Origin of the sequence: Nitrospirillum iridis (assembly GCF_014205765.1) — a bacterium.
Lineage (GTDB): Bacteria > Pseudomonadota > Alphaproteobacteria > Azospirillales > Azospirillaceae > Nitrospirillum > Nitrospirillum iridis.
This window is the reverse complement of record NZ_JACIIZ010000008.1, coordinates 112,303-167,464: the sequence shown is the minus strand read 5'-3', so window position 1 is coordinate 167,464 and position 55,162 is coordinate 112,303. Positions and strand designations below refer to the sequence as shown.

The following is a 55,162-nucleotide window of genomic DNA, read 5'->3' as shown; positions in this document are numbered from 1 at the left end:
TCGGGGCGGGCGCGTGGCCGCGGACGTCTACACCACCATCGTGCGCGGCGTGCCTTCGCTTCTGGTCATCTATTTGCTGTTCTTCGGCGGCAACAGTGCCGCCACCTGGGTCGCCACCCTGTTGGGCTTCAACGGGCCGGTGGAGCTGTCGGCCCTGCCGGTGGGCATCCTGGCGGTGGGCACCGTCTCAGGTGCCTATTCGGCGGAGGTGCTGCGCGGCGGCGCCCTGGCGGTACCCCATGGCCAGGTCGAGGCCGCCAAGGCCCTGGGCATGGGCCGCTGGCTGACCTTCCGCCGGGTCCTGCTGCCCCAGACCCTGCGTTATGCCCTGCCGGGCCTGGGCAATGTCTGGCAGCTGACCCTGAAGGACACCTCGCTGGTATCCGTGGTGGCCCTGGTGGAGCTGATGCGCGTGGCCTATCTGGCCCAGGGCGCCACCCGCCAGCCTTTCCTGTTTTTCACCACCGCCGGCCTGCTGTATCTGGGGCTCGCCGGCCTGTCGGGGCGGCTGTTCGCCCGGGCCGAGGTTTGGGCCGGACGCGGCGTGCGGAGGGCCGCCCGATGAACTCTCCCCTCCTCTCCGCCTTGATGGCCGCCTTGCCGCAGTTCGTTAGCGGCACTTGGCTCACGGTGCAGTTGGTGGCCCTGTCGCTGCTGTTGGGCCTGGTGCTGGCCACGCTGGTGGCCGTCCTGCGCCTGTCGCACCTGACGCCGGTATCCTGGGCCGCGCGCGGTTACATCCACGTCTTCCGCTCCACGCCGCTGCTGGTCCAGATTTTCCTGATCTATTACGGCTTGGGCCAGTTCGACGCCGTGCGTCAGAGCGTGCTGTGGCCCCTCCTGCGCGAACCCTACTGGTGCGCCATCATCGCCTTCACCCTCAACACCGGCGCTTATACGGCCGAGATCATGCGGGGTGGCATCGAAGCCGTCCCCCATGGCCAGGTGGAGGCGGCACGGGCCTGCGGCATGAACGGTGCCTTGCTGTTCCGCCGCATCATCCTGCCGCAGGCCTTCCGCCAGGCGCTGCCAGCCTATGGCAATGAGATCATCCTGATGCTGCAGGGCAGCGCCCTGGCCAGCATCATCACCCTGATGGAACTGACGGGCGTGGCCAAGGCCATCGCCGCCCGCACCTTCCAGCCCATCGAGGTCTTCTGCCTGGCGGGCGCGGTGTACCTGGGCATGAGCTTCGTCATCACCCGCGGCGTGCACCTGGCGGAACGGCGGTTGAACCCGGCCCGGAAGTAGCCCCCGGGACGCCGCCAGGCCGATTGGTCCATGGTCCATCCGGGGGATGGCGGGTGGTGCTGGCCGTCGCACCTTGGGCAATTCTGTCTGTTTCCCCTTGAGTTGCCGCCGGATTGCTCTGCATAAAGGCGGAATTCCTTCCGCCTTCATTCCCAAGCAGGATCATGACGAAGACCTATCTCAAGGCCTTGCGCGGCCGTGGCGTGCGCGCCGCCACTTCCCTGTTGGCCCTGGCGTGCGCGGGCGCCGCCGCCCCGGCGCTGGCCGCCGGCCGGGATCCCGATCTGCTGGCCGTGGGTGTCGGCATCTACGACCAGTCGTGGATCGACCCGCCGGCGTTCTTCCAGGTGGATGCCGACACGCCGCACGACCGCAGCCAGTTCGTCACCGCCGAATACCGTTTCGGCTGGTCGCTCGTCCGGGTGGACGACTGGTTCGCTGTGAAACCGCTGGTGGGCGTGATCGAAACGTTCAAGGGCAGCTTTTACGGCTACGGCGGACTGCAGGCCGATTTCACCTGGGGCCACTTCTTTATCACCCCCAGCGCCGCCGCCGGTTACTACGCCAAGGGCGACGGCAAGGACATGGGCTATCCGCTGGAGTTCCGCACCCAGATCGAAACCGGCTGGCGCTTCAACAACGGCGACCGCCTGTCCTTCGCGCTCAGCCACATCTCGAACGCCGAACTGGGCAAGACCGTCACCATCCCCGGTACGCCGCGCACCCGCACGGTCAACCCGGGCGCCAACAACCTTGTGGCCTACTACAGCTTCGCCCTCTGAGAGTCTTCTGGGGGGCGGCGGTGTGAGGATGGCGGCGCGGGGGTGACCTCGCGCCGCTTTTCTTGGTGCGCGTGATGCGGTCGTCCGGCGAACATGTGGCCGGGCGAACAGGGGCCGGCCGAACATGCGAAAAGACGAACCACCTGGCCCGCCTGTCTCACTGCGTCACTGTCTTGGAAGGGGATTTGGTGGAGCCGAGGAGGATCGAACTCCCGACCTACGCATTGCGAACGCGTCGCTCTCCCAGCTGAGCTACGGCCCCACACTCAAATCCGGCGGCGGGGCTTGCCCCGGGGCGCCTGAAGTGGGCGGGATAATGCTCAGGGGCGGGGGGCATGTCAAGCGCCCATTCTGCCGATTTGGTGGAATGTCTGTGCGGAAAGCCGGGCTGGGCAGGCCCGATGGGACCGCTTCGGTCCCCGCTGCTGCGTCCACCGCCGGCCCGGGCTGGACAAGGGGGCGGGCCGCCCGTAGGGTGGCGGCCATGCCGTTGAAACCATTGGGGACGGAACCGCCATGGATCCTTTGATCCGCACCATCCTGGAACTGCTGCTCACGGTTCTGAACCTCTACTGGTATGTGCTGATGGCCAGCGCCATCCTCAGCTGGCTGGTGTTCTTCGGGGTGATCAACACCCGCAACCGCTTCGTCGCCACCCTGATCGACATCACCTACCGCCTGACCGAACCGGTGCTGCGCCCCATCCGCAACGTCGTGCCCAACCTGGGCGGCGTCGACATCTCATTCATCGTGCTGATGCTGATCATCTGGGCCATCGAGCGCTTGATCATCAACTACATGGCCAGCGCCCTGATGTTCCATTAAGGCGATGGGACCCGACGCCAAGCCGGCGGTGGAGGCGGTGGCGGGTGGTGTGCGGGTGCATCTGCGTGTCACCCCGCGCGCCTCGCGCAACGCCGTCTTGGGAACCATGGACGGGCCGGAGGGACGCCAGCTGCTGAAGGTGGCCGTCACCACCGTGCCGGAGGATGGCAAGGCCAATGAGGCCGTGCTGAAGCTGCTGTCCAAGACCTGGCGCGTGCCCAAATCCACCCTGACCATCGTCGCCGGCCTGACCGACCGCAACAAGGTGGTGGCGGTGGCGGGGGACACCAAGGTGTTGTTGGCGACGATACGCGCCTCCTGGGGAGACTGAACCCTTCCCGTCAGAAGCGGGATAGCAGCGCGTCCAGCACGGCGGACAGGCCGAGGCTGAGCCACCACAGCCAGAAGGTGGTGCGTCCTTGGTTGATGCAGGTCGCCCGCTTCCAAAGATACACGGGTGTCAGCAATACCCAGAGGAAGGAGACATTCCGTCCCAGCCTGTTCAGGGTTGGTCGGATCATTTCCCGATCCAACCCAACCAGAATCAGATAGATGATGGCGCCGATAAAAGCGCTGACCCGCGGGATGTCGCCGGGCGGCGTTCCGGGAATTCGTCGCAGCTCGTGTTCGAACAGTGTCTGGATGGGCGGCACGATCAGCATGCCGTAGACGAAAACGTTGCGGATGGGGCGTTCCAACCCAGGGGGCCGTGCGCCGTGCCTCTCCGGGGCGCTGTCGGGGGTGGTGTCCGCCGACGAGAGGGGCCGATCCGTCACGATTTCTCCTATTCCGCGTTCCGCGCATTTCTTCGCCGAAGCCTATGTCGATGTTCGGAGTGTGCCAAACACAAAGTCCCGGCCCGGCTTCATGGACGGGGTTTTCCCGCGTCATCGCCGTTGAACGATCTCGCCGCCCGGGCGCTATTGCCGGCTTGCGTTTAGAGCGTCTCGCCCAAAAGCGATTGCGCCTTCGCGCGGGCCGCTCTGTCGGCGCGCCATGGTCGTGCTACCGCTTGGCCCCCTTGCTGGGGTAAGATTAAACATCCCAGCAGCGAGGCCCCATGCCCCCCCCTAAAAAGCCGGCTCCCCAGGCCAAGCCCAGCGCCTTGGACCAGATGATCGCCGACTGTGTCAAGAAGGCGAAGGCGCGCAAGCGCTCCGGCCAAACCGACAAGGAATGGCGGGCGAACTATTCCGCCTCGCTCAAGAGCGAGGAACGGGCAGCGCCGATGAGTGAAACACCATTCGCCGGGGATGCGTTCAAGAAGAAATAGGGGGGTGCCGACGGCGGTCGGCCTCCTCAGACCCGCCGGGCGGATTGTGACCAGTCCGACCCGATGGTGGATAGGGTGCGGTATGGTCCGCTGCCCCCCTCCGGAAGGGAGGGCTTCGCGTTGTGCCTAAGGGAAGCCCCCTGGCTCACCAGCCCCGGTTCAGGCCCGCAACGGCGTGAGCGATCCACATCTCCGAGCAAAGACGAACAATCGGAATATATATTTAGACATATTTATGACGCGCCCAATGTTGGCCTATAAATTGGCAGCGCAACTTAGAAATAGAAATCCATAAAGTCCCGCACCTGGCGCCTATAGGGCTTTACGGGTTAGAAAAATTGAAATTCCATGGCTGCTTTGCTCTCTGTTCATGCCCCCAAAGCCGGCGGATCTTCCGTTAGGCGTATTCTTGCAAGTATTTATGGGGATAGCATGAAAGTTGACTATGCCGACAACCCTGCGAATGCTGTGGGGCAGCGTATTTTGGATCCAAGCCGATATATGAACAGAAGGGAGCGCATCCCTGAAGGGGTTTCGTGTATCCACGGGCATTTTCATCCCGGAAAGTATGAAATATCTGCTGCTGATGTCGTGTTTACCATTCTTAGGAATCCAGTCGATAACATAATATCGATATATTACTTCTGGAAATCCATGTCGCGCCAAGGCGACTTCTTGCATGATTATTTTCTTGATCATAATTTGTCTCTACTAGAGACGGCGAAAATCCCCATACTCAGATATTTGTACTCAAGGACATACTTCGGAGACTTCCCTATGGAGCGCTTCGATCTGATTGGTCGGCATGAGGACCGTCAGGCGGCGCTGCTGAAACTCGCGCAGCTTATCGGCCGGCCGCTGGACGTGTCGGTAAGGGACAACGTGACCCCCCCCTCGGATGCGCGGGCTGAAGTGGAGAACGATCCCGTGCTGCGCGGGCGTTTGGCTGACATCCTGGCGGATGACATGCGCTTTTATGAGCGTCATGCCCTTGGTTAAGGCGAGCCGGATGGCCTGCTCGGGCGGCACCTCCTCCGCTCTCTGAGCCGGCGCCAAAGAAAAAGGCCCCACCCGGTTTCCCGGACGGGGCCTTTTCCGACATGACGATGATAATGCCGCCGCTTACTGCTTGCCGGCCATGGCGCCCAGGCGCAGGCGGAGCGCGTTCAGCTTGATGAAGCCTTCAGCGTCCTTCTGGTTATAGACGCTGTCGGCCTCGAAGGTGACATAGTCCAGGCGGTACAGCGAGTTCGGGCTCTGGCGGCCGACCACGCGGGCGGAACCCTTGTACAGCTTCAGGCGCACCACGCCGGTGACGCGCTTCTGCGTTTGGTCGATGAGCGCCTGCAGGGCCTCGCGCTCCGGGCTGAACCAGAAGCCGTTGTAGATCAGCTCGGCATAGCGCGGCATGACCTCGTCCTTCAGGTGCATGGCGCCGCGGTCCAGCGTCAGGCTCTCGATGGCGCGGTGGGCGACCGACAGCAGGGTGCCGCCGGGGGTCTCATACACGCCGCGGCTCTTCATGCCGACGTAGCGGTTTTCCACCAGGTCCAGGCGGCCGATGCCGTTGGCGCCGGCCAGTTCGTTCAGGCGGGTCAGCAGGGCCGCCGGGCCCAGCTTCTCACCATCCACGGCCACCGGGTCGCCGCCCTCGAACTCGATCTCGACATAGGTGGGGGTGTCCGGCGCCTTTTCCGGGGCGACGGTGCGGGTGTACATGTCCTCGTCCGGCTCTTCCCACGGGTTCTCCAGCGCCTTGCCCTCGTAGGAGATGTGCAGCAGGTTGGCGTCCGTGCTGTACGGGGCCTCGCCGCGCTTGTCCTTGGCGATGGGGATCTGGTGCTTCTCGGCGAACTCCAGCAGGGCGGTGCGGCTGTTCAGCGTCCACTCGCGCCAGGGGGCGATGACCTTGATGTCCGGCTTCAGGGCGTAGTAGCCCAGCTCGAACCGCACCTGGTCGTTGCCCTTGCCGGTGGCGCCGTGGGCCACGGCGTCGGCGCCGACTGCCTTGGCGATCTCGATCTGGCGCTTGGCGATCAGCGGGCGGGCGATGGAGGTGCCCAGCAGGTAGACACCCTCATACAGGGTGTTGGCCCGGAACATGGGGAAGACGAAGTCGCGCACGAACTCGTCGCGCAGGTCGTCGATGTAGATGTTCTCGGGCTTCACGCCCAGCAGCTCGGCCTTCTTGCGCGCGGGCTCCAGCTCCTCGCCCTGGCCCAGGTCGGCCGTGAAGGTCACGATCTCGCACTGATATGTCTCCTGCAGGTATTTCAGGATGACGGAGGTGTCGAGGCCGCCGGAGTAGGCGAGGACAACTTTCTTGACGCTCATGACAGGTACGCCCGCTTTGCTGGGTGGGATGCGTCGCGGACGTTATCCCCCGGGCGCCCGGCTGGCAAGATTATGGCGTCTGTGGCGACCGCATCCCCAGCCCCCATGGGCGTGGGAGCTATGACATTTCCGATCTGCCCGGCCTTTGTGCGTCATCCCTTCTGCCGGGGCCAGCGCGTGTAGGCCAGGTACCACAGGGCGGGAACGCCCAGGATGGGGAAGTACAGCAGCAGCGCCCAATAGGGGTTGCGGCCCACCTTGGCCAGCACCAGGCCGGCGGCGCAAACGGCGATGGTGGCCAGGATGACGACGATCAGCAAGGCGGCCCAGTTGGGCAGCAGCAGGCTGAGGGCGGGGGCGTAGGCCAGGGGCAGCATGGGCGCTTACTCCGATGCCGCGGCGGCTGGGGACGCCGCGCGTTCGCGCTTCAGGCGCTCCCGGGGGTGCATCTTGGGCTGGCGGGCCGGCAGGACCGGCCAGGGCGTGCGGGCCAGCAGCACCAGGAAGATGACGGGGCCCAGCAGCGGCAGGGCCAGCCACAGCGGCCAGGGGCGGGGCAGGCCCGCCCGCCGGACCAGGCGATAGGCCGGCCATAGCAGCAGGGCCGTCACCACGACGTGGATCAGCAGGCTGTTGACCAGATCGGTACCGAGATCCAAAGCGCGCGTCCCTATCATCCGTCCTCACGTCACGGGGCGGATGATAGCCAAAGCCGGCTGGGGATTACAGTGTGCCGGTCGCGGCGAGGCCCGCTTCCTTTTCCGCCACCTGGGCGGCGTACTCGGCCTGCAGGGCCTTGTGCGCTTCCAGGGCCGCGATGCGGGCCTGGGCGGTGGGCTTGGTGCTCTCGCTCTTCAGCTGGCCGCAGGCGGCCAGGATGTCGCGGCCGCGCGGGGTGCGCACGGGCGAGGCGTAGCCGGCGTTGTTCACGAAGTCGGCGAACTTGGTGATCTGCTCGTCGGTCGAGCACTCGAACGGCGCGCCCGGCCAGTAGTTGAAGGGGATCAGGTTGATCTTGGCCGGAACGCCGCGCAGCAGGCGCACCAGTTCGCGCGCATCGGCCAGGCTGTCGTTCACACCCTTCAGCATGACGTATTCAAAGGTGATGCGGCGGGCGTTGCTGAGGCCGGGATAGTCCCGGCAGGCCTGCATCAGTTCCTTGATGGGGTACTTGCGGTTCAGCGGCACGATGCGGTCGCGCAACTCGTCATTCACCGCATGCAGGCTGACGGCCAGGTTCACGCCCAGCTCCGCCCCGCACTGCTTCATCATCGGCACGACGCCGGAGGTGGACAGCGTGATGCGGCGCTTGGAAATGGCGATGCCCTCGCCATCCATGACGATCTTCAACGCCTTGGCGACATTGGCGTAATTGAACAGCGGCTCGCCCATGCCCATCATGACGATGTTGCTCAGCATGCGCCCATCGGGCGGGGCCGGCCATTCGTCCAGGTGGTCGCGCGCCAGCATGACCTGACCCACGATCTCGGTGGCGTCCAGGTTGCGCACCAGGCGCTGGGTGCCGGTATGGCAGAAGCGGCAGGTCAGGGTGCAGCCCACCTGGGAGGAGACGCAGAGCGTGCCGCGGTCTTCCTCGGGAATGTGGACGGTTTCGATCTCCTGGCCATCGGGCATGCGGGCCAGCCACTTGCGCGTGCCGTCCTCGCTCTTCAGGTCCTTCACCGCCGTGGGCCGGTCGATGACGTACAGGTTGGCCAGCGTCTCGCGCACGCCCTTGGCCAGCGTGCTCATCACCGCGAAGTCGGTGGCGCCGCGATGGTAGATCCAGTGCCACAGTTGGCGCGCGCGAAAGCGCTCCAGCCCGGCCCTCGCGACCTCAGCCTCCAGATCGTCCCGCGACAGGCCGACCAGGTTCACCCGCCCGTCCGCCCGAGGAGGCGGCGGGGCGAATTCCTTCATGTGATTTTCCACGCCCATGGCGCCGATACATGGGGCAGATCGGCCCGGGAGTCAAAGGGGGGACTCGGGAAAAATGCGCGGGGCGGGGTTGCGTCCACCCCCGGCGCCCGCTATCGCAATGACCAAAGACGGGGAGGGAGCGATGACCCTGCATCAGGTGACGGTGGCGGACGGTCTTGGGCTGGCGGTGGCGGAGGGGGGCAAGGCCGATGGGCGCCCCATCCTGTTCCTGCATGGCTTCGGACAAAGCCAGCGCGTCTTCCACGGCCAGTTTCATGGACCCCTGGCGGCGGAGTTCCGCCTGCTGGCGCTGGATCTGCGCGGCCATGGCGCCTCTGGCCGGCCGGACGATGCGGCCGCTTATGGCGACGGGCCCCATTGGGGCGACGACGTGGCCGCCGTGCGGCGGGCCCTGGGGCTGCAAGGCGTGGTGTTGGCGGGGTGGTCCTATGGCGGCGCCGTCCTGGCCGATCATGTGGCGGGACACGGCACGGACGGCATCGACGGCACCGTGTTCGTCGGCGCCTGTCCGTTGCTGGGCAAGGCGGCGGCGCCTTACATGGGGCCGGATGCCCGGGCCCATTTCCCGGCCATCCTGTCCGATGATGTCGCGGCGCAGGAGGTGGGCGCCCGCGCGCTGGCGTTGGCGTTGGGAAAGAGGGATGGCGGGGAGGTTGAGTCGGCTGTGGCCGACACCATGTCGGTGCCCCTGGCGGCCCGCCGGGCCATGATGCGCCGACGGACGGACCACGCGGCGACCCTGGGCGCCCTGGACCGGCCGGCGCTGGTCATCCATGGCTCGGCGGACGGCGTCGTCCTGCCCGCGATGGCCGATTGGCTGGGGCGGACGCTACCCGATGCGGTGGTTCGCCTGTATGAGGGGGTGGGCCACGCTCCCTTCGCCGAGGATGCGGCCCGTTTCGATGCCGACCTGGCGGCGTTCGTGCGGGGTCTTTAGGCGCCTTCCGCCAGATCCAGCAGGTCGTCCATGTCCTGGATCTGCACCTTGTTGCCTTCCAGCAGGCTGATGACCCGGCTGGTCTTCAGCTGGGTGAAGGTGCGGCTGACGGTTTCGGTGGTCAGGCCCAGATAGTCGGCGATGTCCGCCCGGCTCATGGGCACGTGCACGGGGTTGGTCTTGTGGCCGCGCCGGCTGGCCCGCTGTGACAGCAGCAGCAGGAAGGAGCAGATCTTCTCCTTGGCCGTCTTGCGGCCCAGCAGCAGCATCTGGTCCTGCGCCGCCGCCAGCTCATTGGAAGCCATGGAGAACAGGCGGCGCTGCATCTTGGGGAATTCGTCCAGCAGCGCTTCCATGCGCCGCCGGGGGAAGCGGCAAAGCGACACGGGCGTCACCGTCTCGGCCGTATACGCATAGCTGTCGTTGACGGACAGGCCGAAGAAGTCGCCGGGCAGCAGGAAGCCGGTAATCTGTCGCCGGCCATCGGGCAGCAGCTTGTAGACCTTCACCGTGCCGGAGGTGACGTTGTACAGCGTCTCCGCCGGCTCCCCCTCGCCGAACACGGTATGGCCGGGATCAAAGCGGGTGGTCTGCAGGATCTCCGCCAGGCGACGCAGCTCTTCCGCTTCCAGCGCGGCGCAGACGGTCAAGGTGCGCACGGTGCAGGCGCTGCAGGGATGAATCTCCGCCGCGGGGTCGGCCTTGGTGTTCGCGTCCCGGGAATAGGCAAAATCGATGGTGCTCATCGCCTCACTCCGCTTAAGACGTCACCAGCCTACCCCAGGGGTAAGGGCCCCCAAAACGCGGGCGCTACGGGTGGCGTAAACAATTTATACGGCAGATCCGTTGTTTTTGGATCCGTTTTTCCCGCCCGGCGCGTATGGCGGACGGTTCGGCGCAGCCCTTCGTTCCCCAAGCAGTGCCGTGGGATCAGCATATAGCCACGGAACGATCCGGGGAAAGACCGCAAATGGCGCCGACTGGCTTACTCCAACCATCCGAATATTCTTTGATCTAGATCATGGTGGGCGGGCGCGCGGCACCCTCAAATGAGCGATCCCTCAGTCTCGGATTTGCGCCTCCATGCCCACCTTCGTGACCCGACCCCTGGATGCCCGCCAGGTTGACCAGGCCTATGCGTTGATGCGCCCCTTCTATCCGGAGCTGACGGTGGAGCGGTGGCGCGACCACGCCCAGGCTCTGCTGGCGCCCGGCAGCCGGGGCGGCATCGTCACGGTTCAACTGGACCATCGCTACATGCATGGCCTGTTCTCCTACCTGCTGGTGCCGGATCTGGGCCATCGGCTGGGGCTGCAGGTGGATGTGTTCGTGGCGCTGGACCTGTTCGACCCGGAGGGGGCGGGGGATGCCCTGTTGGCGGAAATGGATCGCATCGCCCGCCAAAACGGGTGCGACGCCATCCACATCACCTTGCCGGACAGCCAGGTCAAGACCCACCCCTTGCTGGCCCGTTTCCGCGCGCTGGGCCATCTGCCCGAGGGGCGGCGCCTGTGCAAGCATCTGGCGGGGGAACCGGCCCTGGCCTGACGGCTTCGGGTGGATAGCCCCGTTATCGGCGACGGGAGCCCTTGCGCCCTTTGCCATTGTGCCGGAGGCGGCGCGCGCTATGCTCCCGCCCCATGACTGACAAGCTCCCCACCCTGCTGTTCCAGGCGGGCCGGCACAAGCGTGTGGCCGGCGGCCACCCCTGGGCCTATTCCAACGAAATCCAGATGGACGCCGCCGCCAAGGCCCTGCCCAAGGGCGGCCTGGTGCGGCTGGCCGACGCCGGTGGCGGCGTGCTGGGCATCGCCACCTTCAACCCCCACACGTTGATCGCGGCCCGGGTGCTGACCCGCGACCTGTCGGTGACGGTGGACGCCGGCTTTTTCGCGGAGCGTTTCCGCGCGGCGGCGAACCTGCGTGACCGGCTGATCGGCCGGCCCTATTACCGCCTCGTGCATGCCGAGGCTGACGGCCTGCCGGCGCTGATCGTCGACCGTTATGGCGATGTGCTGGTGGTGCAGGCCAATTCCGCCGGCATGGACCGCCTGTTGCCCCAGATCCTGGAAGGCCTGGCGGCCGTGTTCCCCGGCGCCGCCGTCATCCTGCGCAACGACAGCGCCGCCCGCGGCCTGGAAGGCGTGGAGGAGGAGGTGCGGGTGGCCGTGGGCACGGTCGACGGCCCCCTCCAACTGGAGGAGAACGGCGCCACCTTCTTCGCCGACCCGGCGGGTGGGCAGAAGACGGGCTGGTTCTACGACCAGCGCGACAACCGCGCCTTCGTCGCCAACCTGGCCAAGGGCCGCTCGGTCATCGACTTCTACAGCTATTGCGGCGGCTTCGGTGTCCTGGCCGCCACCCGGGGGGCCGCGCGCACCGTGCTGGTCGACCGGTCGGCCGGCGCGTTGGAACTGGCGGGCAAGGCGGCGGCGGCCAACGGCGTCGCCGACCGCGTGGAACTGCGCAAGGCCGACGCCTTCGCCGAGCTGGAGCGCCTGGCCGAAGCGGGCGAGACGTTCGAGGTGGTGATCTGCGATCCGCCGGCCTTCGTGAAGTCCAAGAAGGACCTGGCCAACGGCACCCGCGCCTATGCCAAGCTGGCCAAGCTGGGGGCCCAGATCACGGCGCCGGGCGGCATCCTGCTGGTGGCCAGCTGCAGCCACAACATGCCGGCCGACCTGTTCGCCGAGCAGGTGGCCAAGGGGCTGAAGGATGCGCGCCGCCAGGGCCGCATCCTGCGCTTCGCCGGCGCCGGCCCCGACCATCCGGTACACCCCTTGCTGCCGGAAAGCGCCTATCTGAAGGCTGAGGTTCTGGCGCTCGACTAAAGAACGAGGGACTCCGCCGGGGCTTGGCGGCTGACATAAAGCATTGCGGGGAAGCGGCTGGTTTCAGCCGCTTTTTCCGATTCCGGGCACCGCTTTCTCGCACCCGCAGCGTTGCGATGGGCCCGGGGCACCCCTGTGACAGTTACATGAATGGTCTCCACGAGCGGGCTTGACACCCCTTATGCTCCGGGCGAGCATTAGCCACCCTAATGCTCAAATAGAGCATAAGGGCAGGGTGATGTCCCCCCTTGTCGCGCCGCGGGGACCGGCCATGCGGGCCGTTGGTGGTGGGCGCGTTCGTTTGCCAGGTGTTCCGATGTCCGTTGCCGAGCTTGATCTCGAATACACCCCCGCTGTCGCCGCCGCGACCCGCCCGCTGTATGAGCGGGTGGCCAAGGTGATCCCGGAGGTGGAGTGGCCGTTCCACGCGCCGCTGGTGCACGCCATCAACACGCTGAAGCGGGAACGCAACGCCGTCATCCTGGCGCACAACTACCAGACGCCGGAAATCTTCCACTGCGTTTCCGACATCGTGGGCGACAGCCTGGCGCTGGCGCGCAAGGCGGCGCAGACCGATGCCGATGTCATCGTCATGGCGGGCGTGCACTTCATGGCCGAGACGGCCAAGATCCTGAACCCGTCCAAGACGGTGCTGATGCCCGACATGCGGGCCGGCTGCTCGCTGGCCGACAGCATCACCGCCGCTGACATCCGCCTGCTGCGCGAGGCGCACCCCGGCGTCCCGGTGGTCACCTACGTCAACACCTCCGCCGAGGTGAAGGCGGAGAGCGATATCTGCTGCACCTCGGGCAACGCGGTGGAGATCGTGGAATCGCTGGACAGCGACAGCGTGCTGTTCCTGCCGGACGAGTACCTGGCCAGCTGGGTCGCCACCCAGACCAAGAAGAAGATCATCAAGTGGAAGGGCCATTGTGAGGTGCATGAGCGCTTCACCGGGGCGGAGCTGCGCGATTATCGCGGCCGCTTCAAGGACCTGACCATCATCGCCCACCCGGAATGCCCGCCCGAGGTCCTGGCCGAGGCGGACTTCGTCGGCTCCACCGCCCGGATGGTGGAATATGTGGGCGAGGCCCGGCCGGCCCGCGTGCTGATGGTCACCGAATGCTCCATGAGCGACAACGTCGCCACGGAATATCCGGATGTGGAATTCATCCGCCCCTGCAACCTCTGCCCCCACATGAAGCGGGTCAGCCTCTCCAACATCCTGGAATCGCTCCGCACCCTGGAGCCCAAGGTGGAGATCGACCCGACGGTGGCGGCGCGCGCCCGTTTGGCGGTGGAGCGCATGTTGGCCGTGGGCCGCTGATCGCGGCCCTTTCCCTTCCCGTCCTTTCGGAACGGAGCCTGATGCCATGGACGGCGCGTCTTACCCGGTATCGCCGGTGACGGTGGTGCACAGCGATGTGGTGGTGGTGGGGTCGGGCACGGCCGGCATGGCGGCGTCCCTCGCCCTGGCCAAGGCCGGGCGGCGGGTGCGCCTGCTGACCAAGACCGACGATTTGCCCGGCGGTTCCAGCCTGTGGGCCCAGGGTGGCGTGGCCGTGGCGCTGGGCGCCGGCGACAGTGCCACCGACCATGCCGCCGACACGGTGGCCGCCGGGGCCGGCCTGACCGATCCCGCGATGGCGCGCCTGCTGGCCGAGGCCGGGATCGTGGAGATGTCCGCCCTGCTGGCCGAGGGCCTGCCCGCCGACCGGGGCGCCGACGGCCTGCCCCTGCTGGGGCGCGAGGCGGCGCATGGCCGCCACCGCATCCTGCACGCCGGCGGCGACGCCACCGGCCGCACCCTGGTGACCTTCCTGGCCGCCCGCGTCCGCGCCACCCCCGGCATCACCGTCCATACCCGCACGATGGCCGCCGACCTGATGGTGCGCGAGACCGGGCGCGGCCGGCGGGTGCAGGGCGTGCTGGCCTATGAGGATGCCGTCGGTTGGACACTGCACGTCGCGCCGCACGTCGTGCTGGCCACCGGCGGCACCGGCCAGCTGTGGGCCGTGACCACCAACCCGGAGGAGGCCACGGGCGACGGCATGGCGTTGGCCGCCCGCGCTGGCACCCATCTGGCCGACCTGGAGTTCGTTCAATTCCACCCCACCGCCCTGGCGGTGGCCGGCCCGCCGGGCCGCCGACCGCTGTTGACGGAGGCGTTGCGCGGCGCCGGCGCCAAGGTGCTGGACAGTGGCGGCCACGCCTTCATGGCCGATGAACATCCCGATGCCGAACTGGCGCCGCGCGACGTGGTGGCGCGCGCCATCGGCGGCCGCGTGGCCCGGGGGGAAAAGGTCTTCCTGGACCTGCGCGCGCTGTGGGCCCACGGCGGCCCGGGCAAGTTTCCCACTGTCGCCGGCATCTGCGCCGAGGCCGGGCTGGACCCGGCGGCGGCACCCGTGCCCGTGGCGCCGGCCGCCCACTATCACATGGGCGGCGTGTTGACCGATGCCGACGGCCGCACCTCCCTGCCCGGCCTGTGGGCGGCGGGCGAGGTCGCCTGCACCCATGTCCATGGCGCCAACCGCCTGGCCAGCAACTCGCTGCTGGAGGCGGTGGTGTTCGCGGCCCGCGTGGCGGCGGCCCTGCTGGCCGACCCGGCCACGACCCAGCCGGTGGCCCTTCCCGCCGCTCCCGTGGTCCCGGGGGGCGCGGCCGCCGCCGGGCTGGCGGCCGAGGCCCAGCTGCTGATGGCCGAGAAGGTGGGACTGGTGCGCGACGGCATCGGGTTGGCCGAGGCCGCGGCGCGCTTGCAAAGCCTCAGCCTGGCGGCCGAGCGCCTGGCGCCGGCCACCGCCTACGCCGGCATTCGCGCCGGTATGGAACTGCGCAACCGTCTGCTGCTGTCCCGCCTGGTGGTGGAGGCGGCCCGGCGGCGTGAGGAAAGCCGGGGCGCCCATACCCGCGCCGACCATCCGGAAACCCGCGACGCCTGGCGCCACCACCAGATCCTGACCTATTCCGACCTGGCTCACGCGGATCGGGGCCTGGTCACGCCTGTCACCACCCGGGAACACCGTCCATGAGCACGCCTGTGACCACCGCCCCGCTTTATCCCGTGATGTACGAAGGCCTGGTCCGCGCGGCCCTGCTGGAGGATCTGGGCCGGGCGGGGGACGTCACGGCCGACGCCTGCATTCCGGACGGCACCCAGGCGCGCGCCCTGTTCCAGGCCCGCCACGCTGGAATCATCGCCGGTCTGGCCCCGGCCCTGTCCGCCTTCTCCCTGCTGGACCCGACCCTGTCCGTCCGCGCCCTGGTGGCGGACGGCGCCCGGGTGGACCCGGGCCAGGTGGTCGCGGTGGTCGAAGGGGCGGCCCGCCCCATCCTGTCGGGCGAGCGCACGGCCCTGAACCTGCTGGGCCGGCTGTGCGGCATCGCGTCGAAGACGGGGGAACTGGTGCGCGCCATCGAGGGTACCGGCGCCCACATCGTCTGCACCCGCAAGACCACGCCCGGCCTGCGCGCGCTGGAAAAGTACGCGGTGCGCGTGGGTGGGGGCAGCAACCACCGTTTCGGCCTGGATGACGCCGTCCTGATCAAGGACAACCACCTGGTGGCGGCGGGCGGCCTGCGCGCGGCGGTGGAACGGGCCCGCGCCCATGTCGGCCACATGGTGAAGATCGAGGTGGAGGTCGACACCCTGGCCCAGTTGGAGGAGTTGCTGACCCTGCCGGTCGACGCCGTCCTGCTGGACAACATGGACCCCGCCACCCTGCGCCAGGCGGTCGCCATGGTGGCCGGCCGCATGATCACCGAGGCCTCGGGCGGTATCACGCCCCAGACGGTGCGGGCGGTGGCGGAAACCGGCGTCACCCTGATCTCCCTGGGCTGGCTCACCCACTCCGTCACCAACTTCGACATCGGGCTGGATTTCGAGAGTTTGTGAGCGGGGCTTATTGACCCGCTTCCCCGCCCGCCTTACCTTTCCATGGAAAGATTGATCAAAAAATCTTTCTATGGAGGTATTCATGGCCCAGTCGAATGTCGCGGAGGAACGGTCGGCCGAGCGTGAAAGCGCGGTGCTGGCCCAAGCTCTCTGCCGGGCGGCCGATATCCTCGACGTGCCGGACACTGTGCTGGCCCGGATCATCGGCGTATCGCCGGCGTCCATCAGCCGCCTGCGCACGGGTGCGTTCAAACTGTCGCGCAAGGACAAGGCGTTTGAACTGGGGCTGCTGTTCATCCGCATGTTCCGGGGCTTGGATGCCATCACTGGCGCGGACGACACCAGTTCCCGCTCGTGGATGCGGGCGGAGAACCTGGCCTTGCGGGGGCGGCCCATCGACCTCGCCCAAAGTATCGTCGGCCTGGCTTCGCTGGTGAGTTATGTGGACGCCAGGCGCGCTCGCGTCTGAGGCGCGGCCTTACCGGCACGATCTCTGGCGGCTGGTGGAAAACCAGGCGCGGGCGTCCACCGTCCGTTTGGTGGACAGTCTCGCCGACCAGGCGCTGCTGGAAGACATGCTGGAGGAGACCAAGCCGCCGCTGCCACCGGATTGTGCCGGCCTGCACTTCCTGCTGGCCACGCCCTTCCGCTATTCGCCTTATCCTCATGGTTCCCGTTTCCGCCGCGCCCATCAGCCCGATGGCGTGTACTACGCTGCCGAGAAGCCGGAAACCGCGGCGGCGGAGATGGCGCATTACGCCTTGCTGTTCTTTCTGGAGTCGCCGGATACGCTTCTTCCCGCCCGCCCCATGGAACGGACGGGGATCGAGGTGGCTTGCGCGGTCGGTCGTGCGCTGGACCTGACGGCCCCGCCGCTGGACCGGGATCGGGCGCTGTGGACGGACACGGGGGACTATGCCCCCTGCCAGGATCTGGCCGACGTGGCGCGGCAGGGTGGGCTGGAACTCATCCGTTACCAGTCGGTGCGCGATCCGGCCGGCGGGGCCAACGTGGCCTTGCTGACACCCAAGGGCTTTGTCAGCGCCACGCCCAAGCGGCTTTCAAGCTGGCATCTGTTCATTCGCCCGACCGTCGTCCAGGTCTGGTGCGAATTCCCCAGGATACAGCTGGAGTTTCCCCGCTGAGCGGTGGGGCTCAGGCCTCCAGGCCCGCAGGAATCGGATCCGGGCCCATGCTGTGGAACCGCGCCTCGCCGCCAAAGAAGCGGGTGGCCAGGCGGGTGATGGGTTCGGCAGCCCCGGTGGTGTGGAAGGCCTCCACCCCGCCTTGCTCCCTGGCGCGGCTGGGCAGGTCGAATTCCGGGTGGCGTTCCAGGTAGGCCCGCAGGCTGCTGACCGTCAGGGTGGGCTGGTCCAGGATTTCCACGGCATCCGGCAGGGCTTCGGCGAACAGGTCGGCCACCAGGGGATAATGGGTGCAGCCCAGGACCACGGCGTCGGGCGGCACCCCATCCAACTGGTCCATCAACCGGCCCGTATAGTCCTGGATGGCGGCGCGGACGGTTTCCACTGGGGCGTCGGCCTCGATCAGGCGGACCAGGTCGGGGCAGGCCTGCTGCACCACCCGAACCTCCGGCGCGCGCTTGGCGATCTCGGTGGGGTAGGCGCCGCTGCTGACCGTGTGCTGGGTGGCGAAGATGGCCACGGTGCGGGGTTCCCCCGCCCGTGACCCGGCGGCCACCTCGGCCATCCACGGCACGCCGGTGATGGCCTCCACCATTGGCACCAGCACGCCCAGCACCCGCCGGTCGGGGTAGGCCGCGGGCAGCCATGTCTGCTGCAACCGGCGCAGCGCCTGGGCGGAGGCGGTGTTGCAGGCCAGGATGACCAGGGGGCATCCCAGGCCGAACAGCCGCTCCACCCCCGCCACGGTGTAACGGTAGATTTCCTCCGGCGTGCGGTTGCCATAGGGGGCGTTGGCGTGGTCGCCCAGATAGACGAAGCGCCGGTCGGGCATCTGGCGGGCCAGGGCGCGCAACACCGTCAATCCGCCGTGGCCTGAATCGAAGACGCCGATCATCGCTCGCAACCGCACCGTTCATCGTCATGGGGCGCCGCCGGCTCGCACCGGCTCCGGCAGCGTTCCCCGCCATCCGTTTAGCACGATCCGGCGGGGCGGCGGCAACGGCCTTGCGGCGGGTTGCCGCCCCGTCTTGCCAATGCATGCCCGCTATGCCTTAGTGCGGCGGTTCACTATGCTGTGGCACTTTCGCACTTTCGTCTTTGAGGAACCCCGCCCGTGAGCCTGCGTGTCGCCGTTCGCCGGTCCCTGTTGATCCTGCCCGTCCTCGCCTCGACGACCTCTGTCACGCTTCTGGGGGGCGCGCCGGCCTGGGCGCAGTCCGCCAGCCCGGCGCCGGCCACCGTGGTGCCCTCGGCCCCCAAGCCGTCGGCCCCCGCCGCTGCCGCGCCCGCCGCGAAGGCCGGCGAGGATGAGGGCTGGACCTGCCCGTTCCCCAAGAAGACGCCCGTCATTCCCGATGGCAAGACGGCGCCCGAGGCGGACATGCGCAAGGCGCATGAGGAGTTGCAGGCCTACGTGAACAGCGGCCAGGGTTTCATCTCTTGCGTGGACGAACTGGTGACCAAGCACCCGGACAAGGTGACGGTGGCGAAGTTCCTGCAGCTGACCCAGGTGCAGGACATGGTCATCAGCAACATGCAGATCCTGGCGAACGCGTTTAACAACCAGCTGCACGTGTTCAAGGCCCGTACCGGTGCCGCGCCCACTCCGGCGGCGCCCGCCGCGCCCGCCAAGCCCGCCGCCAAGCCGGCCGGCCAGTAGGGCACCTTCCCCTGGGGGAGGCTGTCGGGCGGTCGGCCCGACAGCCTTTTCAGCGGCGGCCGCCTCGCGCCTGGCGACGGGCGGGCCCCGGGCGACGATCGTCCTCGTCGAACAACTCGGCCAGCTTTTCCATGACGGTGCCGCCCAACTGCTCCACGTCCACGATGGTGACGGCGCGGCGATAGTAGCGCGTGACGTCGTGGCCGATGCCGATGGCGATCAGCTCCACCGGGCTGCGGGTCTCGATATGGTCGATGACCGTGCGCAGATGCTTTTCCAGATAGCTGCCGCTGTTGACCGACAGGGTGCTGTCGTCCACCGGCGCGCCGTCGCTGATCACCATCAGGATACGGCGTTGCTCGGTCCTGGCGATCAGCCGGGTGTGGGCCCACAGCAGGGCCTCGCCATCGATGTTTTCCTTCAGGATGCCTTCGCGCAGCATCAGGCCCAGGTTGCGCCGGGCCCGGCGCCAGGGGGCGTCGGCTTCCTTGTAGACGATGTGGCGCAAATCGTTCAGGCGGCCGGGGGCGGGGGGTTTGCCACTGGCCAGCCAGCGCTCGCGGCTCTGTCCGCCCTTCCACGCCCGGGTGGTGAAGCCCAGGATTTCCACCTTCACGCCGCAGCGTTCCAGGGTGCGCGCCAGGATGTCCGCGCTCATGGCGGCGATGGTGATGGGCCGGCCGCGCATGGAACCGGAATTGTCGATCAGCAGGCTGACGACGGTGTCGCGGAAGTCGGTGTCGTTCTCCTGCTTGAACGACAGGGGCAGCACGGGGTTGGCCACCACCCGGGCCAGGCGGGCCGCGTCCAGGATGCCTTCCTCCAGGTCGAACATCCACGAGCGGGTCTGTTTGGCCATCAGGCGGCGCTGCAGGCGGTTGGCCAGCTTGGCGATGACGCCCTGCAGGTGCTGCAGCTGCTGGTCCAGCATCATGCGCAGGCGCGCCAGCTCGTCGGCGTCGCACAGGTCGGCGGCGCCCACCACCTCGTCGAATTCCGTGGTGAAGGCGCGGTAGTTGCCGGCATCCAGGCTGTTGCGGCCGAAATCGGGGCGGGACGGTTCACCGGGCTCGCCCGACTGCTCGGCCCCGGCGCCCTCCATCTCCTGCTCGTCGCCTTCGCTGCTTTCGGCGGCGCCGGCGGTCTCTTCCGTCTGGCCGCCGGGCTGCTGCTGCTCGCCCGTCGCTTCCGGTTCGGCCTCGTCCGACTGGCCGCCGCCGGCCTCGTCATTCTCGGCGCCCTCCGGGCTTTGGGCGTCGCCGGACTCCGCCGCCTCTTCCTCCTGCCCTTTTTCGGGATCGCCGCCCACCTCCAGATCCAGATCGACCAGGATGCGCCGCGCTTCGCGGGCGTAGGCCTGCTGGTCGGCCATGGCGGCCTTCAGCCGGGCGAGATCGGCGCCCGCCTTCTCCTCGATGAACGGGCGCCACAGGTCCAGCGCCGCCTTGGTCGCCGGGGCGGCGGGGGCGCCGGTCAGGGACTCGCGCGCGATCAGGCGCAGGGCGTCGGCCAGGGGCACCTGGTCACGGGCTGTCGCCCGGTCCAGGCCTTGGCGGCGGAACCGTTCCTCCAGCGCCGCCGTCAGGTTGTCGGCCACGCCCGCCATGGCGGTGGCGCCCAGCGCCTCGCACCGCGCCTGCTCCAGCGCCTCGAAGGCCGCGCGGGCGGTGTCGCCCGTGGGCAGCAGGCGGGTATGCACGCCGGTGTCGTGGTGGCGCAGGCGCAGGGCCGCGGCGTCGGCGGCACCGCGCACCGGCGCCACGTCGCGCGCGTTCAGGTCACGGGTGGGCAGCGGCACGCGCACCCGCGTGCCGGAGAAGCCCGGCGGTTCGGCGGAAAAGCCCACCGTCAGGTCCGCGCGCTCCGCGATGGCGCGCACGGCCGCACCCGTGGCCCGCTTGAACGCCTCCAGCGGCGATTCCCGGTCGGAAGACATCGGCTTGGTCCCCTCGTCAGGCGAGGGTGGCGCGCACGCCGCTCTCGGGCAGTTCGGTGCCGAAGCAGCGCTGGTAGTATTCGGCCACGGCCGCGCGCTCCACCTCGTCGCACTTGTTCAGGAAGGTGACGCGGAAGGCGAAGCCGACGTCGCCGAAGATGTCGGCGTTCTGCGCCCAGGTGATGACCGTGCGCGGGCTCATGACGGTGGAGATGTCGCCGGCGATGAAGCCTGCGCGCGTCAGGTCGGCCAGGCGCACCATGGCGTTGACCAGCACCCGGCGCTCCTCGGTGTCATAGGTCGGCACCTTGGCCAGGACGATCTTCACCTCGGCGTCATGGGGCAGGTAGTTCAGGGTGGAGACGATGTTCCACCGGTCCATCTGGCCCTGGTTGATCTGCTGGGTGCCGTGGTACAGGCCCGTGGTGTCGCCCAGGCCGATGGTATTGGCGGTGGCGAACAGGCGGAAGGCCGGGTGGGGGCGGATGACCTTGTTCTGGTCCAGCAGCGTCAGCTTGCCTTCCACCTCCAGCACGCGCTGGATGACGAACATCACGTCCGGCCGGCCGGCGTCATATTCGTCGAACACGATGGCGCAGGGATGCTGCAGGGCCCAGGGCAGGATGCCCTCGCGGTACTCCGTCACCTGCATGCCGTCGCGCAGCACGATGGCGTCCTTGCCGATCAGGTCGATCCGGCTGATGTGGCTGTCCAGGTTGACGCGCAGGCAGGGCCAGTTAAGCCGGGCCGCCACCTGCTCGATGTGGGTGGACTTGCCGGTGCCGTGATAGCCCTGGACCATGACGCGGCGGTTGTAGGCGAAACCGGCAAGGATGGCCATGGTCGTTTCGCGATCAAAACGATAGGTGCTATCGATCTCCGGCACATGTTCCGTGGACGTGCTGAAGGCCGGCACAGCCATGTCGCTGTCGATCCCGAACACCTGGCGGACGGAGATCTTGATGTCGGGCAGCGAGGCGGCGGTCATCGGTGTCGGTTCCTGGGACATGGGACGGTCGGCTTTCCTGCGTGATCGAACAGAACGGGTTGGCGTTCGTTATAGTTTCATTGGGGCTTTCGTGTCAGCGCCGCTCAGCCCTGATCGAGGTGGGCGGCCTTCAGCACGTTATACGCCTGGTTGATGCGCTTCAGCCGTTCCTCGGCATCCTTGTCGCCGCCGTTGGCGTCGGGATGGTTGCGCTTCGCCAACTCGCGATAGCGCTGCTTGATTTCAGGGAAGGCGACGGGGGCCCTCAGGCCCAGCACGTCCAGCGCCTCATCCTCGGGGGTGCGTGGCGTCGGGGGCGGTGGGCGCTGGGACGCGCCCGCCTCCCAATCGGCGCCGAAGCTGTGGCCGTGGGCCATGCTGTCGCGCAGGTTCCGTTCCCGGGTCCGCCAGTCGCCCATGGGCCAGGTGGGGCGCTGCCAGGTGGTGTCGTAGCGCATGGCGCGCTCGATCTCATCCGTGCTCATGCCCTGGTAATAGTCCCAGGCCTTGTTGTAGGCGCGCACATGGTCCAGGCAGAACCAGTAATAGTCGTTCAGCTGGGTGCGATTCTTGGGCGCGCGGAATTCCCCCACCTCGGCACAGCCCGGGTGATCACAGGTCCTGACCTGGACCTGCGGCGGGTCGTCGAACGAGAAGGAGAATCCGGGCCGCTGTTTCTGCATCGCGAAAGTATGGGGGCAGGTTCCGGCCGTGACAAGCGCGGCGGGCTGGTCGCGGCGCCGTGACCGCGTCAAGGCTGGGCTGCTGTCCCGGACCCCGGAAATCGCCCCCTGGCCATTGACAGCGCCGGCCCGGCGTCGCACCTCAGGAGGATACCGATCCCCTCGAACGCCCGGGTCCCGCCATGCGCTATGCCGACCGCATCCACACCAAGCTGACCCAGGCCCTGGCGCCCGAATCGCTGATCGTCGACGACCAGTCGGCGGCGCACGCCGGCCATGGCGGGGCGGCCCCGGGCGGCGAGACCCATTTCGAGGTCACCGTCGTCTCAAGCGTCTTCACCGGCAAGTCGCGCGTGGCGCGCCAGCGCCTGGTCTACGACATCCTGAAGGACGAACTGGCCGAACGGGTCCACGCCCTGTCGGTCAAGACCCTGACGCCGGAAGAGGCGGTTTAGGTTTTTCGTGTTCCCTCAGGCGCCGGGCGCCCGCATCCGTGGGCTTGGCTTATTCTCGCGTTTCAGTCCGCCGCGCTCCCCAAAACGCTCCGGCGGATGCAGTCGCATCCTGTGACGGCATGAGCCAGGCCTCATGCCGTGGCTAGTCTTGTGTCCGTTCGCCATCCGCTGGCCCGGTATAGTGTTCCGGGAACCAGCGCTTCACCACCGGGCCGTCGCTGGCCATGACGTGGCAGGTGTTCAGCACCGGCGGCGGGCCGGCGGCGGTGCCGGTGCGCCGGGCGTTGAACACCGGCGCCAGGGTCTGGAAGGCGGTGGTGGCCACGGGGCCCAGCAGTTCCACCAGATGGGTGCAGCCCTCCGTCCGGCCCAGGCGCTGCTTCACAGCGCTGGTCCAGCCGGCGGCGATGCGCAGACCCACCAGGCGTTGGAAATTGGGCAGGATGGCGGGGCAGTGGGCGAAGGGGGAGTTGTCGGTGGCCACTTCCACCGCCCGCACGGTCAGCGTGTCGTCCACCGTCAGGCGGATCCACATCTCATGCAGGAACTGGCCGGGCTCGATGGTGCCGCGCCAGTCATTGCCGAAGGCGTAGTGCTTCTCGTCGGTGATGTGGCCTTCGATGTCCCAAAGGCCGTCGGCGCGTTCGTAGCCCTGGCAAGTGACGCGGCGGGTGTGCAGCGGCTTGCGCTCGGGGGATGGGGACAGGGGCATGGGGCGGATGGACTTCAAGCAAGGGGACGGACGCGCCGCCATCATGGAAGGCGCCCGTCATCCCGGTCAAGGAAGGGGCGGGCGATCCTGCCCTGCCCGATGCCGTCAGGCCTCCAGCGCCGCCGCCACCACCGCCCGCACCGGTTCCGCGTCAATGCCACGGGCGGTGAAGGCCTGGCCGATGCCGCGGGCCAGGATGAAGGTGATGCCGCCGTCCTTCACCTTCTTGTCTTTGGCCATGTGGGCCATCAGGGCGTCCACCGTCCAGCGGCCCCGGCTCAGATGGGCCACGCCGGTGGGCAGGCCCACGGCCGCCAGGTGGCGGCGCATGCGGGCCAAATCGTCAGGCGGGCACAGGCCCAGGCGCACCGACAGGTCGAAGGCCATGACCATGCCGACGCCCACGGCCTCGCCATGCAGCAATTCGCCGCCATAGCCCACCTCCGCCTCCAGGGCGTGGCCGAAGGTGTGGCCCAGGTTCAGCAGCGCGCGCACGCCGCCCTCCCGCTCATCCTGGGCGACGATGGCGGCCTTGGCGGCCACGCTTTCCTTGACGGCGGCCACGCGCAGGGCGGCGTCGCCCGCCACCAGGGCCGTGCCGTTTTCCTCCAGCCAGGTGAAAAAGTCCGGGCGGTCGATCAGGCCGTACTTCACCACCTCGGCATATCCGGCCAACACCTCGCGCCGGGGCAGGCTGTCCAGGGCGCTGATGTCGGCCAGCACCAGGCGCGGCTGGTGGAAGGCGCCAATCAGGTTCTTGCCCTGGCGGCTGTTGATGCCGGTCTTGCCGCCGACGCTGCTGTCCACCTGCGACAGCAGCGTGGTGGGGATCTGGATGAAATCGATGCCGCGCAGGGCGATCGCGGCCGCGAAGCCGCCCAGGTCGCCGATGACGCCGCCGCCCAGCGCCACCAGGATGGCGCCGCGCTCGATGCCTCGCGACAGTAGGATTTCCATGACCGCTTCCAGGTGGTGGAAGCTCTTGGTGGCCTCCCCCGCCGGGACGATGATGGGGTCCATCATGCGGCAGCCGGCCGATTCCAGCGCGCGGGTCAGCAGGCCCAGGTACAGCGGCGCCACCGTCTCGTCCGACAGGATGATCAGGGGGCGGCGGCCGGCGATGGCGGCCACGGGGCCGCCGGCGTCCCGGATCAGACCGGCGCCGACCAGCACATCGTAGGAGCGGTCGCCCAGGCTGACGGGCACGGTGGCGACGGGAAGGGTGATGGCGGGGATGGGGTCGCTCATGATTCCACCGCGGCCGGCTGGGGCCGCGTCTCCATCGCCGGCTCGTCAGCCGCCGAGGCGCGCGCCGGGGGTTGGTTGTCCAGATAGTCCTGCAGGGACTCGATCACCCGGTCCACCGTCTCCTCCGCCGGGCGGTCGCCGCTGTCCACAGTGATGTCGGCCTGGGCGTAGTACGGGTGCCGCAGTTCCATCAGCTGGCGCAGGGTCTCCTTCGGGTCGCCATCCTTCAGCAGGGGGCGTCCGCCGCGCCGCGCGGTGCGCAGCACCAGCAGGTCCAGTTCGGCCCGCAGCCAGATGGAATGGGCGCGCTGGCGCACCAGGGCGCGGGTCTCGGCGTCCATGAAGGCGCCGCCCCCGGTGGACAGCACCTGCAGCGGCTGGTCCAGCAGGCGCGCGATGACCCGGCGCTCACCCTCACGGAAGGCGGGCTCACCATAGCGGTCGAAGAATTCGGGGATGCTGCACCCGGCGGCGCGCTCGATCTCCTGGTCCGCGTCCACGAAGGGCAGGCCCAGGCGGCTGGCCAGGCGGCGCCCGATGCTGGTCTTGCCCGCGCCCATCAGGCCCACCAGGACCAGGGTGCGGGGCGGGCGCTGGCGCAGGGTGGGGCGCGTCATCGGGCGCACCCCAAGGGGGCACCCGACGGGGTGGCCGACGTCCGGCGGGGCGGGGTGGCGTTGCGCGCCCGGGGGGTGGACGCTACAGTGCCTAGCGCTAACACCATTTTTGCCGTTTCATCCATTACAGCCGAGACCTGAAAGCCGTCCCCGCTTCCGGGGTTGTTCTCATTCCTGATACCGGTCCGCCCCCACGCCCTGCGGCGACAGGGGGGCTGTCCGGCGCCGTTTTCCCGTGACAGTCTGGCGGATGCCGCCCGATGGGGAAAACGGTTCGGGGGCACTGCATATCACAGTCGTCCCCAGCCTGTCCCCCGACTCCACCGGGGCGCCCGCGCACTGCGGCCTTGCTTGGGCGGGTCTGGTCTCGCAACTTTCTTTCTGACTTTCGTCCTTGTCCCTATCAGCGATTGATGCCGATCCCCATGAAAAAGCTTCTCCTGATCCTGATCGCCCTGGTCGTCCTTGGCGGTGCCGGTGCCGCCCTGGTCGTCGCCGCCACCACCTCCCCGGCGCCCTCCGCGCCCACCGAACGGGTGATCTCCAATGACCGCTTCCCCCAGTAAGGCGCCATTCGGCGGGCGCGCCTGGCTGGGCCTGGCCCTGGCCGCCGGCCTGATGACGGCGCCCGTGGCGCTGGCGCAATCCGGGACCCAGCCCGATCCCCAATTGGGGGCGCAGCCCTCCGGGGCGCCCACGCCGCTCTGGCCCCAGGGGCCGTCCGCCGCCGGAACCGGCGGCCCGACCCCCCTGGGCGCGCCGGACTACACCCCGCCGGCGCCCCAGCGCTCTTCCGCTTTCGAGGTCAAGCCGCTGGCGGCGGTGATGCCGGATGGCGGCGGCGTGCTTGATGCCGGCCAGGGCGGCTTGGGCCAGGCGCTGTGGGCGGACAGCCCGCGCGGTCTGGTCGACCGGGTGCTGGCGTCGCTGCCACAGTCCAGCCCGTCACCGGCGGCGCGCGCACTGTTGGGCCGGGTGTTGATGTCGGCGGGCACGGCGCCGTCGACCAGCACCCTGGCCGCCGGCGCCACGGCGACCAAGGACTCGCCGCGCAACTTCCTGGGCGTCCGGCTGGAACGCCTGGCCTGGCTGGGCGACGGCAAGAACGCCGACGCCATGGCCAGCCTGCCCACGGCGCTGGACGATGCCGGCGGGGCGGAGGCCTGGGCCCGGCTGTCGCTGCTGACCGGCGATGGCGCGGCCTGCGACCACATGGCCGACCTGCAGAAGCGCTTCAACGACGGCGAGATCCAGATGCTGGGCGTCGTCTGCCAGGTGCGCGGCGGGGCGACCGACAACCTGATGCTGGCGCTGGACATCATGCGCGAGCAGGGGGTGAAGGACGACGGCTTCTCCCGCCTGGCGGAAACCGCCGGCGGCGGCCAGAAAGGCCCGCTGAAGGGCTTCACCGCCGTGTCGGCGGAGACGGTCGCCCTGGCCCGCGCCCTGGGCCGGGGCCTGCCGGCCGATGTGCCGGTGTCGCAGATCCTGGCGCTGAACCCGGCGGCGGCGGCGGCCGTGGCCGACCTGCCCGACACGGCGGCGGCGCTGAAGCTGGCGGCGGGCGACCGTGCCGCCGGTTACGGCACCTTGCCGGCGGCGGCGCTGGCGCCCCTGTACAAGGCGGCCAAGGTCAGCCCGGGTGATCTGAAGAACGCCGTGGGCGTGGCCGACAAGCGCCAGGGCGCCGACCAGCGCGCCATCCTCTACCAGGCCCTGACGGGGGAGACGATCCCGTCGCTGAAGGGCGCCATCCTGGCCAAGGCGGTGGATGTCGGCGACCCGGCGTTGCTGGCCGGCGCCTGGGGCGACCTGCTGGCCCAGGAACTGGAACAGCTGGCCCCCGGACCGGCGCTGAAGGATCTGGCGCCGGCCGCCACCCGTCTGCTCCTGCTGCAGGGGCGGCGCGACCTGGCCCAGCCCTGGTTCGAATTGGCCCGCCAGACGGCGCAGGACGCAAAAGAAGGCAAGGCGCTCCAGGCCTATCTGCGGCTGGTGCCGTTGGCCGTCCTGGGCGGCCTGCTGCCCAGCGACGGGGCCAATTGGGCCCAATGGCTGGACGCGGTGAAGGCCGACGCCGACGCCCCGTCCCGCCTGCGCGCCGGCAACACCTTGGCCTTGCTGATGGCGGCGGGTGAAAAGGTGGATGAGGCGCTGCTGGCCCGCACCGTCACGGCTTCCGAGGCGCCGGGGGTGATCCCCGACGCCGCGTCGTGGGTGCGGCTGTTCCGCTCCTCCATGGCCGGTCGCAAGGGCGAGGTGGCGCTGCTGGCCCTGGCCACGCTGGCGGACGCCGGTCCGGCGGCGACGCCGCCCACGGTCGCGGCCAACGCCGTGGCGACGCTCGCCGCCGTGGGGCTGAAGGACGACGCGCGCCGTCTGGCGCTGGAGGCCGTGGCCGTCCAGGCCGGGCCGTAAGCGCATGGCGCCGCGCGCCCCCACGCCCGACATCGTCCCCGGCGGAACGCCCAAAAAGCGTTCCGCCGGACGGCCGCGGGGGGCCACCCTGGCCCTGCCGCCGGGGGTGGACGCCTTCCTGGACATGCTGGTGGCGGAACGGGGGGCGGCGGCCAACACCCGGGACGCCTACCGCCGTGACCTGGCGGACGCCGCCCGCTTCATCGCCGGCCAGAAGAACGGCAAAGGCCCCCCCCTGGACCAGGCCGGCACCGACGACCTGCGGGCCTATCTGCATCATCTGGGGCGCGACGGCACGCAAGCGGCCGTGCGCACCGTGGCCCGGCGGCTGTCGGCCCTGCGCCAATATTACAAGTTCCTGGTGTCGGAAGGCCGGCGGGACATCGACCCGGCCGCCGTGCTGGACGGCCCCCGCCTGGGCCGGCCGCTGCCGAAGATCCTGTCGGAGGCCGACGTCACCCGTATGCTGGACACCGCGGCGGCCCAGGGCGGGGCGGAGGGGCTGCGCCTGGCCGCCCTGCTGGAGTTGCTCTACGCCACGGGATTGCGCGTCTCGGAACTGGTGGGCCTGCCCCTCTCGGCCTTCAGCCGCGACGGGCGGGTGCTGGTGGTCAAGGGCAAGGGCGGCAAGGAACGCATGGTGCCCCTGTCGCCGCCGGCCCGCGACGCGCTGGCCGCCTACCTGCCGCACCGTGCCGCGTTCTTCTCGCCAGGGCGTGAGGGCAAGCAGGCCGGCGTGCTGTTCCCCTCGCGCAGTTCCGGCGGCACGCTGACCCGTCAGCGCTTCGGCCAACTGCTGAAGGACCTGGCGCTGGCTTCGGGCCTGGATCCGGCCAAGGTCAGCCCCCACGTGTTGCGCCATGCCTTCGCCACCCACCTGCTGGACCATGGCGCCGACCTACGCTCCGTCCAGAAGATGCTGGGCCATGCCGATATCGGCACCACCCAGATCTATACCCATGTGGTGGGCGACCGCCTGCGCCGCGCGGTGGAGGACCACCATCCGCTGGCCAAGGCGGGCAAGCCCCGCAAGGCGCCGGGCGAGGGGCGGGGGTGATCGCCCCGGATTCGATAGGGGCTGGCCCCTGGCCCCCGCTCATGGTAATCAGCCGCCTTCGGGTCCCCCACTCGGTCCCCTTGACCGGCCCCTTCCTTACAAGCCAGTCGTAAGCCGCACCCATGCATTTCCTTGAATTTGAAAAGCCGATCGCCGAACTCGAAGGCAAGATCGATGAACTCCGCCACCTGTCCGATGGTGGCGGCATCAACATCGCCGATGAGGTCCGCAAGCTGGAAGACAAGGTCGACAAGCTGCTGCGGTCGACCTACGCCAAGCTGACACCGGCCCAGAAGGTCCAGGTGGCGCGCCATCCCAACCGGCCGCACTGCCTGGACTACATCAACGCCCTGATCACCGACTTCACGCCCCTGGCGGGTGACCGCGCCTTCGGCGAGGACCGCGCCATCGTCGGCGGCCTGGGCCGGTTCCGGGGCCGCTCCGTGGTGGTCATCGGCCAGGAGAAGGGTCACGACACCGACACCCGCATCCGCCACAACTTCGGTTCCGCCAAGCCGGAAGGCTACCGCAAGGCCCAGCGCCTGCTGAACCTGGCCAGCCGCTTCAACCTGCCGGTCATCACCCTGGTGGACACGGCCGGCGCCTACCCCGGCGTGGGGGCCGAGGAACGCGGCCAGGCGGAAGCCATCGCCAAATCCATCGAGACCTGCCTGCGCGCCCGCGTCCCCCTCGTCTCCGCCGTCATCGGTGAAGGCGGCTCGGGCGGCGCCATCGCCATCGCCACGGCCGACCGCGTGCTGATGCTGGAACACTCGATCTATTCCGTCATCTCGCCGGAAGGCTGCTCGGGCATTCTGTGGCGCAGCAACACCAACGCCGCCGACGCGGCCGCGGCCCTGCGCCTGACCGCCCAGGACCTGAAGGAACTGGGCGTCATCGACCGCATCGTCATGGAACCCATCGGTGGCGCCCATCGCCGGCGCGAGGAAACCATCCTGGCGCTGGGCAACGCCATCGAGGACAGCCTGGAGTCCATGCGCGGCCAGGACGGCGGCACCTTGATCACCCGCCGCCGCGACAAGTACCTGGCCATGGGCCAGAAGGGCCTGAGCTGAATCGCGCCGCCGGATGGTCGGACGGCCATCCGGCCTGTGAGAAAAGGGGGCGGCGCCGACAGGGGCCGCCCCTTTTTCTATGCCCAGCGCGCCAAGCGCCGCGGGCGCCGACTGGTCACAGCCCTTCGGGGCGCCAATACCCACCCGTTCCCCCCAGGCGGTGACGCGCGGGAGGCTGGCGGTCGCACCGGCGCCCGGTGACTTGAATCTATAGCCGGCTGCGTTTAATCGGAACCGCAGCCGGCTATAGCTGAGTCTGTCCGCGAGCAGCTTCACGCCCAAAGGCGATTCCACCTTTGGGCGATCTGCTCTAGCTGCGCAGCACCAGGCGGGAGCATCCGGCCCCGGCCGGCTGCACGTCGCTGGCCAGTCCCGCCAGGGTCAGCATGGCCTGCACGTCCAGGATGGTGTCCGTGGACCGGGTCAGGGTCAGGCTGACGTTGCGGCAACCCATCTTCCGGAAGCGCGTGACCGCGTCCAGGATCTGGCGGGCGGGGGCGGCGGAGGAACGGGGCGGCGGGGTATCAAGGGTACTGGGGGTGGCTGCCATCACGGCGGCGGCCATGCCGGGTTCCGGATTGGGGGCTCCGGTCGCCTCATGCGGATGCATGCGAGGTCCCTGGTTGGGGTTCGCCCGGGAACGACCCCGGACAACCAGGATATTGCGACCAAATGAGGCTTTTCCGCGACCGTAAAGTTGGGCCTGCGGCCGATTTTCCCATGAGGAGGAGGTATCGTTGTTCGTTGGCGGACCTGAACCAATGCGAAAGGATTATACTCAGCCCCGGTGCGGTGTCGCCGATCCCTGCTACGCTGCCCGACATGGAAGCGATGGGGACGCCGCCTATGCCAATAACGGACCTGTCTGATAGGGAAAGCGCCAGCGATCGCCTGACTATCCTAGCCATCGCCATCACGGTGGCTTTGCTGGTTTGGAAATCCAGCGTCCAGTACGGTTGGCTGGAGGTCACCTTCGGCCGGTGCGGGGTGTTCTTTTGGCTGGCCGCCTTGGTCTGGGCAATTTCGGTGACCTGCGTCATCCGTTGGCAGCGGCGCTGGTGGCTGCTACTCACCGCCCCGGTTGTTCTTTATCCCGTCGTGGCTGGTGTCGTCTTCATGGCGCACTGCGTCCAGGGCGACTGCCTGTAGAATTGCCGCCGAAGCCCGAAGGCTCCGGCGGGGACATGATGCCACTTACAGCAATTCCGCGATCTGCACCGCGTTGAGGGCGGCACCCTTCAGCAGCTGGTCGCCGGCGACGAACAGCTGGATGGAATGGCCGCTGGGGTCGCTGATGTCCTGGCGGATGCGGCCCACCAGGATATCGCCCTGGCCCGACGCGTCCACCGGCATGGGGAAGTAGTTCTTTTCCCAATCATCGACGATGCGCACGCCCGGCGCCGTGGCCAGGATGTCCTTCACCTCGGCCGGGGTGATGGGCCGCTCGAACTCCACCGTCAGCGCCTCGGAATGGGCGCGCAGCACCGGCACGCGCACGCAGGTGGCGGAGATGCGGATGTCGGCGTCGCCGAAGATCTTCCACGTCTCCTTCACCATCTTCATCTCCTCCTCGTTATAGCCGTTGGCCGGATCGACCTTGGCGTTGTGGCTGAAGAGGTTGAAGGCATAGGGGTGGGGCAGCACGGTGGGGGTGAAGGGGCGGTCCTCCAGATATGCCCGCGTGCCCTCGCGCAGTTCCTCCATGGCGGCGGCACCGGCGCCGGACGCCGCCTGGTATGTGGCGGCGATGAAGCGCGTGATGCGGTTCTTGGCGTGCAGCGGCCATAGCGGCACCAGCGCGATGATGGTGGAGCAGTTGGGGTTGGCGATGATGCCCTTGTGCTGCTTCACCGCCTCCGGGTTCACCTCCGGCACCACCAGGGGAACGTCGGGGTCCTGGCGGAAGGCGCTGGAATTGTCCACGACGACGGCGCCCGCCTTCACGGCGATGGGGCCGTAGACCTTGGAGATGGAACCACCGGCGGAGAACAGGGCGATGTCCACGCCGTTGAAGCTGTTCTCATCCAGCGCCTGGATGGTGATCTCTTTCCCTTTGAAGGTCATGGTCTTGCCGGCCGACCGGGGCGACGCCAGCAGGCGCAGCTCCGACAGGGGGAAATCACGCTGCTCCAGGCACTCAAGCAGCTCGACGCCAACGGCGCCGGTGGCGCCGACGATGGCAACGACGGGCAAGGCCATGACCTTTGATCCTCAAAACGGAAGGGTGAAACATATGGAACGAGAGGCGCCATCCTCTTGTTCGTTTCGTTCTTCCGTCAAGCGGACGACTCGCAGGGCTGCCTTGTTCCGACGCGCAACCTGAGCAAGATTGTGTCTTGCGTGTCCTCAAGCGCCGGCGGGGCATCCGCCCCTTGGCTTGTCCTCGATTTCCAGTCCGCTGGCGCTCCCCGGAAATCTCCGGCGCCCGCGGTCGCGGGCTACAACGGCATGAGTCCAACTCATGCCGTTGATATCAACGGAGAGCGAGAATGGTGACGGCGATGGTCAGGGCCAGGATGGCCACCCACTGCCAGCCGCCGCGGCCGTTGCCCAGCCGGTTGGCCAGATCGTCGATGCTGCGCGGGTCGATGGGCAGGCCGCCCCGGTCCAGATGCTCCGCCAGATGGTCGGCATGGCGCAGCAGCAGGGGCAGCTTGCCGGCGGTGGCGCTCAGCGAACGCACGGCCTCCGCCAGGCGCGCCTCCGGCCCCCGGTTTTCCCGCATCCACTGCTCGATCAAGGGCCGGGCCACTTCCCACATGTTCAGCTTGGGGTTCAGGGCGCGGCCCACCCCTTCCGCCGTCAGCATGCTTTTCTGCAACAGCAGCAGCTGGGGCTGGGTTTCCATCTCGAACTGCTCGGTCACGGCGAACAGCTGGGCCAGCAGCCGGCCGACGGAGATGTCGTGCAACGGTTTGTTGTGCACCTGTTCACCGATGGCGCGGGCCGCCTGCATGAACAGTTCGCGCGACTGGTGGGCGGGGACATAGCCAGCATCGAAATGCACGTCGGCCACCAGGCGATAGTCGCGGTTGAGGAAGCCCAACAGCATGTCGGCCAGGAACAGCCGGGTCTGCCGGTCCAGCCGCCCCATGATGCCGAAATCCACCGGCGCCAGATGGCCGGACATGTTCACGAACATGTTCCCCGGGTGCAGGTCGGCATGGAAGAAGCCGTCGCGGAACACCTGGTTGAAAAAGGAGTTGGCCGCCTGGCGCAGTACGTCGTCGGGGTCGAAGCCGGCCGCGCGGATGGCGTCCACCTGGTCCACGGGGATGCCGTGGATACGGTCTATGGTCAGCACCCGCTGGCTGGTGCGGTCCCAATCGACCTTGGGAATGTTGAAGGTGATGTCGCCCTTGAAGTTGTCGGCCAGTTCCGACGCGGCGCTGGCCTCCATGCGCAGGTCCATTTCCATGCGCACGGTCTCGGCGAAGGTCTCCACCACCTCCACCGGCTTCAGCCGCTTCAGACGGGGTAGGATGCGCACCGCCAGCCCGGCCAGCCAGAACATCAGGTCGATGTCGCGGCGGAAGGCCAGTTCCACGCCGGGGCGCAGCACCTTGACCGCCACCTCCTTGCCCTCTGCCGTCACGGCGAAGTGCACCTGGGCGATGGAGGCCGCGGCCACCGATTCGGGCTCGAAGCTCTGGAATATTTCCCCCAGCGGCCGGCCCAGTTGCTCCTCGACGATGGCGATGGCCTGGGGCGTGGGGAAGGGGGGCAGCCGGTCGCGCAGCAGGGCCAAATCTTCGGCCACGGCGTCGCCCACCAGGTCGGACCGGGTGGACAGGGCCTGGCCCAGCTTGATGAAGCTGGGGCCCAGCTCCTGGATGGCGGCGGCCAGGCGCTGGCCTTTGCGGCCCGGCGCCTTGTTGTTGTTCAGGGCGCGCAGCACCAGGGCCACGCCCGGCGCCACGTCGCGGAACTCTTCCGGGAACAGCGCGCCATGCCGGCCCAGCGTGCGCCCGATGATGTACAGGCGGCGCAGGTTGCGCAGGATGCGGAGCATGGTCAGACGCGCCAGGCGGAATGGATGGCCGCCACGCCCCCGGTCAGCGGCCGGGCGCGGGCGCGGGCGAAGCCCACCGCCTCCAGCCGGCGGCACAGCGCCTCCCGCTCCGGGAACCGGCGGATGCTTTCCACCAGGTATTGATAGCTGTCGCGATCACCCGCCACCACCTGGCCCAGCCGGGGCAGGATCTCGAAGGAATAGCGGTCGTACAGCTCACGCAGGACGGGCAGGTTCACCTGGCTGAACTCCAGGCAGAAGAAGCGGCCGCCGGGCTTCAGCACACGCCGCGCCTCGGCCAGGGCCTTGTCGATATGGGTGACGTTGCGCAGGCCGAAGGCGATGGTGTAGGCGTCGACCGAGCGGTCGGCCAGCGGCAGCGACTCGGCGTTGCCCACCGTCCACTGCAGACCACCGCGGCTCTCCTCCGTCCGGTCCCAGCCGGGCAGCGTCCCCTTGTCGATGCCCCGGTCGCGACCCACGCGGACCATGGCCTCCGTCAGGTCGCAGACCATGATCCGGGCGCCGGGCGCCTTGGCCGCCATGCGGAAGGCGATGTCGCCCGTGCCGCCGGCCACGTCCAGGATGGTCTCGTTGGCGCGCGGCGCCACCAGATCGACGAAGGTGGACTTCCACAGCCGGTGGATGCCCATGGACATCAGGTCGTTCATGACGTCGTAGCGGCCGGCGACGCTGGAGAACACGCCCTGCACCAGCGGCGCCTTGTCCGCCGGGTTGATGGCGCGGAAGCCAAAGGATCGCGCCTCGCGCTCCTGCGCCGTCAGGGCGTCAGCAGCGTTGGAGCCAGGGGTGAAGGGCGGGGGCGTGGGATGGTCGGCCATGGCGGCACCATAGCGTCGGCAACGGCACTTGGGTAGCGGGCTTGGGCAGCCCTGGTCTGTAAAGGCGGCAGGGGGATCGCGTCTTGTCGGGCCGCCGCCCCATCCCGTCCGGCGTTCCGGTCCACGCCCGGCGCCGGTCGCCGACCCGTCTGGAAAGCAAAGCGGCGGCCGAACGCCGGCCGCCGCTTTGTCGGGGGACTGGGAAAGGGGCCGCCCTTACGCGGACTTCATGTCCAGGGCGTAGCCGGCGGAGCGCACGGTGCGGATCATGTCCAGCTCCGTCTCCTCGTTCAGGGCCTTGCGCAGGCGGCGGATGTGCACGTCGACGGTGCGCGGCTCGACATAGACGTCATGGCCCCAGACGATGTCCAGCAACTGCTCGCGGGAGAAGACGCGGCCCGGGTGCTGCATGAAGTGGCGCAGCAGGCGGAATTCCGTGGGCCCCAGGTGGATGTCGCGGCTGTTGCGGCGGACGCGGTGGGCCGCCAGGTCCATGCTGATGTCGCCGTAGCGCAGCAGTTCCTCGGCCAGCGAGGGCACGGCGCGGCGCAGCACGGCGCGGATGCGGGCCACCAGTTCGGTCGGGCTGAAGGGTTTGGAGATGTAGTCGTCGGCGCCGGAGTTCAGGCCGCGCACCTTGTCCGCCTCCTCACCCCGGGCGGTCAGCATGATGATGGGGATTTCGCGGGTCTTGGGATTGCGGCGCATCTGGCGGCAGACCTCCAGCCCGCTCATCAGCGGCAGCATCCAGTCCAGCAGCACCAGGTGGGGCGCCTGCTCATCGGCCAGCAGCAGGGCCTCTTCGCCGTCGCCGGCCGTCAGCACCCGGAAACCTTCCTTTTCCAGGTTGTAGCTCAGCAGCGTGACGAGGTCGGCTTCGTCCTCGACGATCAGGACCAGGGGCTTCAACGAGGCGTTCATGGGGTGTCCCTAAAACTGGCTGTCCGGGGTCGGGTGCTATGTATCACAGGTCTTCCACGGCATCGGCGCCGTGCAGGCCGCTGCCGTGCAAATCGACGTCGGCGGTGGGGCCGACGACGAAGCTGGACTCGTCATGCTTGGGCCGGTCCGACGTCAGCGTCCGGCCCAGCACCAGGAAATGGATGGTTTCGGCGATGTTGGTGGCGTGGTCGCCCGCCCGTTCCAGGTTTTTGGCGATAAACAGCAGGTGGGTGCAGGGCGTGATGTTGCGCGGGTCTTCCATCATATAGGTCAGGACCTCGCGGAACAGGCTGGTGTACAGGTCGTCCAGCTCCTCATCCCGGTTCCAGGCGTCGATGGCCTTGCCGACGTCGCGGTCGATATAGGCGTCCAGCACATCCTTCAGCATGCTTTCCACCAGCTTGCCCATGCGCGGGATGGCGCTGACGGGCCGCACGGCGGGCAGCTTGGCCAACGCCATGCTGCGCTTGGCGATGTTGGCGGCGTAGTCGCCGGTGCGTTCCAGGTCGGCGGAGATTTTCAGGGCGGCCAGGATCTCGCGCAGGTCGCTGCCCACAGGCTGCCGCAGCGCCAGCATGCGCACGGCCTCTTGCTCGATGTTGCGCTCATAGTCGTCCAGCTGAAGATCGGCCTTCATGACCCGGGCGGCCAAGTCCACGTCGCGGCGCACCACGGCCTGGACGGCCGCGTCCACCTGGGCCTCGGCCACGCCGCCCATCTGGGTGATCAGATTGGACAGGCGCTGCAGCTGCTGCTCGAACGACTTAACCGTATGCTCCGCCGGCATTCTCTTACCACCCCGTCCCCGGCGGTCCCGGCCGGGGCATGAAAATCTGCGTCCGGCGGGACACGTCACCGGTCGGGCAGGGTGGACCATAGCGATAGGTCGCTATGGAATTGCTACAATCAGGCGACAGTTTTATGACAACGTCCGCCCGTGATCGGCGGTAGGAAAACGACGCTGTCTCAACGGCTTATGCCTTATGACGGGGTGCCGCCTGGGGGCGCGCGCCGCTGCGCCATGATACTCAGGCGGCGCCCCGGCCCCCCTCCTGTGACAGATTCGGGGCAGATTGGGGTACGGCCTTCTCCGCCTTGTCGGCCGCCGGCAGGTGCACGGTGAAGGTGCTGCCCTTGCCCACCTCACTGTCGATGGTCAGGCGGCCGCGGTGACGGTTGACGATGTGCTTCACGATGGCCAGGCCCAATCCGGTGCCGCCCAGCGCGCGGCTGCGGGCGGCATCGACGCGGTAGAAGCGCTCGGTCAGGCGGGGCAGGTGGGTACGGGCGATGCCATCGCCCTTGTCGGTCACCGACACCTTGATGCCCTGAATCCTTGGGCCATGGGGCACCTGGCGGGCGCGGATGCCAGTGGCGCCGGGCATAGGCGGCGCGTCCGCCCGTTCCAGCGTCACCACCACCTCGGTCTGTTCGCGGCCGTACTTGATGGCGTTGTCGATCAGGTTCTGGAACACCTGGGTCAACTGGTCCTCATCCCCCTGCACCCGCGGCAGGCCCTCCCCGCCCTGCACCTTGATGGTGATCTTCCGCGCCGCCGCCTTCAGCTCCAGCATGGCGACCACGCTCTGGACCAGGGCGGCGACGTTGGTCTCACCGGTCGGGTGGGTGTGCTCATCCAGTTCGATGCGGGACAGCGACAGCAGATCCATCACCAGGCGGGACATGCGGCCGGCCTGTTCCTGCATGATGGCCAGGAAGCGGTCGCGGGCGTCGGCGTCATCGCGGGCCGGGCCGCGCAGGGTCTCGATGAAGCCCACCAGGGTCGACAGGGGCGTGCGCAGCTCATGGCTGGCGTTGGCGACGAAATCGGCGCGCATCTGTTCCGACCGCTTGATGGCGGTGATGTCGTGCAGGGTGACGATGGCGGTGATCTCGCCGTCTTCCCCCCCGTCCTCCGCCGGTTGGCGGAAGGGGGTCACCCGCACCTCCAGCACCCGCTCCACCGGCAGCGGCAGGGTGAATTCCACCCGCCGGCTGTCGCCGCCGGCCAGCACGGCGTCCACCACCGACAGGACGTCGGGGTTGCGCACGCTGACCGCCAGGTCGCGGGTCAGCATGCGGTCGCCGAACAGGGCGCGGGCGGCGGAGTTGGCGCGGCCCACCCTGCGCTTGGCGTCCACCAGCATCAGCGGGTCGTGCAGCGCCTCAACCACCGCCTCGTCGGCGGCCAGGCGGTGTTCGATCTCTTCCCGGTGGCGCAGCCAGCCCTGGTGCAGGTGGGCGATGTCCTCCAGCAGGGCGGCGCCGGTCAGGGTGCGGGCCTGGGGCGGGGGCAGGGGCGTGCGGCGATCGCGCACCTGGTCCAGATATGCCGCGATCAGCCGGCTGTCGCGCAGCACCAGGTGGCGGGCCACGGCGGTGACGGCCCCGACCACGGCGAAGGCGGCGATGGCCAGCAGGGGATCAAGGCGCCCGGACAGGACCAGGGCCGCCAGCAGCGCGCCGGTGGGCGCCAGCATCAGCACGGCGATGGCGACAAAACGATCCGGACGCGCTTCCAAACGACTCATCTCCCAAACCCACCCATGCTGATTCCGAAAGACCGGCCAAAACAGGCCAGGTCAAAACTGCGCCGCCCCGTTCGTTGCCACGAACATAGCGCAGGATTGGCGCCCGGAACCCACGTCATGGAAGTTTAATCCCGGGACCGTCACCGGACCAATCCCGCTTGATAAGAAAAGGCCGCGGCCTTTGGGGGTGCCCCCGTCGGCCGCGGCCCTGTTTTACTTAAGGCCCTGGTCACAGCCCCCGGCCGGCCGGGACCGGCGGCGGCTGTATACTGGATACCTTCCGCTCAGCCGGCGCTGTACAGGCTGTCATGGGCCGCCATGACGGCGGCGGTCAGCAGTTCGTTGGACGTGGCGCCCATCTGCACGATCTGCGCCGGCTTCTCCAGGTTGATCAGCAGCGGGCCGATCAGGGTGCCGCCGCCCATCTTCTGCAGCAGCTTCGCGCCGATGTTGGCGGTGTGCAGCGCCGGCATGATCAGCACGTTGGCCGGGCCGGACAGGCGGCTGAACGGGTACAGGCGCTTCATCAGGTCGTGGTCCAGGGCCACGTCCACTGACATCTCGCCCTCATACTCGAAATCGGCGCCGCGTTCGTCCATCAGGGCCACGGCGTCGCGCACGTGCTGCGCCCGCTCCCGCATCGGTTGCCCGAAGTTGGAGAAGGACAGGAAGGCGACGCGCGGCTCATGCCCCATCTGGCGGGCCATGCGGGCGGCCCCTTCGGCGATGCAGACCAGTTGCTGGGCCGTGGGGCGCTCATGCACCGTGGTGTCGGCGATGAACACCGTCTGCTGGCGCAGCGCCAGCACGGACAGGCCGAAGGCGGGCGCGCCGGGCCGGGCGTCGATGACGTGGCCGATTTCCTCGAACGAGGTGAAGAAGTCGCGGGTCAGGCCCGTGACCACCGCGTCGGCGTCGCCCAGCGCCACCATGCAGGCGGCGAAGACGTTGCGGTGCTGGTTCACCAGGCGCTGGCAGTCGCGGTGCAGCATGCCCTTGCGCTGCAGGCGGCCGTAGAGGAAGTCGGTGTAGCGCTGGTTTTCCGTGGACTGGTACAGGCGGGCGTTGCGCACTTCCAGATGCGTGCCCTGCGGCAGGCCCAGGGCCGCCATCTGCTCCGCCACCACCTTTTCGCGCCCGATCAGGATGGGCGTGCCGTAGCCGGCGGAGCGGAAGGCCAGGGCGGCGCGGATGGTCCGCTCCTCCTCGCCCTCGGCGAAGACGACGCGGCGGGGGTTGGCTTTCACCTTGTCGAAGATCTGCTGCAGGCTGTCGGCCGTGGGGTCCAGGCGCAGGCGCAGGGCGCGGCCATAGGCCTCCATGTCGGCGATGGGGCGCTTGGCGACGCGGGTGTCCATGGCCGCCTGGGCCACGGCCGCCGGCACCTTCACGATCAGGCGCGGATCAAAGGGCACGGGGATGATGTATTCCGGGCCGTAGCGCAGGCGCCGGCCGGAATACGCCGCGTCCACCTCGTCCGGCACGTCCTCGCGCGCCAGTTCGGCCAGAGCGTTGGCCGCGGCGATCTTCATCGCCTCGTTGATCGTGCTGGCCCGCACATCCAAGGCGCCGCGGAAGATATAGGGGAAGCCCAGGACGTTGTTCACCTGGTTGGGATAGTCGGACCGGCCGGTGGCGACGATGGCGTCGTCGCGCACGGCCTTCACCTCTTCCGGCGTGATTTCCGGATCGGGGTTGGCCATGGCGAAGATGATGGGCTTGGCCGCCATGGTGGCCACCATCTCGGCCGTCAGGGCCCCCTTGACCGACAGGCCCAGGAACACGTCGGCGCCCTTGACCGCGTCAGCCAGGGTGCGGGCGTCGGTGCTGATGGCGTGGGCCGACTTCCACTGGTTCATGCCGTTGGTGCGGCCCTGGTAGACGACGCCCTTGGTGTCGCACAGGGTCACGTTCTCATGCGGCATGCCCATGGACTTGATCAGTTCCACGCAGGCGATGGCGGCCGCACCGGCGCCATTCACCACCAGGCGGGCGTCGGTCATGGTGCGCCCGGTCAGGTGCAGGGCGTTGATCAGGCCGGCGGCGGCGATGATGGCGGTGCCGTGCTGGTCGTCATGGAAGACGGGAATGTCCATCAGTTCGCGCAGGCGCTGCTCGATGATGAAGCAGTCGGGCGCCTTGATGTCTTCCAGGTTGATGCCGCCGAAGCTGGGTCCCAGATAGCGGACGGAATTGATGAACTCATCCACGTCGCGGGTGTCGACTTCCAGGTCGATGCCGTCGACGTCGGCGAAGCGCTTGAACAGGACGGCCTTGCCCTCCATCACCGGCTTGGAAGCCAGCGCCCCCAGATCGCCCAGGCCCAGCACGGCGGTGCCGTTGGAGATGACGGCCACCAGGTTGCCCTTGGCGGTGTAGTCGTAGGCCAGGGCGGGGTCTTCATGAATGCGCAGGCAGGGCACGGCCACGCCGGGCGAATAGGCCAGCGACAGGTCGCGCTGCGTCGTCAGGGGCTTGGTCGGCGTGATTTCCAACTTTCCCGGGCGGCCGCTGGAATGCAGCAGCAAGGCCTCGGCGTCGGTGACGCGCTTCTCGGTATCAGCCATACGTTCTCTCTCCACCGCGTCTAGGGGTCCGGTCGTTGCCGGCCCTTTGATTGCCGGGCCGGTTCTCGCCGGCCCTTCTGATTATTGGGGCGATGGTAGCCGAGCGATCCGGCTGGGGTCACTGGCAAATCCGCCCCCGACCTCTGTTCCGCGGGCGGGGCTGCAATCGCGGTAGGTCGGGGGCGGCGCCGGACGCGGGATCATGCCGAAGCCCGCATCCTGGGCCCTGCCCGAATCGGGGCTTGGCAGGACCCGTCAGCGGGGGCGGCGGTTTGGGGCAGGACCGCCTCCGTGACAGTGCTTTTACGATGGGCGGCCTTGGATCCCGTCTCTCGCTCGCCTAGATTTTATTCGGCAACCTTACCGACAGGGCATTGCCCGCGGCCCGTATAAGGGGTCATGTATGCTCTTCGCGACATAGACGTCCCGGGTCACTCTTCAGGGGAACTGATGGACGAATCTGTCCAGCCGGAGCCGCGTATGGGCGCGGCCACGGCTTCATCCCCTGCCGCGCCCACCGTTGGGCCCGCGGCAGGTTCATTGCCGGAGCCCGGGGACGACGCCCTGCTGGCCCGCATCGCCCAGGGGGACCGGCAGGCTTTCGCCTTGCTGGCCTCCCGCCACGCGCCCAAGGCCATGAAGCTGGCCCAGCGCATCCTGGGCAATGCGGCCGACGCCGATGAGGTGGTGCAGGAAGCCATGCTCCGGGTGTGGACGGGGGCCAAGAACTGGATCCCCGATGGCCGCGCCCGGTTTTCCACCTGGCTGCACCGGGTGGTGGTGAATTTGTGTGTGGACCGGCGGCGGCGTCCTGCCTTCGCCGGCTTGGAAGGAATACCGGAGCCGCCTGACCCGACCCCATCCGCGGTGAGCGTGATGGCCCGGCAACAGACGGCCAAATTGGTCTCCCAGGCGTTGGCGGAGCTGCCGGAAAGGCAGCGCTTGGCCGTCACGCTCTGTTATTACGAGGAGCGCAGCGCCGCCGACGCCGCGCAAATCCTGTCCCTCTCTGTTTCGGCGGTGGAATCGCTTTTGGCCCGGGCCCGGCGCGCGTTGCGGGCGCGTCTGTCCGGTGTGGTTCAGGATACGGGTGAGGTCTAGGGGGTTGGTCATGGCTGACAGGGAATGGTCCACGTTCGACGTGGAGGATATCGAGGCGCTGACCGCCGTTTACGGCGGCAATCCCGCCCGCTGGCCGGCGGATCGCCGGGCCGCGGCGGTGCGCGCGCTGGCCCATGACGGGGCGGCGCATGAGTTGGTGGTGAACGAGGCGCGGCTGGACGCGCTGCTGTCCATGGTGGCGGAACCTGAGATCACGGCCGCCCGGGTCGACAGCGTGGTGGCTGGGGCGTTGGCCCGGCTGGACGCGATGGCGGCGCCGGCGTCGGCACCCGCTAAGGCGGCCCATGCTGGCAAGCTGGAAACCTTCCTGCCCTCACCCTTCGACGTGGTGCGCGCCGCCCTGTCGTGGCTGAGCGTCCGCGCGCCCCAGGCCGGGTGGTTGGCGGGCGCCACGGCCGCCGGTATCATGGTGGGGGTGATGACCCTCCCCTCGGCCAGCCTGACCACGGCCGACACTGGTGCCCAGACGGTCGCCGCGGTGGAAACCGCCCAGGCGGATGTGACGGACATGCCCAGCCTGCTGTTCACCTCCTACACGGTGGAGACCCGCGCCCGATGAGCTCGTTTAGCCGGTGGCGTGGGCCCCTGCTCATCGCGTCGGTCGGTGTGAACCTGTTTCTGGCCGGCACCTTCGTCCCCCACCTTTTCCACCCCCGTGAAGCCGCGCCGGGTCGCGAGCCCGCGCCGGGCATCAATTACTTGCCGCGGTCCCTGACCGATATCCTGCCAGCGGCGGATGCCGAGTTGCTGCAGAAGTCGATGTCACCCGACCAGGCCGACTTCAAGGCGCTGGAAAAGCAGGCCCGCGAGAGCTGGGCCGAGATTCAGGCCCTGCTGGCGGCCGATCGGTTCGACGCCCAGGCTCTCGCCGCCGCTTTGCAGAAAGTGGCTGACAGCCGCCGCGCCTTCGAGGCTTCGCGCCAGGTCGCGGTGGTGGAGGCCCTGTCCAGAATGTCGCCCGAGGGGCGCAAGAAGCTGTCTGAGCTGAAGATGCCCTTCATCCTGGGCGGCATGCACGGCGGTCCTCGGCCCGGGGGGCCGCGTCCGGATGGCCGCTTCGACCATCCGCCGTTTCCGGAGGATGGTCCCCCGCCGCCGCCTTTTGAGGACGGAGCTGATGGCCCGGGACCTGCCGGCAACCCGGCCGTCACGCCGCGCAACGACGGCGGTATCCCCGTGACGCCCCGTGCCCCGACCGCGGCGCCGGTGACGCCCCACTGACAGGGGCGCCTTGGTAAGGCGCCATGAGCTGGTCAGGCCACGGCGCTGCCGGGGGCCTGACCCGGCTGCCCAGGCTGGTCGTTGCCCAGCCATTGGACCCCAGGCTGGTCGTTGCCCAGCCATTGGACCCCGGGCTGGTCATCGCCCAGCCATTGGACCAGGGCGGCGGCGGCGTCCTCCGCCGTGTCGCGCAAGCGGACGGCCAGGGCCCGCTGTATCTCCGGATGGTCGTCGCGCAACGCCTGCTGCGCCCGGCGGGTATCCGCCGACAGGCCGGTCAGGCCCACATTCGCCGCCACGCCGTACAGGGTATGGGCTGCCTGGCCGGCGGCCGGAATATCCCCACCCAGAACCTTTTCCAGAAAGCGTTCCGCCGTCTCAACCAGCGTGCGGGCGGTGATCGCCACGAACTCGGGCAGGTCCTGGGGCCCGATGGCGTGGGCGACCATGTCCATCTGCCGGACGTCCAGCAGGGGGACGTCCTGCGCCGGTGTCTCCTGCGGCCAGACAACCGCGCCGCGTGCCCCCCAGGCCTGGTGCATGGCCTCGAACAGCGCGTCGGGCCGGATGGGCTTGGTGACGAAGGCATCCATGCCCGCCGCCAGACAGCGTCCGCTGTCAGCGGCGTCGACGTTGGCGGTGGTGGCGACGATGGGCACCTGGGCCCGGCGGTCATCGGCCAGGGCGCGGATGCGCCGCGCCGTCTCCAGCCCGTCGATGCCCGGCAATTGCATATCCATCAGCACCAGGTCGAAGCGGCCGCCCGCCATCAGGCGCAGCGCGGTGGCGCCGTCCGCGGCCACCGTGACATGGTGCCCCCGGGCCCGCAGCAGGGCGTCCAGCACCACCTGGTTGGCGGTCACATCCTCCACCACCAGCACGGCGAGTGGCGGCAAGGCCGGGGCGGGCACCTCGGCACCGAGGGCGGCCGTGTGGGGACGATCTTCGGGTTCGGCTGAGGGGACGGTGAACCAGAAATGGCTGCCGTCGCCCGGCCGGCTATGGAAGCCGATCTCGCCGCCCATGGCCTGGACCAGCTGCCGGGCGATGGCCAGGCCCAGGCCGCTGCCCCCATAGCGACGGGCGATTTCGACGCTGGCTTGGCTGAAAGTCTCGAACAAGCGGCCCTGCGCGACCTCGGGCACGCCCACGCCTGTGTCGGACACGATGATGCCGAACTGGACCCCGCCGTCGGGCAGGCGGTCGGCGGACGCGCTGATGCGAACCCAGCCATGCTCGGTGAATTTGATGGCGTTGCCCACCAGGTTCAGCAGCACCTGGCGCAGGCGCAACGGGTCGCCCATCAGCCGGTTGGGGAAGTCCGGGCCTGTGCGGATTTGCAGGTCCAGTCCCTTCTCCACCGCCCGACCGGACATCAGCGCCCGCACGCCTTCCAGCAGGGGGGCGGTGTCGAAGGCCGTCCGCTCCACCTCCAGCTTGCCCGCCTCCACCTTGGACAGGTCCAGCACGTCGTTCAGGATGGCCAGCAGCGACTCGCCCGACTCGTGCACCGTGCGGACATAGTCGCGCTGGCGCATGGACAGCCCCGTTTCCAGCAGCAGCTGCGTCAATCCCAGGATGCCCGTCATGGGGGTGCGGATCTCATGGCTCAGGGTGGCCAGAAAGCCTGACTTGGCCCGGTTGGCATGATCGGCGGCCCGCTTGGCCGCCGCCAGATCCAGCTGCAACTCCAGCATGTGGCGCAGGCGCAGGCAGGTCTGCCGGCTCATGCGGTAGAGGAAGACGGGATAGAGCAGGCTGCCGAGAACCAGCGCCAGACCTGGCGCGCCATCTCCACCCGGGCGCGGGAGCATCAACGGGGGAACGGTCACCGCCACCAGCGCCAGCGTCAGGGGCACCAGTTGCAGCTTCAGCACCAGGGGATGGGGGGCGGTGCCACCGGTTCGCAACGCCATGGCGGCGCCCAGGACCAGGATCAGGAAGAAGCGGCCGGGCAGATGATCACCGGGCCAGGTGAACAGCGGCAGCAAGCCCCACGCCACCGATGGCATCAGCCGGGCGGTGGTCAGCAGCCACAGCCATGGCCGGGGATCGCTCAGCTGGTCGGCCCGGGTCAGGAAGCGCTGCAAAGCGAGCTGCGCGACGGCCGCCGTGGCGATGGACAGCAGGCCCCAGGCGGCGGTGGCGGGCCAAGGGGCCCAAGTGGCGGCGCCGCCCGCAACGACCAGTGTCGCCAGCGGCACCAGCCAGAAATCCTCCCGGTGATTCAGGGCCATCAGGGTAAGCTGACCCAGTTCGATCAGGCGCCGGCGGGGCACCGACTCGGCTCTGCGCCCCAGCGCTTCCAGGAGGTCGGCGCGGTCCCCGCTGCTTAGCGGGCGGCCCAGTCGCCGCAATCCCCGTTTCAAGCGCCGCACGTCCGGTTCCCCGATATCCAGTCCGGATGATGGCCGCCCGGCCCCTGCCAGCTGGACGGCCCCACTGCCATGGCGGGAAACGGCGCCGTTTGTTCCTGGCCGCTGCCGGGCTAGTGTCCGGCGGCGATCGCCCATTTTCCCAAGGCCTGATTTTACGATGAGTTGCGGCGTCAACCAATCACATTCGCGAATGGAGCGCGCAATTATCCACCAACAAAACCCCTAAAATTTTAAAATTGTCGTCGCCCCACTTTTGGCGCCCGCGCTCGGGGCAAATGGAACGAGGCCCTGAGCCGGATCAATTCCCGACAGACGACGCATGTTGGTGGCGCGTACGGGACGGTATGAGGTAAAGACCGGCGGAGCACCCCTTTTTTCTTGCATTAAAGGGCTCAAGAGCCTGAAGAATTCGATGGGGCTAGAAAATTGAATTGGTCGGATCGGCCGTGGTAACCATTAGGCCGTCTTGATCGAGCGGCGGGCGCAAACCGTTTGCCGTGCCGGGACCCGTGGGGTCATAATCCGGTCTCTTGCAGGGGGCAGGGTGGCATGTTTCGGAAGGTGATGGGCTGGATTGCCGGCAAGGGGGACGACGCATCGACCCCACCGGATGCTCTCCTTCCCGCCAAGGGGCCTGACGGGGATGGGCCACAGGGGGAGGCGTCGGAGGCGTTCGAGACCGGCGCCGGGTCGGGCGGCCCGGCGGAGGTTGGTCGCGTCGACAATGCCCGCTCCGATGGCGCCCGCAGCCCCGTCTTCTCCTCCCGCGCCGTGCGCGACGCGGCGGTGGTGACCTCCACCATCGAGGCCTTCCGCCGCTATGTCGCCGGCGATGAACAGGCCGAGGGCCTGACTCATAAGCTGCAATCGCTGTCGGCGGAGCAGTTTGGCTTCCTGCAGATCAGCATCGATCCCGCCCTGGCCGCTAAGGCCGTCGCCCGGGCGGCGGAGGCGCGCACCGCGTCGGCCACCGTGCTTCGCCGTCTGCTGGCCGATGTCAGCGACGGCGGCAAGCCGCCGACGGAGGCGCGGACGGTCGCCGCCCCGGCGGCATCCGCTCCGCCCCCGGGGGTGGAGGCGGAGATCACGGTCGCCCCACCGCCCGTCGCGCCACCGGTTCCCGCCGCTGCCGCCATGCCTGCTGCCCCGCTGTCGGTTCCCGTGCCGCCCGCCGGTGGCGCCCCTCACCCCGGCCATGTGGCTCCTGGCCCCCGGCCGTCGCGCAGCGGGCCGCTGTTCACCAATCTGCTGTCCAAGGGGCGCGAGGCGCCGGCGCGGGACGGCAGCGGGGCGGAGATGCGGGCCGTGCCCACGCCCACGCTGCGCGTGCCCGGCGCCATGTCGTTGCGCGCGGCACCGCCGACGCCTGTGCGATCCGCCACCATCGGCGGCACCCTTCCGGCGCAGCCTTTGTCCACACCGTCCCGCCCGGCGTCCGCGACCGTGACGGTCCCCGGCGGCGCCCGCATGGCGGTGGCCCCCGCCACGGCCGCACGGGTGACATTGCATTCCTTCAGCACCGGCCCGGATAACGCCGCTACACGCGCCGGCACCGCCGCCCCCATCCCTGCCCCTTCGCCCGCCGTCCCCGCGCCGGTGGCGGACGTGGGGGGGGCGGCCGGGCCATCGCTGGCGATTCCGGTGGTGGTGGTGACGCCGCCCCAGGCGTCCTCCGACGCGCCGGTGCCGCCGCCGCAGCCACCGGCCGCCCGCCCCACCGCATCGGCGGTGCCACGGTTGTCGCGTGAGCAGGCCGCCGCCCGCCGCGCCCGGTTGCTTGAAACCATTTCCGGCGACCTGTGACGCCGGCCCCTCTTCCTGCTTTTCACCCAGTGAGCGATGCCATGACCGACGAGCACCGTGACGCCCCAGGCCCCGATGGCGACGCCGGTTCCGGGACCATTACCGGGACTATTCCTGGGGGACCCGACGCCGGTGCCGTCACGGGTGCCGTGACGGCGGCGCCCGTGCCCGCCGGCGCTGTTGGCACCGCCACGCGCGAGGGCGAAATCCAGGAGGGGGTCGACCCCTTCGACTATGCCGAATCCATCGTCCGCGACTTGGCTCTGCATGTGGGCAGCCGGCTGCGCGACCTGCGCACTGACCTGACGGCCATGCATTCAGCGGTCGTTTCGCTCCCGGAAACGATGCGCATCAACGCCCTGGGCCAGTCGATCCAGGAATTGCGGGAACGGGTGGCCCACCTGACCGGCGTGGTCAGCCACCATGCCGCCCGCCCGACGGAAGAGACGGAGCGCCTGTTTCGCGGCGTTGGGGAACTGTCGCGCAGCCTGGGTGACATCACCCAGCGTATCGGTGTCCTGGAGAACTGGCTGACCCATGCGAAGGCGGTCAACGGCGTCCTGTTGCCCGATGTTCCGCCCGGACCCTTGCCGGAACAGTTGAACCAGCTGGTCGACCATCTGCACGAATCGCTGCTGCGGGTGGTCAATGCCGTGCGCGCCACGCAACTGGACGTCCGTGACCTGCGCGAACAGGTGAAGGGGGGCGTCGCCCCTGCCGCCGCGCCCACCCCGTCCAAGGCGGCGGCCCCTGACGCGGGCGCCGTCCCGGCCACCGTGCAGGCCCTCGCCGGCCGACTGGACGCCGTCGAGGAAAAGCTGCGGCGTCCGGCCGCCCCGGCGGATCGGGCGGACGGCTCCACCGCCGGTCTCGCCTCCCTGTTGTTCGGTGCCTGGCCCAGCCTGATGCGGCCGGCGGGACCCGAGGCCCTGGCCCAGGCGGTGTCGTCCGTTCTGTCCAGCGTGTCCCATATCCTGGGCGCCACGGTGCAATTGCCGCAGACGCCGCAGGATGGCGGCCTGGTGGCGGTGGCCACCGGCCGGCACCGGGGCATGCCGCTCGCCATCCTGGTGGGTGTTGAGGATTTGGGCGGCCGTACCTGGGTGCTGGGGGATGAGGGCGACACCCTCGCCGATAGCGGCTTTCCCCGAATCTCCACCCTGCGCGGCCTGATGAATGCCGCCGCTCTGGTGGAAAAGAGCCGGCCCGGCACCCTGGCCGTTTCCATTCTGGTTTACGGCAACGGCGTCATCAGCCAGGCGCCCACCCGCGCGGCGCTGGCCACCCTGGCCCAGGCCGCCGGCATCCCCGGTGCCGCCGGCCGCACCCTGCTGGTGAGCGCCGGCGACCTCACGGCGCCGGGCCTGCTGCCCGTGGCCGAGGTGGGCGGGGCCGTCAGCGACCTGCAGTTCGACTGACGGTCCGGGATTCATACCCAAAAGGAAAGGGGCGCTATCCGGTCGGATAGCGCCCCTTTCCTTTTGGGACCGACCCTCCCGGAGGAAGGTCGAAGGGCTTGGCGACCTTATGCCGCCAAGCCCTCAAACAACCGCTTACTCAGCCGCCTTGGGCTCGTTCAGCATGTTGCGCAGCACGTACTGCAGAATGCCGCCGTGCTTGAAGTAATCGACCTCGTCCAGGGTGTCGATGCGGCACAGCACCGGCACGGTCTCGACCTTGCCATCCGCGCGGGTGATGGTCAGGGTCAGGTCCATGCGGGGCTGCAGGCCGGCCTCGACGCCGGTGATGTCGATGATTTCCGTGCCGTCCAGGCCCAGGGACTTGCGGTTGGTACCGGGCTTGAACTGCAGGGGCAGGACGCCCATGCCCACCAGGTTGGACCGGTGGATACGCTCGAAGCTTTCGGCCACAACCGCGCGGACGCCCAGCAGGCGGGTGCCCTTGGCGGCCCAGTCACGCGACGACCCCGTGCCGTACTCCTGGCCCGCGAACACCACCAGCGGGGTGCCCTCGGCCTGGTACTTCATGGAGGCGTCATAGATGGACATGACGTCGCCGGTGGGGATGTACTTGGTCACGCCGCCTTCGACGCCCGGCACCATTTCATTCTTGATGCGGATGTTGGCGAAAGTGCCGCGCATCATGACTTCGTGGTTGCCGCGGCGGGCGCCGTAGCCGTTGAAGTCCACCGGCTCCACGCCGTGGCTGATCAGGTAGGTGCCAGCGGGGCTGGTCTTCTTGATCGAACCGGCGGGGGAGATGTGGTCGGTGGTGATGCTGTCGCCCAGGATGGCCAGCGGACGGGCCTTCTTCACGTCATGCACCGCACCCGGGGTGGTGGTCATGCCCTCGAAGATCGGCGGCAGCTTCACATAGGTGCTGTCGTCTTCCCACTTGTAGGTCAGGCCGGTGGCGGTCTCGATGGATTGCCACTGCTGCGGACCCAGGAACACGTTGGCGTAGCGCGAGCGGTACATCTCCGGCGTCAGCGACGCGGTGATGGCGGCCTCGATCTCGGCGGACGACGGCCAGATGTCCTTCAGGAAGACTTCCTTGCCGTCCTTACCGGTGCCCAGGGGCTCGGTCGTCAGGTCCTTGCGCAGGGTGCCGGCCAGGGCGTAGGCGACGACCAGCGGCGGGGACGCCAGGTAGTTGGCCTTCACCTGCGGGTTGACGCGGCCTTCGAAGTTACGGTTGCCCGACAGGACCGAGCAGGCCAGCAGGTCGTTGGCGTCCACGGCGGCGCTGATGGCGTCCGGCAGGGGGCCGGAGTTGCCGATGCAGGTGGTGCAGCCGTAGCCGACCAGGTTGAAGCCCAGCTTATCCAGGTAGGGGGTCAGGCCGGCGGCGTTCAGATAGTCGGTCACCACCTGGCTGCCGGGGGCCAGCGAGGTCTTCACCCACGGCTTCGTGGTCAGCCCCGCCTCAACCGCCTTCTTGGCCAACAAGCCGGCGGCCACCAGCACGTTGGGGTTGGAGGTGTTGGTGCAGCTGGTGATGGCGGCGATCACCACGTCGCCATGGTCGACGGTGAAGTCGGAACCGGCCACCGGGGCGGGGTTGCTGCCGGGCTTGCCGGCGTAGTCCTTGGCGAAGACGCCCTCGAACTCGGCCTTGGCGTTGGACAGCAGCACCCGGTCCTGCGGACGCTTCGGGCCCGCCAGCGAGGACTCGACGCTGTTCAGGTCCAGTTCCAGGGTGTCGGTGAACACCGGTTCCGGGCTGCTGGCGTCGCGCCACATGCCCTGGGCCTTGGCATAGGCCTCCACCAGGGCGACGCGGTCGGCGTCACGGCCGGTGAAGTTCAGGAAGCGGATGGTCTCGGCGTCGATCGGGAAGATGCCGCAGGTGGCGCCGTATTCCGGGGCCATGTTGGCGATGGTCGCGCGATCGGCCAGGGTCAGGGCGTCCAGGCCGGGGCCGAAGAACTCCACGAACTTGCCCACCACGCCCTTCTTGCGCAGCATCTGGGTGACGGTCAGCACCAGGTCGGTGGCGGTGGCCCCTTCCTTCAGCTTGCCCGTCAGGCGGAAGCCGATGACTTCCGGGATCAGCATGGAGATGGGCTGGCCCAGCATGGCCGCCTCGGCCTCGATGCCGCCCACGCCCCAGCCCAGCACGCCCATGCCGTTCACCATGGTGGTGTGGCTGTCGGTGCCGACCAGGGTGTCGGGGTAGGCGACGGTGGCGCCGGTCTGGTCGCCGTCGGTCCACACGGTCTGGGCCAGGTACTCAACGTTCACCTGGTGGCAGATGCCGGTGCCGGGGGGCACGACGCGGAAGTTGTTGAAGGCCTTCTGGCCCCAGCGCAGGAAGGCGTAGCGTTCGCCATTGCGCTGGAACTCGACATCCACGTTCTTCTGGAACGCCTCGGGGCCGCCGAAGTAATCGACCATGACGGAATGGTCGATGACCAGGTCCACGGCGGTCAGCGGGTTGATCCGCTCCGGCTTGCCACCCAGGCCCACCATGGCCTCGCGCATCGCGGCCAGGTCGCACACGGCGGGAACGCCGGTGAAGTCCTGCATCAGCACGCGGGCGGGGCGGTAGGCGATCTCACGGTCGCTGCGGCGGTCGACCAGCCACTGGGCGGCGGCCTTCACGTCGTCGACGCTGACGGTGCGGCCGTCCTCGAAGCGCAGCAGGTTCTCCAGCAGCACCTTCAGGCTGTAGGGCAGGCGGGACAGGTCGCCCAGGCCGGCTTCCTCAGCCGCCTTGAGGCTGAAGTAGTCATAGCTCTTGCTGCCGACGCTCAGGCTGCGGCGGGTTTTCAGCGTGTCGTGACCGGTGATCGTGGACACAGGAGTGGCCTCCTAGGGGAAGGGGATGGTGCCGCGCCGCCGGCACCCTTCAGCGGGTGTCATGGCCGGTGATGCGGACGGCCCTTCCGGCCCCCTCGTGAGCGCCCCCTTATGAAATAGGAATACCGGGCTGGGGACGCCCTTGAACGAAGGTCAGGGCGGAAAGGCGCGCGCGCGAGGTTTACCGCTTTTTGCGCCTGCGATCAAATGCCCGGAGGGTTGTGGCAGGGGCATCACCGCATGTCTCCCCTGCCGAGATTCGCCAGCCCCCAGTGGGCCGGTGGCCGGGCTTCACCCGTCCTCTTGGCGTCCCCCGTCGGAAGGGTCTCAAATCCCCTTGATCAGGTCGATCAGATGCTGGGCGAAGGGCGCCACCTCCAGCCCGCCGTCCCAGATCATGTGGCAGGCGACATAGGCGATGATGGCCAGGCCGATATAGGAGATCCAGAAATAACGGGCCAGCAGCCGGGCGATCAGGGTGGCGGCCGCCCCCATCAGGGCGACGGACATTACCAGGCCCAGAACCATGACCCAGGTGTGGTCCTCGGCGGCGCCGGCGACGGCCAGAACGTTGTCCAAGGACATGGAGACGTCGGCCAGCGCGATCTGGCGGACGGCGGTGCCCACGCCCTTGCCCGCCAGGGAGGGCAGGTGGCCGCCTTCGGCCTGCGCCGGCTCCTTGCCGTGGTTGCGCAGTTCGCGCCACAGCTTCCAGCACACCCACAGCAGCAGCAGGCCGCCGGCCAGGGTCAGGCCGATGATGTCCAGCAGGCGGGTGGCCAGCAGGGCGAAGCCGATGCGCATGATGACGGCCAGGCCGATGCCCCAGAAAATGACCTTGCGCCGCTGCGCGGCCGGGACGCCTGAAGCGGCCATCCCCACCACCAGGGCGTTGTCGCCGGCCAGGACGAGGTCGATCAGCAGCACCTGGATCAGGGCGGTCAATTCAGCAAGCAACATGGGGTCAGCCGTTCCGGTCGTGGATTGACGCCTTCATACCACGGCCGCGGCATAAGCGCGCGCCGGATCGCAACCGCAATGGCCCAAGGCTGGCGGCGGCTTTACCTGATGCGGCGCCCAATTGATAATGTATTTTGGATAAAATACGGCCCGCACACTTCAAGAAGTGGCGGGCCGAGAGTTTTGGCAGTTGGGTCCTGCTCTGTGATACAGGACACCCTACCTAAAGCTCATGGCGTAAAAGTTGTCAAGCAATGAACCGGTAGCAAAAGGATATGTATTCTTTTACGCGACGCCGCGTTTTCAATTCCTTTCCTAAGATCGTAGCTCTTCCGCCAAATGATGAACGGGTTAATTCATCTAGTCTGAACCTTTGGTTGGGGTTGATTTGGCAACTTTGGCGGCATTCGCGTCGCGAAATTAAGCTAAACGCCTAACGCATAAAGAAAAAGAAAACAGGGTTCCCGTTCCGGGGCACACGCCTGCCGCGAACGCGTTCCTATGCTATGGGGGTAGTTCGATTGCCGGGGGCGCGGGCCGGCCGGCGGCAGGGCCCGAATAGAGGCCATGCGCCTCCCCGGCTCGGAACAGGCCTGGTTTGCAGGCACGACAACGCACCGAGTCGCCAAACTCGGGAGGGCGTCCCGGATTTTCCATGGACGGTAGAACGTCAGGGCGAATCACGCGACGGCGGAATCGCCCTGACGGTGGGTTGGTATCAGTTCGCCTCGCCGCCGCGGGGGCGGGTGGGTTCCACCAGGCGGCCGGTGGCATCGAACTGCACCATTTCGGCGATGTTGGTGGCCAGGTCGCCCACCCGTTCCAGGTTCTTGGCGATGAACTGCAGGCTGGTGCAGGCCTCGATCAGGCTGGGGTCCGTGGCCACGCAGGCGAAAATCTCCTGCGTCACCCCGGCATGCATGTCGTCCAGTTCCTGGTCGCGGCGCCAGACGTCCGCGGCCAGCGCGGTGTCGCGGCGGGTGAAGGCGTCGATGGCGTCAATCAACTGCCGGCGGGCCAGGGTCGACAGCCGACCCACCGAGGCCGTGGCCTCTATCACCGGGACGCTGTTCAGCACCAGGGCGCGCTTGGCCATGTTCTTGGCATAGTCGCCCACCCGCTCCAGGGCGTTGGAGGCCTTCATGGCGGCCAGCGTGTGGCGCAGGTCGATGGCCATGGGGTGGCGCAGCGCCAGCAGGCGGATGATCAGGCTTTCCACCTCATGCTCCAAGGCGTCCAGCACCTGATCCTGGGCCACGGTCTCGCGTGCCAATCCATCATCGCGCTCCAGCACGGCGCGGGTTGCCTGTTCCAACTGCTGTTCGGCCCGCCCGCCCATTTCCGCCACCAGCGCGTCCAGGCGCTGCAGCTCGTTTTCATAGGAGGTGACGATGTGACGGGGCAGCGGCTCGGACATGGGCGTGCATCCAGCGAAGGGGTGGAAACCAGGGTGGCGCCACCATACCGTCATCATATTGCAATCGTGCGACCGTACGCCGCAGGAACGGCGCATTTCCCGCCCGGCAGGGCGTTCGATCATGCGGCGATGCGGGAATGGTGGGAAGGATGGTGCCCCAAGTCGGATTTGAACCAACGGCCTACCGCTTACGAAGCGGTTGCTCTACCACTGAGCTATTGGGGCGCCCCTTGGAATGGAGGGGGGTATTATCAGACCGAAACGCGGATGGCAACAGGCCGCTGCGGTCTTAGTCCATTTAGTTCCCTCGGGGTGCCTGAGGAACGCCCCCGGGACGCCCTGGGGGGCCGCTCGGGTGGCGGAGCTCCGGTGGGCCGCCGCCGCTCAGGTCGCGGCCAGGATCGCGTCCAGGAAGGTGGCGCCGTAGCGTTCCAGCTTGCGCACGCCCACGCCCGGCAGCAGGCCCAGACTGGTCAGGTCGCGCGGCCGGTTGATCACCATTTCCATCAGCGTGCTGTCGTGGAAGATGACATAGGGCGGCACGCCCTGGGCCTTGGCCAGGTCCAGGCGCACGGCCTTCAGGCGGTGCCACAGCGTGTCGTCCGGCGGTGACAGTGTGGGGCCGGCGCGGCCGCCGCCGCTGGCCCGCCCGGCGCCACGCCGCCCATCGCCCGACAGCACCGCGCGGTCGCGGCGCAGGCGCACGGTTTCCTGTCCCTTCAGCACAGATGCCGCCTGGTCGGTCAGCATCAGGCCACCATGGCCCTCCGGGTCGGCCGTGAGATGGCCCAGCGCCACCAGTTGGCGGAACACCGTCTGCCAATCGCTTTTGGGGATGTCGGCGCCACAGCCGAAGGTTTTCAGCTGGTCGTGGCCGAAGCGCACGACCTTCTCGGTGGCGCCCCCGCGCAGCACGTCGATCAGGTGGCCCACGCCGAACTTCTGGCCGGTGCGGTAGACCGCCGACAGGGCCTTCTGCGCCGCCACCGTGCCGTCCCATGTCTCCACCGGCTCGAAGCAGGTGTCGCAGTTGCCGCA

53 protein-coding genes and 2 tRNA genes (2 of these 55 running past the window's edge) are annotated in these 55,162 nt (G+C 68.5%); 27 read left to right on the top strand and 28 right to left on the bottom strand.

All coding sequences use genetic code 11. The annotated features are described in order from the left end of the window. The 3 genes from FHS74_RS15465 to FHS74_RS15455 all read left to right on the top strand — a co-directional run. On the top strand, positions 1-565 hold the 3' portion of the coding sequence (locus FHS74_RS15465) for an ABC transporter permease (RefSeq protein ID WP_184802079.1). It extends 146 nt beyond the left edge of the window; only the last 565 of its 711 coding nucleotides appear in the window; its start codon lies off the left edge, out of view; it ends in the stop codon at positions 563-565. Next, complete coding sequence (locus tag FHS74_RS15460) at positions 562-1,251, top strand: ABC transporter permease (RefSeq protein WP_184802077.1); 690 nt, start codon at positions 562-564, stop codon at positions 1,249-1,251. The genes FHS74_RS15465 and FHS74_RS15460 overlap by 4 nt, the downstream gene beginning before the upstream one ends. A 164-nt stretch (positions 1,252-1,415) precedes the next feature. Beyond that, positions 1,416-2,033, top strand: a complete 618-nt coding sequence (locus FHS74_RS15455) for an acyloxyacyl hydrolase (RefSeq protein WP_184802076.1) — start codon at positions 1,416-1,418, stop codon at positions 2,031-2,033. 186 nt (positions 2,034-2,219) lie between these two features. On the opposite strand, the gene FHS74_RS15450 is transcribed toward FHS74_RS15455, so the two are convergent. Beyond that, positions 2,220-2,295: transfer RNA gene (locus tag FHS74_RS15450), tRNA-Ala, on the bottom strand. A gap of 254 nt (positions 2,296-2,549) precedes the next feature. On the opposite strand from FHS74_RS15450, the gene FHS74_RS15445 reads away from it, so the two are divergent. Continuing rightward, positions 2,550-2,858: a YggT family protein gene (locus FHS74_RS15445; protein ID WP_211106327.1), complete on the top strand. Its 309-nt coding sequence runs from the start codon at positions 2,550-2,552 to the stop codon at positions 2,856-2,858. Between the two features lie 4 nt (positions 2,859-2,862). Next, complete coding sequence (locus FHS74_RS15440) at positions 2,863-3,189, top strand: DUF167 domain-containing protein (RefSeq protein ID WP_184802074.1); 327 nt, start codon at positions 2,863-2,865, stop codon at positions 3,187-3,189. A gap of 10 nt (positions 3,190-3,199) precedes the next feature. On the opposite strand, the gene FHS74_RS15435 is transcribed toward FHS74_RS15440, so the two are convergent. Beyond that, a complete protein-coding gene (locus tag FHS74_RS15435; protein WP_184802072.1) occupies positions 3,200-3,634 on the bottom strand; it encodes a hypothetical protein in 435 nt (144 codons plus the stop codon). Between the two features lie 329 nt (positions 3,635-3,963). Here FHS74_RS15435 and FHS74_RS15430 point away from each other — a divergent pair, with 329 nt between their 5' ends. Next, on the top strand, positions 3,964-4,131 hold the full coding sequence (locus FHS74_RS15430; RefSeq protein ID WP_184802071.1) for a hypothetical protein: 168 nt from the start codon (positions 3,964-3,966) through the stop codon (positions 4,129-4,131). A 348-nt stretch (positions 4,132-4,479) separates the two neighbouring features. Beyond that, a complete protein-coding gene (locus FHS74_RS15425) occupies positions 4,480-5,130 on the top strand; it encodes a hypothetical protein (RefSeq protein ID WP_184802069.1) in 651 nt (216 codons plus the stop codon). A gap of 123 nt (positions 5,131-5,253) precedes the next feature. Here the strand turns inward: FHS74_RS15425 and FHS74_RS15420 are convergent, their stop codons facing one another. The 4 genes from FHS74_RS15420 to rlmN form a co-directional block, all read right to left on the bottom strand. After that, positions 5,254-6,465 carry an argininosuccinate synthase gene (locus FHS74_RS15420; protein ID WP_184802067.1) on the bottom strand — a complete coding sequence of 404 codons (1,212 nt, stop codon included), beginning with the start codon at positions 6,463-6,465 and terminating at the stop codon, positions 5,254-5,256. 152 nt (positions 6,466-6,617) lie between these two features. Further along, positions 6,618-6,842, bottom strand: a complete 225-nt coding sequence (locus FHS74_RS15415; protein WP_184802065.1) for a hypothetical protein — start codon at positions 6,840-6,842, stop codon at positions 6,618-6,620. A gap of 6 nt (positions 6,843-6,848) precedes the next feature. Further along, entirely contained in the window at positions 6,849-7,124 is a 276-nt protein-coding gene (locus FHS74_RS15410; protein ID WP_184802063.1) for a hypothetical protein, read from the bottom strand. A 64-nt stretch (positions 7,125-7,188) separates the two neighbouring features. After that, positions 7,189-8,403 (bottom strand): dual-specificity RNA methyltransferase RlmN, encoded by a 1,215-nt coding sequence (rlmN, locus tag FHS74_RS15405; RefSeq protein ID WP_184802061.1) that lies wholly within the window; start codon positions 8,401-8,403, stop codon positions 7,189-7,191. Positions 8,404-8,527: 124 nt separating this feature from the next. Here rlmN and FHS74_RS15400 point away from each other — a divergent pair, with 124 nt between their 5' ends. Continuing rightward, complete coding sequence (locus FHS74_RS15400) at positions 8,528-9,343, top strand: alpha/beta fold hydrolase (protein WP_246463157.1); 816 nt, start codon at positions 8,528-8,530, stop codon at positions 9,341-9,343. Here FHS74_RS15400 and FHS74_RS15395 read toward each other — a convergent pair. Beyond that, positions 9,340-10,089, bottom strand: a complete 750-nt coding sequence (locus tag FHS74_RS15395) for a Crp/Fnr family transcriptional regulator (RefSeq protein WP_246463156.1) — start codon at positions 10,087-10,089, stop codon at positions 9,340-9,342. The genes FHS74_RS15400 and FHS74_RS15395 overlap by 4 nt on opposite strands. 337 nt (positions 10,090-10,426) lie before the next feature. Here FHS74_RS15395 and FHS74_RS15390 point away from each other — a divergent pair, with 337 nt between their 5' ends. The 7 genes from FHS74_RS15390 (at position 10,427) to FHS74_RS15360 (ending at position 17,217) form a co-directional block, all read left to right on the top strand. Then, on the top strand, positions 10,427-10,891 hold the full coding sequence (locus FHS74_RS15390; protein WP_184802057.1) for a hypothetical protein: 465 nt from the start codon (positions 10,427-10,429) through the stop codon (positions 10,889-10,891). A 92-nt stretch (positions 10,892-10,983) separates the two neighbouring features. Continuing rightward, positions 10,984-12,174, top strand: a complete 1,191-nt coding sequence (locus FHS74_RS15385) for a class I SAM-dependent rRNA methyltransferase (RefSeq protein ID WP_184802055.1) — start codon at positions 10,984-10,986, stop codon at positions 12,172-12,174. Positions 12,175-12,490: 316 nt separating this feature from the next. After that, positions 12,491-13,501, top strand: a complete 1,011-nt coding sequence (nadA, locus tag FHS74_RS15380) for a quinolinate synthase NadA (RefSeq protein ID WP_184802052.1) — start codon at positions 12,491-12,493, stop codon at positions 13,499-13,501. Positions 13,502-13,547: 46 nt separating this feature from the next. Then, a complete protein-coding gene (gene nadB, locus FHS74_RS15375) occupies positions 13,548-15,209 on the top strand; it encodes an L-aspartate oxidase (RefSeq protein WP_184802050.1) in 1,662 nt (553 codons plus the stop codon). Further along, positions 15,206-16,072 (top strand): carboxylating nicotinate-nucleotide diphosphorylase, encoded by an 867-nt coding sequence (nadC, locus tag FHS74_RS15370; protein WP_184802048.1) that lies wholly within the window; start codon positions 15,206-15,208, stop codon positions 16,070-16,072. Before nadB ends, nadC begins: the two co-directional genes overlap by 4 nt. A gap of 82 nt (positions 16,073-16,154) precedes the next feature. After that, a complete protein-coding gene (locus FHS74_RS15365; RefSeq protein WP_184802046.1) occupies positions 16,155-16,541 on the top strand; it encodes an MbcA/ParS/Xre antitoxin family protein in 387 nt (128 codons plus the stop codon). Continuing rightward, a complete protein-coding gene (locus tag FHS74_RS15360; protein ID WP_184802044.1) occupies positions 16,513-17,217 on the top strand; it encodes an RES family NAD+ phosphorylase in 705 nt (234 codons plus the stop codon). Before FHS74_RS15365 ends, FHS74_RS15360 begins: the two co-directional genes overlap by 29 nt. A 10-nt stretch (positions 17,218-17,227) precedes the next feature. Here FHS74_RS15360 and murI read toward each other — a convergent pair whose 3' ends face one another. Beyond that, a complete protein-coding gene (gene murI, locus FHS74_RS15355) occupies positions 17,228-18,112 on the bottom strand; it encodes a glutamate racemase (protein ID WP_184802374.1) in 885 nt (294 codons plus the stop codon). Between the two features lie 219 nt (positions 18,113-18,331). On the opposite strand from murI, the gene FHS74_RS15350 reads away from it, so the two are divergent. After that, positions 18,332-18,877 (top strand): hypothetical protein, encoded by a 546-nt coding sequence (locus FHS74_RS15350; protein WP_184802042.1) that lies wholly within the window; start codon positions 18,332-18,334, stop codon positions 18,875-18,877. Positions 18,878-18,926: 49 nt separating this feature from the next. On the opposite strand, the gene cobT is transcribed toward FHS74_RS15350, so the two are convergent. From cobT to FHS74_RS15335, 3 genes are all read right to left on the bottom strand, one after another. Continuing rightward, positions 18,927-20,813: a cobaltochelatase subunit CobT gene (cobT, locus tag FHS74_RS15345; RefSeq protein ID WP_184802040.1), complete on the bottom strand. Its 1,887-nt coding sequence runs from the start codon at positions 20,811-20,813 to the stop codon at positions 18,927-18,929. Between the two features lie 16 nt (positions 20,814-20,829). Continuing rightward, positions 20,830-21,822 (bottom strand): cobaltochelatase subunit CobS, encoded by a 993-nt coding sequence (cobS, locus tag FHS74_RS15340; RefSeq protein WP_184802038.1) that lies wholly within the window; start codon positions 21,820-21,822, stop codon positions 20,830-20,832. Positions 21,823-21,905: 83 nt separating this feature from the next. After that, on the bottom strand, positions 21,906-22,484 hold the full coding sequence (locus tag FHS74_RS15335) for a J domain-containing protein (protein ID WP_184802036.1): 579 nt from the start codon (positions 22,482-22,484) through the stop codon (positions 21,906-21,908). 182 nt (positions 22,485-22,666) lie between these two features. On the opposite strand from FHS74_RS15335, the gene FHS74_RS15330 reads away from it, so the two are divergent. Then, positions 22,667-22,939 (top strand): BolA family protein, encoded by a 273-nt coding sequence (locus FHS74_RS15330; RefSeq protein ID WP_184802034.1) that lies wholly within the window; start codon positions 22,667-22,669, stop codon positions 22,937-22,939. Between the two features lie 142 nt (positions 22,940-23,081). Here the strand turns inward: FHS74_RS15330 and FHS74_RS15325 are convergent, their stop codons facing one another. The 3 genes from FHS74_RS15325 to FHS74_RS15315 form a co-directional block, all read right to left on the bottom strand. Further along, positions 23,082-23,651 (bottom strand): DUF2889 domain-containing protein, encoded by a 570-nt coding sequence (locus FHS74_RS15325; RefSeq protein WP_184802032.1) that lies wholly within the window; start codon positions 23,649-23,651, stop codon positions 23,082-23,084. A gap of 105 nt (positions 23,652-23,756) precedes the next feature. Continuing rightward, a complete protein-coding gene (aroB, locus tag FHS74_RS15320) occupies positions 23,757-24,899 on the bottom strand; it encodes a 3-dehydroquinate synthase (RefSeq protein ID WP_184802030.1) in 1,143 nt (380 codons plus the stop codon). Next, the gene (locus tag FHS74_RS15315) at positions 24,896-25,516 is read right to left on the bottom strand and encodes a shikimate kinase (protein ID WP_184802028.1); all 621 of its coding nucleotides are present in this window, start codon (positions 25,514-25,516) and stop codon (positions 24,896-24,898) included. Before FHS74_RS15315 ends, aroB begins: the two co-directional genes overlap by 4 nt. A gap of 425 nt (positions 25,517-25,941) precedes the next feature. On the opposite strand from FHS74_RS15315, the gene FHS74_RS15310 reads away from it, so the two are divergent. From FHS74_RS15310 to FHS74_RS15295, 4 genes are all read left to right on the top strand, one after another. Further along, positions 25,942-26,082: a hypothetical protein gene (locus FHS74_RS15310; RefSeq protein WP_157999514.1), complete on the top strand. Its 141-nt coding sequence runs from the start codon at positions 25,942-25,944 to the stop codon at positions 26,080-26,082. Then, entirely contained in the window at positions 26,063-27,934 is a 1,872-nt protein-coding gene (locus FHS74_RS15305; protein ID WP_184802026.1) for a hypothetical protein, read from the top strand. Before FHS74_RS15310 ends, FHS74_RS15305 begins: the two co-directional genes overlap by 20 nt. Before the next feature lie 4 nt (positions 27,935-27,938). Further along, positions 27,939-28,991, top strand: coding sequence for a site-specific tyrosine recombinase XerD (locus tag FHS74_RS15300; RefSeq protein WP_184802024.1), 1,053 nt, complete (start codon positions 27,939-27,941; stop codon positions 28,989-28,991). 122 nt (positions 28,992-29,113) lie between these two features. Next, complete coding sequence (locus FHS74_RS15295) at positions 29,114-30,067, top strand: acetyl-CoA carboxylase carboxyltransferase subunit alpha (RefSeq protein WP_184802022.1); 954 nt, start codon at positions 29,114-29,116, stop codon at positions 30,065-30,067. A gap of 310 nt (positions 30,068-30,377) precedes the next feature. On the opposite strand, the gene FHS74_RS15290 is transcribed toward FHS74_RS15295, so the two are convergent. Continuing rightward, a complete protein-coding gene (locus tag FHS74_RS15290; RefSeq protein WP_184802020.1) occupies positions 30,378-30,677 on the bottom strand; it encodes a hypothetical protein in 300 nt (99 codons plus the stop codon). A gap of 134 nt (positions 30,678-30,811) precedes the next feature. On the opposite strand from FHS74_RS15290, the gene FHS74_RS15285 reads away from it, so the two are divergent. Then, positions 30,812-31,216: a hypothetical protein gene (locus FHS74_RS15285; protein WP_184802018.1), complete on the top strand. Its 405-nt coding sequence runs from the start codon at positions 30,812-30,814 to the stop codon at positions 31,214-31,216. 45 nt (positions 31,217-31,261) lie between these two features. Here FHS74_RS15285 and FHS74_RS15280 read toward each other — a convergent pair whose 3' ends face one another. From FHS74_RS15280 to FHS74_RS15250, 7 genes are all read right to left on the bottom strand, one after another. Then, positions 31,262-32,266, bottom strand: coding sequence for an aspartate-semialdehyde dehydrogenase (locus FHS74_RS15280; protein WP_184802016.1), 1,005 nt, complete (start codon positions 32,264-32,266; stop codon positions 31,262-31,264). A gap of 274 nt (positions 32,267-32,540) precedes the next feature. Continuing rightward, positions 32,541-34,079: a 2-polyprenylphenol 6-hydroxylase gene (ubiB, locus tag FHS74_RS15275; protein WP_184802014.1), complete on the bottom strand. Its 1,539-nt coding sequence runs from the start codon at positions 34,077-34,079 to the stop codon at positions 32,541-32,543. Between the two features lie 2 nt (positions 34,080-34,081). Continuing rightward, positions 34,082-34,921: a class I SAM-dependent methyltransferase gene (locus tag FHS74_RS15270; protein ID WP_246463155.1), complete on the bottom strand. Its 840-nt coding sequence runs from the start codon at positions 34,919-34,921 to the stop codon at positions 34,082-34,084. Between the two features lie 216 nt (positions 34,922-35,137). After that, positions 35,138-35,842 carry a phosphate regulon transcriptional regulator PhoB gene (phoB, locus tag FHS74_RS15265; RefSeq protein ID WP_044563618.1) on the bottom strand — a complete coding sequence of 235 codons (705 nt, stop codon included), beginning with the start codon at positions 35,840-35,842 and terminating at the stop codon, positions 35,138-35,140. Positions 35,843-35,885: 43 nt separating this feature from the next. Further along, positions 35,886-36,650 (bottom strand): phosphate signaling complex protein PhoU, encoded by a 765-nt coding sequence (gene phoU / locus FHS74_RS15260; protein WP_184802012.1) that lies wholly within the window; start codon positions 36,648-36,650, stop codon positions 35,886-35,888. Positions 36,651-36,891: 241 nt separating this feature from the next. Continuing rightward, on the bottom strand, positions 36,892-38,394 hold the full coding sequence (locus FHS74_RS15255) for an ATP-binding protein (protein ID WP_184802010.1): 1,503 nt from the start codon (positions 38,392-38,394) through the stop codon (positions 36,892-36,894). Between the two features lie 284 nt (positions 38,395-38,678). Further along, positions 38,679-40,961, bottom strand: a complete 2,283-nt coding sequence (locus FHS74_RS15250; RefSeq protein ID WP_184802008.1) for an NADP-dependent malic enzyme — start codon at positions 40,959-40,961, stop codon at positions 38,679-38,681. A gap of 540 nt (positions 40,962-41,501) precedes the next feature. Here FHS74_RS15250 and FHS74_RS15245 point away from each other — a divergent pair. The 3 genes from FHS74_RS15245 to FHS74_RS15235 are packed head-to-tail and all read left to right on the top strand — an operon-like array spanning position 41,502 to position 43,304. Continuing rightward, positions 41,502-42,062, top strand: coding sequence for an RNA polymerase sigma factor (locus FHS74_RS15245; RefSeq protein ID WP_246463154.1), 561 nt, complete (start codon positions 41,502-41,504; stop codon positions 42,060-42,062). A 10-nt stretch (positions 42,063-42,072) separates the two neighbouring features. Further along, positions 42,073-42,642, top strand: a complete 570-nt coding sequence (locus FHS74_RS15240) for a hypothetical protein (protein WP_184802006.1) — start codon at positions 42,073-42,075, stop codon at positions 42,640-42,642. Continuing rightward, on the top strand, positions 42,639-43,304 hold the full coding sequence (locus FHS74_RS15235) for a periplasmic heavy metal sensor (RefSeq protein WP_184802005.1): 666 nt from the start codon (positions 42,639-42,641) through the stop codon (positions 43,302-43,304). Before FHS74_RS15240 ends, FHS74_RS15235 begins: the two co-directional genes overlap by 4 nt. A 32-nt stretch (positions 43,305-43,336) precedes the next feature. Here the strand turns inward: FHS74_RS15235 and FHS74_RS15230 are convergent, their stop codons facing one another. Continuing rightward, positions 43,337-45,682 (bottom strand): ATP-binding protein, encoded by a 2,346-nt coding sequence (locus FHS74_RS15230; RefSeq protein WP_184802003.1) that lies wholly within the window; start codon positions 45,680-45,682, stop codon positions 43,337-43,339. A gap of 549 nt (positions 45,683-46,231) precedes the next feature. Here FHS74_RS15230 and FHS74_RS15225 point away from each other — a divergent pair. Both FHS74_RS15225 and FHS74_RS15220 read left to right on the top strand, forming a co-directional pair. Further along, positions 46,232-47,485 (top strand): flagellar biosynthesis protein FlhF, encoded by a 1,254-nt coding sequence (locus FHS74_RS15225; protein ID WP_184802001.1) that lies wholly within the window; start codon positions 46,232-46,234, stop codon positions 47,483-47,485. A 41-nt stretch (positions 47,486-47,526) separates the two neighbouring features. Further along, the gene (locus FHS74_RS15220; protein WP_184801999.1) at positions 47,527-48,903 is read left to right on the top strand and encodes a hypothetical protein; all 1,377 of its coding nucleotides are present in this window, start codon (positions 47,527-47,529) and stop codon (positions 48,901-48,903) included. Between the two features lie 135 nt (positions 48,904-49,038). Here the strand turns inward: FHS74_RS15220 and acnA are convergent, their stop codons facing one another. From acnA to recQ, 5 genes are all read right to left on the bottom strand, one after another. Continuing rightward, a complete protein-coding gene (acnA, locus tag FHS74_RS15215) occupies positions 49,039-51,747 on the bottom strand; it encodes an aconitate hydratase AcnA (protein ID WP_184801997.1) in 2,709 nt (902 codons plus the stop codon). A gap of 327 nt (positions 51,748-52,074) precedes the next feature. Continuing rightward, a complete protein-coding gene (locus FHS74_RS15210) occupies positions 52,075-52,707 on the bottom strand; it encodes a TerC family protein (protein WP_184801994.1) in 633 nt (210 codons plus the stop codon). Between the two features lie 718 nt (positions 52,708-53,425). Continuing rightward, on the bottom strand, positions 53,426-54,124 hold the full coding sequence (gene phoU / locus FHS74_RS15205; RefSeq protein ID WP_184801993.1) for a phosphate signaling complex protein PhoU: 699 nt from the start codon (positions 54,122-54,124) through the stop codon (positions 53,426-53,428). A gap of 150 nt (positions 54,125-54,274) precedes the next feature. Continuing rightward, positions 54,275-54,349 (bottom strand) — tRNA-Thr (locus tag FHS74_RS15200). Between the two features lie 159 nt (positions 54,350-54,508). Continuing rightward, on the bottom strand, positions 54,509-55,162 hold the 3' portion of the coding sequence (recQ, locus tag FHS74_RS15195) for a DNA helicase RecQ (RefSeq protein ID WP_246463153.1). It continues 1,344 nt past the right edge of the window; 654 of the gene's 1,998 nt are visible here — the last part of the coding sequence; its start codon lies off the right edge, out of view; it ends in the stop codon at positions 54,509-54,511.

Coding starts and splice junctions, on each gene's coding strand:
- FHS74_RS15460 (WP_184802077.1), top strand. CDS start 562: ATGAACTCTCCCCTCCTCTCCGCCTTGATGGCCGCCTTGCCGCAGTTC.
- FHS74_RS15455 (WP_184802076.1), top strand. CDS start 1,416: ATGACGAAGACCTATCTCAAGGCCTTGCGCGGCCGTGGCGTGCGCGCC.
- FHS74_RS15445 (WP_211106327.1), top strand. CDS start 2,550: ATGGATCCTTTGATCCGCACCATCCTGGAACTGCTGCTCACGGTTCTG.
- FHS74_RS15440 (WP_184802074.1), top strand. CDS start 2,863: ATGGGACCCGACGCCAAGCCGGCGGTGGAGGCGGTGGCGGGTGGTGTG.
- FHS74_RS15425 (WP_184802069.1), top strand. CDS start 4,480: ATGGCTGCTTTGCTCTCTGTTCATGCCCCCAAAGCCGGCGGATCTTCC.
- FHS74_RS15420 (WP_184802067.1), bottom strand. CDS start 6,465: ATGAGCGTCAAGAAAGTTGTCCTCGCCTACTCCGGCGGCCTCGACACC.
- FHS74_RS15415 (WP_184802065.1), bottom strand. CDS start 6,842: ATGCTGCCCCTGGCCTACGCCCCCGCCCTCAGCCTGCTGCTGCCCAAC.
- rlmN (WP_184802061.1), bottom strand. CDS start 8,403: ATGGGCGTGGAAAATCACATGAAGGAATTCGCCCCGCCGCCTCCTCGG.
- FHS74_RS15400 (WP_246463157.1), top strand. CDS start 8,528: ATGACCCTGCATCAGGTGACGGTGGCGGACGGTCTTGGGCTGGCGGTG.
- FHS74_RS15395 (WP_246463156.1), bottom strand. CDS start 10,089: ATGAGCACCATCGATTTTGCCTATTCCCGGGACGCGAACACCAAGGCC.
- FHS74_RS15390 (WP_184802057.1), top strand. CDS start 10,427: ATGCCCACCTTCGTGACCCGACCCCTGGATGCCCGCCAGGTTGACCAG.
- FHS74_RS15385 (WP_184802055.1), top strand. CDS start 10,984: ATGACTGACAAGCTCCCCACCCTGCTGTTCCAGGCGGGCCGGCACAAG.
- nadA (WP_184802052.1), top strand. CDS start 12,491: ATGTCCGTTGCCGAGCTTGATCTCGAATACACCCCCGCTGTCGCCGCC.
- nadB (WP_184802050.1), top strand. CDS start 13,548: ATGGACGGCGCGTCTTACCCGGTATCGCCGGTGACGGTGGTGCACAGC.
- nadC (WP_184802048.1), top strand. CDS start 15,206: ATGAGCACGCCTGTGACCACCGCCCCGCTTTATCCCGTGATGTACGAA.
- FHS74_RS15365 (WP_184802046.1), top strand. CDS start 16,155: ATGGCCCAGTCGAATGTCGCGGAGGAACGGTCGGCCGAGCGTGAAAGC.
- FHS74_RS15360 (WP_184802044.1), top strand. CDS start 16,513: ATGTGGACGCCAGGCGCGCTCGCGTCTGAGGCGCGGCCTTACCGGCAC.
- murI (WP_184802374.1), bottom strand. CDS start 18,112: ATGATCGGCGTCTTCGATTCAGGCCACGGCGGATTGACGGTGTTGCGC.
- cobT (WP_184802040.1), bottom strand. CDS start 20,813: ATGTCTTCCGACCGGGAATCGCCGCTGGAGGCGTTCAAGCGGGCCACG.
- cobS (WP_184802038.1), bottom strand. CDS start 21,822: ATGTCCCAGGAACCGACACCGATGACCGCCGCCTCGCTGCCCGACATC.
- FHS74_RS15335 (WP_184802036.1), bottom strand. CDS start 22,484: ATGCAGAAACAGCGGCCCGGATTCTCCTTCTCGTTCGACGACCCGCCG.
- FHS74_RS15330 (WP_184802034.1), top strand. CDS start 22,667: ATGCGCTATGCCGACCGCATCCACACCAAGCTGACCCAGGCCCTGGCG.
- FHS74_RS15325 (WP_184802032.1), bottom strand. CDS start 23,651: ATGCCCCTGTCCCCATCCCCCGAGCGCAAGCCGCTGCACACCCGCCGC.
- aroB (WP_184802030.1), bottom strand. CDS start 24,899: ATGAGCGACCCCATCCCCGCCATCACCCTTCCCGTCGCCACCGTGCCC.
- FHS74_RS15315 (WP_184802028.1), bottom strand. CDS start 25,516: ATGACGCGCCCCACCCTGCGCCAGCGCCCGCCCCGCACCCTGGTCCTG.
- FHS74_RS15310 (WP_157999514.1), top strand. CDS start 25,942: ATGAAAAAGCTTCTCCTGATCCTGATCGCCCTGGTCGTCCTTGGCGGT.
- FHS74_RS15305 (WP_184802026.1), top strand. CDS start 26,063: ATGACCGCTTCCCCCAGTAAGGCGCCATTCGGCGGGCGCGCCTGGCTG.
- FHS74_RS15300 (WP_184802024.1), top strand. CDS start 27,939: ATGGCGCCGCGCGCCCCCACGCCCGACATCGTCCCCGGCGGAACGCCC.
- FHS74_RS15295 (WP_184802022.1), top strand. CDS start 29,114: ATGCATTTCCTTGAATTTGAAAAGCCGATCGCCGAACTCGAAGGCAAG.
- FHS74_RS15290 (WP_184802020.1), bottom strand. CDS start 30,677: ATGCATCCGCATGAGGCGACCGGAGCCCCCAATCCGGAACCCGGCATG.
- FHS74_RS15280 (WP_184802016.1), bottom strand. CDS start 32,266: ATGGCCTTGCCCGTCGTTGCCATCGTCGGCGCCACCGGCGCCGTTGGC.
- ubiB (WP_184802014.1), bottom strand. CDS start 34,079: ATGCTCCGCATCCTGCGCAACCTGCGCCGCCTGTACATCATCGGGCGC.
- FHS74_RS15270 (WP_246463155.1), bottom strand. CDS start 34,921: ATGGCCGACCATCCCACGCCCCCGCCCTTCACCCCTGGCTCCAACGCT.
- phoB (WP_044563618.1), bottom strand. CDS start 35,842: ATGAACGCCTCGTTGAAGCCCCTGGTCCTGATCGTCGAGGACGAAGCC.
- phoU (WP_184802012.1), bottom strand. CDS start 36,650: ATGCCGGCGGAGCATACGGTTAAGTCGTTCGAGCAGCAGCTGCAGCGC.
- FHS74_RS15255 (WP_184802010.1), bottom strand. CDS start 38,394: ATGAGTCGTTTGGAAGCGCGTCCGGATCGTTTTGTCGCCATCGCCGTG.
- FHS74_RS15250 (WP_184802008.1), bottom strand. CDS start 40,961: ATGGCTGATACCGAGAAGCGCGTCACCGACGCCGAGGCCTTGCTGCTG.
- FHS74_RS15240 (WP_184802006.1), top strand. CDS start 42,073: ATGGCTGACAGGGAATGGTCCACGTTCGACGTGGAGGATATCGAGGCG.
- FHS74_RS15235 (WP_184802005.1), top strand. CDS start 42,639: ATGAGCTCGTTTAGCCGGTGGCGTGGGCCCCTGCTCATCGCGTCGGTC.
- FHS74_RS15225 (WP_184802001.1), top strand. CDS start 46,232: ATGTTTCGGAAGGTGATGGGCTGGATTGCCGGCAAGGGGGACGACGCA.
- FHS74_RS15220 (WP_184801999.1), top strand. CDS start 47,527: ATGACCGACGAGCACCGTGACGCCCCAGGCCCCGATGGCGACGCCGGT.
- FHS74_RS15210 (WP_184801994.1), bottom strand. CDS start 52,707: ATGTTGCTTGCTGAATTGACCGCCCTGATCCAGGTGCTGCTGATCGAC.
- phoU (WP_184801993.1), bottom strand. CDS start 54,124: ATGTCCGAGCCGCTGCCCCGTCACATCGTCACCTCCTATGAAAACGAG.